Below are 56,566 nucleotides of genomic sequence, written 5' to 3'. Positions count from 1 at the left end.
CGGCCCCGGCGTGGCGACGGCGACCATAGCGGTCGGGCTGTCCACCGCCCCGGGCTACGCCCGCATTATTCGCGCGCAGCTCATCGCCGTGCGCGGGGCCGCCTTCGTCGAGGCCGCGACCGTGCTCGGCCGCACCCGCTGGCAGATATTGGTGCGTCATATTCTGCCGAATACGCTCGCGCCGTTGTTCGTGCTCGCCACCCTCGGAGTGGGCCAGGCGATCGTCTGGGCCGCAACACTGAGCTATCTCGGCCTCGGTGCCGAACCGCCGACCGCAGAGTGGGGCGCGATGCTCTCGGCCGGACGTACTTACATCACCTCGGCCTGGTGGATGAGTTTCTTTCCCGGTCTGTTCATCGTGCTCACCGCCGTGACCGCCACCGTGCTCGGCCGCAGCATCGACCGTCGAATGCGGCACGCATGAGCGCCACCGCGGCGCTGACCGTGCACAACCTGCGTGTGGGCTTCGGCGCGACCGAGTCGGTCGTGAACGGAGTGTCGTTCGAGATAGCGCCGGGCGAGTGCCTCGCCATCGTCGGCGAATCCGGCTCGGGCAAGAGCGTGACCGCGCGCAGCCTGCTCGGACTCGCCGGCGGCAACGCCCGGGTGCAGGCCGACCGGCTCGACCTCGGCGGGCGCAGCGTGCTGGGGCTGACCGACCGGGCCTGGCAGTCTCGGCGCGGCAAGGACGTCGGCCTGGTGCTGCAGGATGCCCTGGTTTCGCTCGACCCGCTCCGGCCGATCGGGCGGGAGATCGCCGACTCGCTGCGGCTGCACACGACCCTCGGCGCCGCGGCTCGTGCCCGCCGGGTGGTCGAACTGCTCGATGCCGTCGGACTGCCCGACCCGGCTCAACAGGTACACAAACTGTCCGGGCAGCTTTCCGGCGGTGAACGCCAACGCGCCCTGATCGCGGCGGCGATCGCGCTGGGCCCGCCGCTGCTCATCGCCGACGAACCGACGACGGCGCTCGACGTGACCGTGCAGGCGCAGATTCTGGCGCTGCTCGAGCAGATCAAACTGAGCGGCACTGCCCTGCTCCTGATCAGCCACGACCTCGCGGTGGTGAGCCGCATCGCCGATCGGGTTGCGGTGATGCACAACGGCCGGTTCATTGAATCCGGTCAGACCGAACAGGTTTTGGGTTCCCCACAGCACGAGCAGACCCGCCGCATGGTCGCCGCGGTTCCGGCGGACAAGCCGCGCGGAAGCCGGCTGAGCCCGCTAGATTCCCCCGCCACCCAAACTGTTCCCCGCTCCCCGGCTCCGGCCCCGAACGCCACGGAGCAGGGCGAAATCGTGCTCGAGGCCATCGGCCTGACCAGGAGTTTTCGGCGTCCCGACGGCAGCCGGCAGCTCGCCGTCGACGACGTCTCGTTCGCACTGCACCGGGGTAGCACCCTCGGCATCGTCGGTGAATCCGGCTCCGGAAAAACCACGACGGCTCGCCTGATGCTCGCACTGCTGAAACCGGAACAGGGCGAAGTAGCGCTGTTTGGCCGGCCGTGGAGTTCGATCGCCGAGAAGGACCGGCGGGGACAACGACCCGGCATTGGGGCGATCTATCAGGATGCCCTCGGCTCGTTCGATCCGCGCCGCAGCGTCGCCGAGATTCTCGCGGATGCCCTCGGTCCCGCGCTCACCAACTCACGGGGTTCGCGGCGGTCCCCGCAGAGCCTTGCCCGGCTCACGACTCTGCTGGACGAGGTCGAACTGGCCGGAACAGTACTGCCGCGGCGCCCGCTCGAACTTTCCGGCGGACAGCGCCAGCGTGTCGGTATCGCCAGAGCACTGGCCGGGCGTCCCGAAATCCTCATTTGCGACGAGCCCGTGTCCTCCCTCGACGTGAGCGTTCAGGCGCAGGTGCTCGATCTCCTCGACGACGTGCAGCGGGAACGCGGACTCAGCCTGATCTTCATATCGCACGACCTCGGGGTCGTGCAGCACATCAGCGACGAGGTCGCCGTGATGCGCAGCGGGCGCATCGTGGAGAGTGGTCCTGCGGCGCGCGTATTCGCCGCACCGCAGCATCCGTATTCGGTGCAATTGCTCTCAGCTGTACCCCGACTACTCGGGTAAACACCTGCCGACGCGCCCTACCGCTCTGCCCGTTCGGGGAAAAAGAGCCGATCGGGTAGATTAGACGGGCAGACTTAGGCACGTCACCACCGACACGGTGCCGCATACGAACCGGAGAGCTATGACCACCGCCGATCGCGCCGCAGACAATCGAGTGCCAGAGAAACCAGCCCTCGAAGGGCTCGAAGCTAAATGGGAGTCCCGCTGGGAGACCGACGGCACCTATCGCTTCGCCCGGGAGAACGCGACCCGCGAGACGATCTACTCGATCGACACTCCCCCGCCGACCGCCTCCGGCTCGCTGCACATCGGCCACGTGTTCTCGTACACCCACACAGATGTCGTCGCCCGCTTTCAGCGCATGCGCGGCAAGAACGTGTTCTACCCGATGGGCTGGGACGACAACGGCCTGCCCACCGAGCGTCGTGTGCAGAACTACTACGGTGTGCGCTGCGACCCATCGCTCGGCTACACCGACGACTTCGTTCCGCCGTTCGAGGGCGGCGATGGCAAAAGCGTCAAGGCCGCCGACCAGCTGCCGATCAGCCGCCGCAACTTCATCGAACTGTGCGAAACCCTCACCAAGGAAGATGAGAAGCAGTTCGAAGCGCTGTGGCGCACCCTCGGCCTCTCTGTCGACTGGACCCAGACTTACCGCACCATCGGCCAGGAAGCCTTGTTCACCTCGCAGCTGGCTTTTCTCGGCAACGTCGAACGCGGCGAGGCATACCAGGCGATGGCACCGACCCTGTGGGACGTCACGTTCCGCACCGCGGTCGCCCAGGCCGAACTCGAAGACAAGGACATGCCGGCCGCGTACCACCGGGTGTCGTTCGCAAAGCCCGACGGCACCACGATAGAGATCGAAACGACCCGCCCCGAGCTGATGCCGGCCTGCGTGGCGCTGGTGGCGCATCCGGATGACGAACGGTACAAGCACCTGTTCGGCACCACGGTGACTACCCCCGTGTTCGGCGTTGAGGTTCCGGTGCTCGCCCACCACCTCGCCCAAAAGGACAAGGGCTCGGGAATCGCCATGATCTGCACCTTCGGCGACGTGACCGACGTCGTCTGGTGGCGGGAGCTCGATCTGCCCAACCGTGCAATCATGGGCTTCGACGGTCGCATCATGGCCGAAGTGCCAGAGGCGATCACCTCCGAAGCCGGCCGTGAAGCGTATGCGCAGCTCGCCGGCAAGACGGTGTTCGGTGCGAAAGCGGCCGTGGTCGAGCTGCTGAAAGCCAGCGGCGACCTGATCGGCGAACCCAAGCCCATCGTGCACGCGGTGAAGTTCTTCGAAAAAGGCGACAAGCCGCTCGAAATCGTCTCGACCCGCCAGTGGTATATCCGCAACGGTGCTCGCGACGAAAAGCTGCGCGCCCGCCTGCTCGAGCACGGCACCGAGCTGGCCTGGCACCCCGAATTCATGAAGGTGCGTTACGAGAACTGGGTCAACGGCCTCACCGGCGACTGGCTCGTCTCGCGTCAGCGCTTCTTCGGCGTGCCACTGCCGGTCTGGTATCCGCTCGACGCCGACGCCAACCCGGTCTTCGACCAGCCGATCGTCGCCACCCGCGACCTGCTGCCGGTTGACCCCTCGTCGGATGCCGCCCCCGGCTACACCGAGAGCCAGCGCGGCCAGGCCAACGGTTTCGTCGGCGAGGTCGACGTGATGGACACCTGGGCCACCTCCTCGCTCACCCCGCAGCTCGCCGGCGGCTGGGAGCGGGACCCGGAGCTGTTCAACCTCGTCTTCCCGTACTCGCTGCGACCGCAGGGCCAGGACATCATTCGCACCTGGCTGTTCTCCACCCTGCTGCGCGCAGAGCAGCAGCACGGCAAGTCACCCTGGCAGCACGCCGCGCTCAGCGGCTTCATCGTCGACCCCGACCGTAAGAAAATGTCGAAGTCGAAGGGCAACGTGGTCACCCCGGCCGACATGCTCGAAAAGCATGGTTCCGATGCGGTGCGCTACTGGGCGGCATCCTCTCGCCTGGGCACCGATGCGGCCTTCGATCCGCAGAACCCGACGCAGATCAAGATCGGCCGTCGCCTCGCCATCAAGATTCTCAACGCGAGCAAATTCGTCTCCATGTCGCAGGGCAGCATCGACGCCCCGGTGACCGAGCCGGTCGACCAGAGCATGCTCGCCGGCCTGACCGCCGTCGTCGCCCAGGCCACGACCGCGTTCGAGAACTATGACCACGCTCGGGCGATGGAAACCACCGAGAGCTTCTTCTGGACTTTCTGCGACGACTACCTCGAACTGGTCAAGGAGCGCGCCTACGGCGAGCCCGGAACCGGTCAGGCTTCCGCTGTTGCTGCGCTGCGCACCGCGCTGGCCACCCTGCTGCGCTTGTTCGCACCGTTCGTGCCGTTCGCGACCGAAGAAGCTTGGTCTTGGTCGAATGAGGGTTCGGTGCACACCGCGCCGTGGCCCGTCGCGGCGGACCTGCTCGGCAGCGATGAGGTTGCCACCGGCAACATCGCCCTGCTGGATTTGGCCAGTCGCGCGCTCACCGGCATCCGTCGGGCTAAAACGGATGCCAAGGCCTCCCAGAAGTCCGAGCTGGATTCCGCAGTGATCTGCGGTGCACCGGCCGAAATCGCGCTGCTTACCCTGGCCGCCGCCGATCTCAAAGCGGTCGGCCGAATTCAAGAATTAACCTTTGTCGACGGCAGCGAACTCGCCGTGACCGACATCGTTTTCGCCACCGTGTTGGAAAGTTAGGAAACCAGATGTCAGTTACCGTACGCCCGCTGGGTGACAAAGATTTCTTCCCCTGGCTGGGCCTGTTTGAGGGTTACAGCGCGTTCTACGCGAGCGAGTTGACCGACCAGATCGCGCTGCAGGTCTGGAGCTGGATCATCGACGCGAACAACTCTCTCGACGGTGCCGTCGCGGTCAATGACGCCGGCGACTTCGTCGGTTTCGCGCACTACCGCACCGTGCCGCGCACGCTCAGCGGCGATCATGCACTCTTTCTCGATGACCTGTTCGTGGCCGAGGATTCCCGCGGCCAGGGCGTCGCAACGCAGCTGATGGATTTCACCAAGTCCTACGCGCGAGCGCGAAAGCTGGCCCAGGTGCAGCTGCTGACCGCCACCGACAATGCCACCGCCCAGGTGCTCTATGACCAGGTCGGCACCCGCACGGACTGGGTCACCTACGAGATCGACGTCTAAGTCATGCAACTCGGCACTCGCTGGTCGCTCGGCGGCACCCTGCCCGCCGGCCTCCCCCACGTCGTGGAAATCGCCCTGCACACCGTGGAGGAGGACCTCGCTGCCCTCGCCGTGGACACCAGCACCTGGCGCTGGACACTGACGTGGCTGGAGTCCAAGCCGGTGATCGAGCTGGACGATGGCACCATCATTCGGTTCAACCCGGTCGATGACAGCGCCACCATCACGCAGCCGTCCACCAACACGGATGACGATGACGAGGAGTGGATCTAACCCGTAACTCCTGGGTCAATCCCGCGCAAGAATTTCGCCGTGCGGCATGCCGAACCACCCGGTCGGATCGCGCAGCCACACGCGCCAGGCGGCCGCCATCCGTTTGAGATCGGCCAGCTCGGCCACGCCGGCTTCGATTGCGTGCGCCGCGAAGCTCGACTCGGTCACGCGCACAGCCCAGGATTCTCCCCACCATTCCCGTTCGGCATCGGACGCGAAACACCACATGGAGGCACTACTCGTCACGCTGGTGAAGCCCGCCGCCAAAGCCCACGCTTTCAGCGAGCGTCCGGCGTCCGGGTCACCGCCGTTCCAGTAGTGCACCTCGCGGTAGACCCGCATCCACTCGGTGAGACCATCGATCACGGGAGCAATCATCACTCCCCCGTAGTCGACGTCACGGGCGGCGAAGACGCCGCCGGGCCGCAGCACTCGCCGAATCTCGGCCATGGCGGCGACGGGACGGGCCAGATGCTGCATCACCTGGTGGGCGTGCACAATGTCAAACGACGCATCCGGAAAGTCCAACGCGTAGATATTTCCGACCTGGAACTGCGCGTTGTGCACTCCCGCATCGGCGGCCAGCCCGGCTGCACGCTCGACGATCTCGGACGACGCGTCCAGGCCGACAACTCGGCCGGGGGCGATCCGACGGGCCAGATCAACCGTGATCGTGCCGGGTCCGCAGCCGACATCCAGCAGCACGCCGCCGGCTGCGAGCTCGGGAATCAGATAGGCGGCCGAGTTGGCCACCGTGCGCCAGGTGTGTGAGCGCAGCACGCTTTCGTGATGACCGTGGGTGTACTGGTCACGTGGAGCGGACTCGGAGCTCGCGGTCTGGTCTGTCATGGTCAGATCCTACGACCCCGCGGCAGCCTGCGGCTGATTTGCGCGCCGCGCGCTGGCGAGCGTGCTCGGGCCGGTCGCTAGTCTGGGAGTATGGCTTCCACCGCGAACAATCCCTTCTTCGCCCGCAGTACGCTGCCCTACCAGCTGCCGCCCTTCGCGCAGATTGCCGACGCCCATTACCGGCCGGCTTTTGTGCAGGGCATGACTGACCAGCTCGCCGAGGTCGCTCTCATCACCGGCACAGCGGATGCGCCCACCTTTGAAAACACGTTCGTCGCCCTCGAGCGCAGCGGGCAGACCCTGGGTCGGGTTGCCGAAGTCTTCTTCAACCAGAGTTCGTCAGACTCCAGCGACTTCACCAACGACCTCGAAGAAGAACTCGCGCCGTTGCTGGCCGCCCACGCCGATTCGATCCGACTCGATCCCGCACTGTACACGCGCATCTCCGCCGTGCACTCGCAGCGAACGAGCCTGAGTCTCGATGCCGAGTCGCTCTATCTGATCGACCGCTACTACACCGAGTTCACGCTCGCCGGAGCCGGGCTCGACGATGAAGACAAGCGGGCACTGCGTGATTTCAACTCACGCCTGTCGACCCTGACCACCCGCTTCGAGAAGAATCTGCTGGCCGATACCAACGAACTCGCGTTGGTGATCGACGACGTGGCCGAGCTCGCCGGGCTCACCGACGGCGAGATCTCGGCTGCGGCTGAAGCGGCCGCCGAACGCCGCCTCGACGGTAAATACCTGATCAGCCTCGTTCTGCCCACGTCGCACCCGTACCTCGCGAGCTTAACCAACCGGAGCGTGCGGGAACGGTTGCTGACGGCGAGCCGGGCCCGCGGCATCCGTTCTGATGAGGCCGGAGCCGGCAACGACAACCAGCCGCTCGTGATCGAGATCACGCACCTGCGTGCCCAGCGCGCCAGCCTGCTCGGGTTCGACAGCCATGCCGCCTACGTTACCGCCGACGAGACCGCCAAGACTCCCGGCGCCGTCTGGGATCTGCTCGGCGGCCTCGCCCCGGCCGCCGCCCGCAACGCCCTCGTGGAACAGGCCGACCTGCAGGCCGTGATCGATGCCGAGGGCGGTGGCTTCGAGCTGGCGGCCTGGGACTGGGCGTTCTACACGGAGAAGGTGCGCCGGGCGAAGTACGACGTCGATACCGCGGCGATGCGCCCCTATTTCGAACTCGAAAGCGTGCTCGCCAACGGAGTATTCTTCGCGGCCCAGCAGCTCTACGGCCTCAGCTTCACGGCGCGGCCCGACCTGGTCGGCTGGCATCCCGAAGCACGCGTGTTCGAGGTCAGCACCGACGACGGCACCGGTATCGGATTGTACATCGGCGATTTCTACACCCGCGATTCTAAGCGTGGCGGGGCGTGGATGAATTCCCTCGTCTTGCAGTCCGCGCTGCTCAGCACGGACACAACCGTGGTCTGTAACAACCTCAACGTGTCCAGGCCGGCAGCTGGCCAACCCACGCTGCTCACCTATGACCAGGTCACCACGCTGTTTCACGAGTTTGGCCATGCCCTGCACGGGCTGCTCGCCCGCGCGACCTATCCCAAATTCTCCGGCACCAACGTGTATCGCGACTTCGTGGAGTTTCCCAGCCAGGTCAACGAAATGTGGATGCTCTGGCCCGAAGTGCTGGCGAACTACGCCCACCACTACGAGACCGGCGAAGCGATGCCGCAACACCTGGTAAGTCGCATCCAGGCGTCCTCGGCCTTCAACGAGGGATTTCTGACCAGCGAATACCTCGCCGCCGCGCTTCTCGACCAGGCCTGGCACCGCATCGACGCCGACACGGTCGTTACCGACGTTGCCCAGTTCGAAGCGGATGCCCTCGCCTCCGTTGGACTCGACAATCCTGCCGTGCCCACCCGTTACGCGAGCACCTACTTCGCGCACACGTTCTCCGGCGGTTATGACGCCGGGTATTACTCCTATATCTGGAGTGAGGTGCTCGACGCGGACACGGTCGAATGGTTCAAGGAGAATGGCGGGCTAACCCGCACCAATGGTGACCGTTTTCGTGATCGGCTGCTCGGCGTCGGAGGTACGAAGGACCCGCTTGAGGCCTACCGCCACTGGCGCGGGCGCGACGCAGCGTTGCAGCCGCTCCTCGACCGCCGCGGCCTGAACTAGGCTGAGGCATCCGCTCAATAGACAACTTTGGTGGGTGCGGACCCGCCGGCACCCACCAAAGTTGTCCACTGAGCCGGGTCCATGGTCGTCTACGCACCGAGGGGCCGCCGCCAGCCAAGCCAGAGCATAAAGATGCCACCGACCACGAGGCCCCAGAACGCCGACCCGATGCCCACAATTGTAATGCCCGATGCGGTCACGAGAAAGGTCGCCATCGCGCTGATGCGGTGTTCCGGTTCTTCGAGCGCGCTGGTCACACTCGTCACAAGCGCACCGAGCAGGGCCAGACCGGCGACGGCAATGATCAAAATGGGCGGCGACGCCGCAACGAGGGCTGTGGCTAGCCCTGACCCGAGTCCAAGCACGAGATAGCCGAAACCCGATGCGACCGTGGCAATCCAGCGTTTCGACGGATCGCGGTGAGCATCCGGACTAGCCATGAGGGCCGCCGTAATGGCCGCCAGGTTCATATTGTGCGCGCCGAAGACCGATCCGAGCATGGTGCCGATCCCCGACCAGACCAGCACCGAACGCGGCGGCGGCCGGTAGCCGAAGGTTGAGAGCACGGCGAATCCGGGAACGTTTTGGCCCGCCATGGTCACGACGAACAACGGCAAGCCGAGGCTCACAATGACGAGCGGATCAAAAACCGGCGCGACGAAGACCAGACCGGGAGCGGATGTCGGTGCTGACAGCCAGCCCGTTCCCGCGGTTATGCCGATACCGATCGCCGCCACGACCATGGCCATCGGGACCGCCCAGCGCGGGGCCAGCCGGTAAAGCACCAGCCACACCAGCACGACGGGAATCGCCAGCAGCGGCTGTTCAATTGACGCCTGAATCGGCGCGAGACAGATGGGAAAGAGGATACCGGCCAGCATCGCGCCGGCGAGGGGCCTCGGGATGCTCGTGATGACCCGTCCGAGCGGCGGCCAGACGCCACAGAGCACGATGACCGCACCGCAGACGAGAAAGGCGCCGACGGCCGCGCCGAAGTTGTCGGTCGTGGCGCCCGCCGCGACGAGGAGTGCCGCGCCGGGTGTTGACCAGGCAAATGAGATCGGCATGCGAAAGTACAAGGGCAACGCGATGCAGGCCAAACCGACGAGTAGGCACAGCGCCAGCAGCCCTGAAGACGCCTGAGCTTCGGAGGCGCCGACGGCGCGCAGCCCCGCAATCACCAACACGAACGAACTGGCAAACCCGGTGATCGCGGCGACAATGCCGGTCGAGATCGGCTGAAACACACCGGGGCTTGCGCCGGATGACTGCTCGCTCATCGTCGCTCCCCCATGCGACTATTCAGCGGCCTACGCCGACTTCACCTGACGGGTCTTGTGCAGAACCATTTCAGCGGGGGCATTGTTCAACACGGTGTCGCGGGTGATGATGACCCGCTCGACGTCGGTGCTGGAGGGCACCTCGAACATGACCGGGCCAAGCACTTCTTCGAGGATGGCGCGCAAACCGCGGGCACCGGTCTTGCGAAGCACAGCCAGGTCGGCAATGGCTTCCAGGGCGGGCTGCTCAAATTCCAGCTCAACGCCGTCGAGCTCGAACATGCGCTGATATTGCCGCACGAGCGCGTTCTTGGGCACGGTGAGAATCTGCATGAGCGCCACCTGGTCGAGCTGGGTGACCGTCGTGACGACGGGAAGCCGGCCGATGAACTCGGGAATCAGCCCGAACTTGTGCAGGTCTTCGGGCAGAACCTCGCTGAACAGGTTGATGTCGTCGCCCTTGATGTGCAGCGGAGCGCCGAAACCGATCCCCTTCTTGCCGGCCCGAGACGAGATGATGTCTTCGAGCCCGGCGAAGGCGCCGGCCACAATGAATAGTACGTTCGTGGTGTCGATCTGAATGAACTCTTGATGCGGATGCTTGCGCCCACCCTGTGGGGGCACGGAGGCAATGGTGCCCTCGAGGATCTTCAGGAGCGCCTGCTGCACGCCCTCGCCGGAGACGTCGCGGGTGATCGACGGATTCTCGGCCTTGCGAGCGATCTTGTCGATCTCGTCAATGTAAATAATGCCGGTCTCGGCGCGCTTGACGTCGTAGTCGGCGGCCTGAATCAGCTTGAGCAGAATGTTCTCGACGTCTTCACCGACGTAGCCGGCCTCGGTGAGGGCCGTCGCATCCGCTACGGCGAAGGGTACATTGAGACGCTTGGCCAGGGTCTGGGCCAGGTAGGTCTTGCCACAGCCGGTCGGGCCGATCAGCAGAATATTGGACTTGGCAATCTCGACATCGTCGTGGATCGCCTCGGCTGCGGTGAGCGTGGCACGAGACCGCACACGCTTGTAGTGGTTGTACACGGCGACGGCGAGGGCACGCTTGGCGGGTTCCTGGCCGATGACGTATTCCTCGAGGAAACCGAAGATTTCTTTGGGCTTGGGGAGGTCGAATTCACCGGCGGTCGCTTCAGAGCCGGCCTCGGCCAGTCGCTCTTCAATGATCTCGTTGCACAGCTCGACGCACTCGTCACAGATGTACACGCCGGGGCCGGCGATAAGCTGTTGTACCTGCTTCTGGCTCTTTCCGCAGAAGGAACACTTGAGCAGGTCGGCACTTTCGCCTATTCGGGCCATGTCCGCCTCCTCCATTGGTCTCGCTGCAATTGAGCCTAGCCTGTGCGTACGACACTTGCGTGCAGCGCGCCACAAACCGAAACGGCGCGGCGCCCGAAGGCGACGCGCCGCAGCGGTATATAGGTGAGAGGCTACTTTACCAACATCGGAAGGTTCTTGCGGCTGCTCAGAACCTGGTCGATCAGGCCGTACTCGAGGGCCTCGGCCGCGCTCATGATCTTGTCGCGGTCGATGTCCTTATTGACCTGCTCAACGCTCCGGTTGGAGTGGTGCGCGAGGGTCTCTTCGAGCCAGACCCGCATGCGCAGAATCTCGGCGGCCTGAATCTCGATATCCGAAGCCTGGCCGCCACCCTGCCCACCAACCGAGGGCTGGTGAATCAGGATACGCGCGTTCGGCAGCGCGAGGCGCTTGCCGGCGGTTCCACCGGCGAGCAGCACGGCTGCAGCGGATGCCGCCTGGCCGAGGCACACCGTCATCACATGCGGGCGAATGTACTGCATGGTGTCGTAGATCGCCGTCATGGCGGTGAACGATCCACCGGGCGAGTTGATGTACATCGTGATGTCGCGGTCCGGGTCCTGGCTTTCGAGCACGAGGAGCTGGGCCATCACGTCATCGGCGGAGGCGTCGTCAACCTGCACGCCGAGGAAGATAATGCGGTCCTCGAACAGCTTGGCGTACGGGTCTTGGCGCTTGTAGCCGTAGGCGGTGCGTTCTTCGAAGGTGGGGAGGATGTAGCGCGATTCAGGTGCGCCGTTATTAGTCAAGTGCTTGGTCGAGCCGCCCATCGAGCTGTAGGCCGTTCCACCGAATGTGGGGATAGTCATGATTTCTTCCTGTTCAGTTTCGGCGGACTACTTGGTGGCGTCGGCGTCGGGGTCGGTGCCGCCGCCGCCGATGACATCTGAAGCGGATGCGCGGAGATGGTCGACGAAGCCGTACTCGAGGGCTTCCTGCGCACTGAACCAGTTGTCGCGGTCACCGTCGGCGTTGATCTGCTCGGGGGTCTTGCCGGTCTGCGCGGCCGTGATCTCGGACAGGCGCTGCTTCATGTCGAGGATGAGGCGAGCCTGGGTCTGGATGTCAGCGGCCGTGCCGCCGAACCCGCCGGACGGCTGGTGCAGAAGCACGCGAGCGTTCGGGGTGATGTACCGCTTACCCTTGGTCCCCGAGGTAAGCAGGAACTGACCCATCGAGGCTGCCATGCCGATACCGACCGTGACGATGTCGTTGGGTACGAACTGCATCGTGTCGTAGATCGCCATGCCGGCGGTGATCGAGCCGCCGGGAGAGTTGATGTAGAGGTAGATGTCGCGTTTGGAATCTTCCGCTGCCAGCAAGAGGATCTTGGCACAGATCTCGTTCGCGTTTTCGTCACGGACCTCTGAGCCGAGCCAGATGATGCGGTCCTTCAGCAGTCGGTCAAATACACCATTGGTGGGTGTCGGGTCGGCCATGTCGTGCTCCGTTTCAGTTGTCGCTTCTCAATGAATCTATCGGAGCGCGAGCGTCAAAATGGCTCTGTTCGCCCTCGGCAGATTACCGGCCATCGCACAGGTGCCCGGCAGCATGCAAGAGGCCGGCTGGCCAGCACTTCTGAAAAGTACTGGCCAGCCGGCCTTGCACGCACACAGGCACTACTTCTTGGCAGCAGCCTTCTTCTTCTTGGGCTTCTCGTCGGCCTCAGCTGCGACCTCAGCGTCAGCCTCGGCGGCCGGAGCTGCCTCGACTGCGCTGTCAGCAGCATCCGTTTCAACAGCCGTGTCGTCGCCGACCGGGCCGGTGAATTCACTCAGGTCGACCGGCTTACCGTTGGAGTCAACGACCTCGGCCTTGCCCAGAGCAATGGCGAGGGCCTTGTTGCGAGCGACCTCGGCCACCATCGACGGAATCTGTCCGTTGGTGTTGAGCGTCTGCACGAACTCGCTCGGGTCCATGCCGTACTGGCTGGCACCCTGGATGAGGTACTGGGTGAGTTCGTCCTGGCTGACCTTGACCTGCTCGGCTTCGGCGATCGTGTCGAGCAGAATCTGCTGACGGAACGTCTTCTCGCTGGCTTCGGTGACCTCGGCGCGGTGGGTGTCGTCTTCGAGGCGACTTTCGCCCTCGAGGTGACGGTTGACTTCGTCGAGGATGATCGCGGCCGGGATCGGAACCTCGACCGAGCCGAGAAGCGTCTCGATGAGACGCTCACGGGCCTGGCTGCCCTGGCCGAAGGCCTTGGACTTCTCAACCTGAACCTTGAGGCTCTCGGTCAGCTCGGCGATCGTGTCGAACTCGCTGGAAATCTGAGCGAAGTCGTCGTTCGCCTCAGGAAGCTCGCGCTCTTTGACAGCGATAACTGTGATGGTGATCTCGGCCGTCTCACCCTCGTGGTCTCCGCCCATGAGGTCGGAGTTGAAGGTCGTGGTCTCGCCGGCGCTGAGCGAGTCAAGCGCCTCGTCGATGCCGTCGATGAGGTCGCCGGACCCAACCTCGTAGGAGATTCCGCTCGCGGTGTCGACCTCTTCGCCGTCGATCGCGGCGTTCAGGTCGATTTGGGCGAAGTCGCCGGTCTTTGCGGGGCGGTCCACCGTGATGAGCGTGCCGAAGCGGCTGCGCAGCTTGTCGAGCTCTTCGGCGACTTCCTCGTCGGACACCGCGACGGCGTCAACGGTGAGTTTGAGGCCGTCGTAGCTGGGCAGGTCGATCTCCGGGCGCACGTCAACCTCGATGGCGAGGAGCAGGTCACCGGAGAAGTCGGTATTGCTCGGCCATTCGACGATGTCGGCCTCTGGACGGCCGAGCGGGCGCAGCTTGTTCTCTTCGACAGCCGCGCGATAGAAACCGTCGAGACCCTCGTTGACGGCGTGCTCCAGAACGGCGGCCTTGCCGACGCGCTGGTCGATGATTGCCGGCGGGACCTTGCCCTTACGGAAACCGGGGATGTTGATGTCTTCGGCAATGTGGCCGTAAGCATGGGTGATGGCTGGCTTCAGCTCGTCGGGGCTCACCGTGATGGTGAGCTTGGCGCGCGTGGGGCTCAGTTTTTCGACCGTGGACTTCACTCGAGACTCTCCTGTGTATTGAAACGGTGTGCTGCGGATAATGTCGGGGCGACAGGAATTGAACCTGCGACTTCTCGCCCCCAAAACGAGCGCTCTACCAAGCTGAGCTACGCCCCGGATCTACTTCGACCCATCGGTACTACTTTGTTGGGGAACCAATCCGGTGGCGCACGCAATAGCTCGCGACACGCGGATTGACCTCAGCCAGTCTAATGCACGCCTTTCGAGCGGATGCGCCCGCACTGGCAAACGACCCCCGGTTTCCTGTACTACGATATTCGAGTGCCCAGATTTTGGGCCTGGGGTCGTAGCTCAATGGTAGAGCCTGAGTTTTCCAAACTTATGACGCGGGTTCGATTCCCGTCGACCCCTCTGTTTAATGCACAAACACTGAGTTTAATGCAGAAACACTGAAAGCCGCCAGCTCAAGCTGGCGGCTTTCTCTCGTTGAGCGGATGCGGACAGCTAGTGACCGTGGGCCGGCGCGAGTGCCCGCGGCCCGCTCCCGACGGCCAGGTTCGACTGTGGAACAATGGCGTCGTGAGCGGTCGGCGGGGTGCCTGCTTCCTCGCCGGGCTCGACCACGACGAACTGGCCCATCATTCCGGCGTCCTCGTGCGAGAGCATATGGCAGTGGAACATATACGGAAAGTCGGGGTCGGTATATTCCGCAAACTGCATAATGAGTTCGTAGCGCACTCCGGGCTCGAGGTAGATCGTGTCCTTCCAGCCGGCCAGCTCGACGGGCGGCGGCTCGGTGCCCACCCGCAGCACCTGAAACTGCACGCCGTGCACGTGAAAGTTGTGGGGCAGCGGCATGGCGTTGTCGACGGTCCAGACCTCGGTCGCGCCGGCCTCGATCGTCTCGTCGATGCGGGTCATGTCCATCAGCCGATTGTTGATCGTGTAACCGTTGAGGGTGAACGACCGGTCGACTGTGGCATCCGCTTGGTCGAGCGGTTCGATGCTCGCGAGGGTGCTGGCGGTCTCCCCGATGCTGCTGAGCGTGTCGGCGGCGCGCAGCTCCAGCACATCGAGGGTGTCGTCACCGGCGTTGCGCGTCGCGGCACTGGCTGAAATGCCGAGGTCTGGCGGGTTCGACTGCAGATTCACCGTCTCCCCCGGCACCAGCTCAACGAGCACTTCGGCGCGTTCCCCCGGCGACAAACGGATGCCGTCCATCGGCGCCGCCTCCTCCAGCAGCCCGCCATCGGTTCCGATCAGGTTGAAGGACCGGCCGTCACTCAATCCGAAGTCGTAAACCCGGGAGGTTGACCCGTTGAGCAGTCGGAGGCGCACCACCTCGGAGGTGACGTCGAGGTAGGGCGCGAGGGTGCCGTTGACGAGCAGCTGGTCACCGATCGGACCGATGTAGCCGCGCACGTCGGTGACGAACTGCCCGTTCTCGTCGAAACGGCGGTCCTGCACCACCACCGGAATATCGTCGACGCCGTAGCTGCGCGGCAGGTTTAGGGCTGCCTCCTCGTCGTCCTGCACGATGAAGACCCCAGCCAGACCCATCTCCACCTGGTGCTCGGTATCGCCTTCCGGGTGCGGGTGATACCAAAGGGTTGAGGCTGGCTGGTCAATCTCGAAGTTGGGGCTCCATTCGGCGCCGGGCTCGACCATCTGGTGCGGTCCACCGTCCATTTCGGCGGGCAGATTGGCGCCGTGCCAGTGCACGGTGGTGGCTACATCGAGGTCATTGTTGACGTTTATGCGCACGTTTTCGCCGCGCCGGGCGACGATCGTCGGGCCGAGGTAGCTGCCGTTGTAGCCCCAGGTCTCGGTCACGACGCCCGGAGTGAACTCGGTCGTGCCAGCCTCCGCCGTGAGGTCGAACACCCGCTCACCGGCGGCATTGACGGTTGATTCGGCGAGCGGCGGCATCGCGAGCGGGTTGACGAAGTCAACGCTGCCGACCGTGTCGATCACGCCGGCCCCGTCTTCGCCGGAACACGCGGTGAGGCCGAGGGCCAACACGACCGCGCCGACGACGCTCACAAAGGTTGCGACGCGAAGACGGGGCCTGGCAATTCGGATCATGCTTCTATTTTCGCAGTCCACCCAGTGCGCTGACACCACAGGGACTCAGGCCTGGCAGCACGGGCACCAGTACAGCTTGCGGGCGGCCATCTCTTCAAGCACGATGTGGGTGCCGCAGACCCGGCAGGGCAGCCCCTCCCGCTTGTACACCCAGTGCCGGTCGGCCCGATTCTTCATGGCGAGTCGGTACGGCTCGCCATCGAGGCCGTCCATGGTCATCATCTGGCCGGTCGCCACACCGATGTGAAGGAGGTGTGCCCAGTCGCTCCACAGGTCGCGTACGGTTTCGGCGCTGAGCGATTTTCCGGGCGCGTGCGGGTTGAGTCCCGCGCGAAAGAGCATTTCGGCGCGATACACGTTGCCGATTCCGCTGACCACGGTCTGGTCCATCAGCAGGCGGCCGATCGGCGTGGGCTTCTTGCGCACGACGCTGACGAAGCGCTGCTCCGCTTGCGGGCTGTTGTCCAGTTCCGGGTCGGGGCCGAGTTTGGCGATGACGGCCTCGACCTGGGACGGGTCTAGCACCTCGCAGGCGGTCGGTCCGCGCAGGTCGGCACACACCGTGTCGCTGAGCAGCCGCACCCGCACCTGACCGACCGGCTCCGGTGGGAAAGCGTCGGCGAGGTCGATCTCTTTCTCCTGCTCCGACATGCGCACCCGGGTGCGGCGGGGCGCACCGATGCTGAAGATCGAATTCTCCCCCGCGGCGTCAAACGTTGGTAGATCCGTGCCGTGCTGGTTGGTTTGCCCCATCCGGCCGTTGGCCGAAGCCATCGTGGCATCCATCTGAATCTCGCCGCTGAAATCCCACGCCCCATACATGCCCAAGTGGATGCGCAACCACAACCAGTGGTCGAACTCCAGAAACATCTGTTTGCCGACGGCGCGGGCATCCGTCACCGTGTGCCCGCTGAGCTGGGCGGCACCGATCACGAACCGTCCCTGCGGTGAGGAGACGGTGACCCGGTGACCGACGAAGTTGCGCTGAAACTGGCGGGTGATGCGGTGAACGGAGTGGCCCTCTGGCACCTCAGTTCACGACGCCGTCGACGTCTTTTCCGGCGATGGTTCCGGTCGTTTCATACTCTCCGAGCTGGTGGATACGACGCACGTGACGCTCCTCGTCGGTGAACGGCTCGGCGATGAACGCGTCGATGAAGCTGGTGGCTTCCTCGATGGTGTGCTCGCGGGCACCGATGGAAATAACGTTGGCGTCATTGTGCTCACGGGCCAGACGGGCCGTGCTGAGGTTCCAGACCAGGGCGGCGCGGGCACCGGACACCTTGTTGGCGGCCATCTGCTCGCCGTTGCCGGAACCGCCGAACACGACGCCGAGCGCTTCGATGCCGCTTTCTCGGTCGTCGACGGTGGCCTGCGCTGCATTAATACAAAAAGCAGGGTAGTCATCGAGGGCGTCGTAGGTCTGGGGCCCGTGATCGACGACCTCGTGCCCGGCCGCACGCAGGTGCGTGATCAGGTGGTGGCTGAGGTCGAGACCGGCATGGTCCGTGGCGATGTGGATGCGCATATGAGCAGTCTATTTTGTGCTGGCCGACGTGCTGACGGCCTGGGCGAAAATAGGCTCGCGGGTTCGACTGCGCTTGAGTTCGAAGAATCCGTCGTAGCTCGCCAGCGCGACGACGCCGTCCCAGAGGGCCAGGGCCTGCTCACCCATCGGGGCCGGGGAAATGACCGGGCCAAAGAAAGCGACACCGTTCACCGCGATCACGGGCGTTCCGACGTCCTGGCCGACCCGGTTGATGCCGTCAAAGTGGCTCGCCCGCATCTGACGGTCGTACTCGTCGCTGTCGGCGTAGGCGGCGAAGCTGGCAGGCAGGCCGACCTCGGCGAGCGCGGCCGGAATGACCTCGTCCGGGTTCGTATTGCTGCCTGGGTGAATCTGCTGGCCCAGTGCGTCGTAGAGGGCCTTGACCATCGCCTGGCCGTGCAGTTCATTGGCGGCGGCGACGAGGCGGGTGTACTTGAGCGCCCGCGGAAAGAACGCCGCGTACTCCTCGCTCACCTGCTGATCTTCGTTGAGCACGGCGAGGCTCATGACATGCCAGGTCACCTCGAAATGACGCAGCCGGGCGACCTCGTCCACCCAGCGCGAAGTCATCCAGGCCCAGGGGCACGAGGGGTCAAACCAGAAATCCACAGAATCAGTCATGCAACCAGCCTAAGCGGGGGCGTGCGGTCCCGTTCATCCCCAAACCCGAGAATTCCCATTAGAGCAATGCCCCCCATTCAGGTATTGTCGACGGGTCGAAAAAAAATCTGCAGTATGCAGTACAGCTCTACGTCGCAAGCACAATATCTCCCCGGGAGAAATTAACATGCCCATTGACCGAAGCACGCCCAACGCGAATTCCGGCGCCACGAGCGCCGCCGCGGTGAAGCCCAAAAAGGCTCTCCTGCGCCGCCGCATCTCAGTATCCGACGTCAACGTCGTCGACAAGCCCATTATGAAGCGCGCCCTCGGCGGCACCATCGTGGGAAACACCATGGAATGGTACGACGTCGGTATCTTCGGATACCTCATCACCACCATGGGACCGGTCTTCCTGCCAGAGGCCGACGCATCCGTTCAAACCCTGTTTCTGCTCGGAACCTTCGCCGCGACGTTCTTCGCCCGACCGCTCGGCGGCGTGTTCTTCGGCTGGCTCGGCGACCGGATCGGTCGCCAGAAGGTGCTCGCCACCACACTGATTCTGATGGCCGCCTCGACCTTCGCGGTCGGCCTGCTGCCCGGCTACGCGCAGATCGGCGTCTGGGCGGCGGTGCTGCTGGTGTTCGTCAAGCTCGTGCAGGGGTTCTCCACCGGCGGCGAGTACGCCGGTGCGACGACCTTCGTCAGCGAGCACGCACCCGACAAGCAGCGAGGCTATTTTGCCAGCTTTCTCGACATGGGCAGCTACCTCGGTTTCGCCGTCGGAGCCTCGCTCGTCTCGGTGCTGCAGCTCACACTCGGTCAGTCGGTCATGGAAGATTGGGGCTGGCGAATCCCGTTCCTCATTGCCGGGCCGCTCGGCCTGATCGCCATCTACTTCCGTATGAAGATCGACGAATCGCCCGCGTTTCAGGCCACCCTCGACGCCCAGGAAGCCGCCCAGAAGAACCCAGTGGGGGCCACTGCCGAAACCCCTAAGGGCCCGATCCAGATCTTCAAGGCCTACTGGCGCAACATCATCATCGCAATGATCCTGGTCGCCGCCGCGAACACCGTCGGTTACGCGCTCACCTCCTATATGCCCACCTATCTCACCGAGAACAAGGGCTATGACGAGCTGCACGGAACGGCGCTGACCATTCCGATTCTCGTGATCATGGCACTGTGCATCCCGCTGGCCGGCCGCCTGTCTGACCGAATCGGGCGCAGGCCGGTGTTGTGGATCGGAGCCATCAGCACGGTGGTGCTGGCCTACCCGGCGTTCCTGCTGATCGGCATCGGTGACATCTGGTCGACGCTGTTCGGCCTGGCGCTTATTGCGTTCCCGGTCACGTTCTACGTCTCGAACCTCGCCTCGGCCCTGCCGGCCCTGTTCCCGACTGCGAGCCGTTACGGAGCGATGGGTATCTCGTACAACTTCGCCGTAGCCATTTTCGGCGGAACCACGCCGTTCATCATTGCGGCGCTCATCGTGGGCACCGGCAATGACATGATGCCGGCCTTCTACCTGATGGCCACCTCGTTCATCGGGGCGATCGCCATCTTCTTCCTGCGGGAATCGGCCAACCGCCCGCTGCCGGGTTCGATGCCGAGCGTGAACACCGACGAGGAAGCGCACGAACTGGTGAAGACGCAGGACGACAACCCGCTGCTCGACACTGACCAGATGCCGTTCGACCACACCTACGAGCCGCCGACCATCGCCATTCCCATCCAGGAACCGGTCAAGGTCTAGTTCAGTAGTTGCCGGCGGGCGTGGGCGGTTTCGGTCGCGCACGCCCGTTTGTCGTCGGTTGAACGGATGCTCACAGTCGGCCCGCGTAGAATTCGCGGATGACCACCGCGCCCCCCACCACTGCGCCCACCAATGCGAGTGCGGCCGAATCGAGTGCGGCGGCCCCCGAATTCGCCGGAATCGACCCGCACGACCTCGAAGTGACCCTGCGGGTGCTCGCCTCGCTGCGCGACGTGGACCCGGACAGCGCCGACTTCGTCACCGTGCGCCAGGCGACCGCCAAGATGTTCAAGTCGGTCAAGATGTCCAGGCGTCTGGAGAAACGCGCGGTTATCGCCGACGCCGATCGCAGCGTCATCGCCGCCACAGCGACCGGCGCCCCGACCCGCATCGACGACGAGACCCGCGGCGCCCAGCTCTCCCTCGGCACCAGCGCGGCGACGGCCGGCGAGCTGCTCGTTCCGCGCGCCTGCTATATCTGCAAGCAGAAGTACACCGTGGTCGACGCGTTCTACCACCAGCTCTGCCCGAGCTGCGCCCTCTCGGGTCACGCCAAGCGCGACGCTCGCACCGATCTCAGTGGCAAGCGGGCGCTGCTCACCGGCGGCCGCGCCAAAATCGGCATGTACATCGCGCTGCGCCTGCTGCGTGACGGCGCTCACACCACCGTCACCACCCGGTTTCCGCGCGATGCCGTTCGTCGCTTCGCGGCGATGGACGATTCGAAGGATTGGCTGCACCGCCTGCGCATTGTCGGTATCGATTTGCGTGACCCGGCCCAGGTGATCGCGCTGGCCGATTCGGTTGCGGCCCAGGGTCCGCTCGACATTCTCATCAACAACGCAGCGCAGACCGTGCGCCGCTCGCGCGGCTCGTACTCCCCGCTCGTCGAGGCCGAGGAATCTCCCCTGCCCGACGGGCCGCTGCCCGAGATCGTGTCATTCGGGCACACCAACGATGCGCATCCGCTCGCCCTGGCCGCGTCGGTCTCCGGTCACCCGCTGCTCGCGGTCGCGTCCGGTGCCGGCGCCCTCACCGCGGATGACCTCACCCGGCTGGCCCTCGCGGCGGGGTCCTCGTCGCTTGAGCGACTCGCCGCTGGCACCGCGATCGACGCCGGCGGTCTCGTACCCGACCTGCACTCGCGGAACAGCTGGACCGCGAACGTCGAAGACGTGGACCCGCTCGAGATGCTCGAGGTGCAGCTGTGCAACACGACCGCACCATTCTTGTTGGTGAGCCGTCTGCGGGCCTCGCTCACGGCATCCGCTGCCCGCCGAACTTACATCGTGAACGTGTCGGCGATGGAGGGCGTGTTCGGTCGCGGGTATAAAGGACCGGGCCACCCGCACACCAACATGGCCAAGGCCGCGCTAAACATGCTCACCCGCACCAGCGCCAAGGAGATGCTCGAAGACGGCATTCTCATGACGAGCGTCGACACCGGCTGGATCACCGATGAGCGTCCGCACCCGACCAAGGTGCGCCTGGCCGAGGAGGGCTTTCATGCCCCGCTTGACCTGGTCGATGGCGCGGCCAGGGTGTACGACCCGATCGTGCGCGGCGAAGCCGGCGAAGACCTCTACGGCGTCTTTCTCAAGGACTACCAACCGGGCGCCTGGTAGTCAGTCGAGGTCGAATGCCGCGGCGATGGCGGCACTCAGCCGCACCTCTTGTTGGGGCAGCAGAAAGCCAATCTGGCGGCCGAGGCTGGCGACCGGAATGGTCACGACATTGTCACAGCTCACCGCGCAGTCCTGGTCGAGGCCGTTCGCGGGGCCCACCGGGACTTCGGTCGACAGGCCCCGCACGGTACTGGTGATCGGTGCGACGGTAATTCGGGTGAGGTGGGGGCGCACGAGTTCGCGGGTTAGAACGAGGACCGGCCGGGCCTTGTCGAGGTGCGCTATGTGAATTGCCCGCATCGTTAGGCGAGGTCAGACGGAATACTCGCGCCAAAGCTGGCGAGTTCGTCCAGATCGTCGGCTTGAGCGAAACGGTCGGTCAGAATGCGCACGTCGTGCAGGGCGAGTTCGCGTCGCCGTTCTCGTTCGAGAGCTCGAGTAATCACGGAAGCACGGCTACTTTCCCGCCCTTCACCCACCGCCTGGTCAAGGTATTCCACTAATTCGTCGGGCAGGCGCACCGCTATTTGTCGGCTCATTTCCTGAGCATACCATTATGGGATCCATTCAGGTATGCTCTCTTTTTGGCCACGGAATATCCAGGAAAGCACAGTTCATGCGGCAAAATGCCCGCTGCTAGGCTGACCGAATGTTACGCCGCAGTCGCATCGCGCCGACCGTTCTTCTCGCCATCGTGGCGCTCAGCGGATGCACCGCTCAGCCCCCGGCAGAACTGTCAGAATCGCCAGCGACGATCGCACCGACGACAGCGGCGGCAGCGGCGGTGAGCGGCGGCAGCGGCGGTGAGCGGCGGCAGCGGCGGTGAGCGGCGGCAGCGGCGGTGAGCGCCTACACCTGTGACGACATTGCCACCCTCGGTAACGTCGCCGAGGCAGTCATCGCCCAGTCCCGCTAGCTACCCGATCGAAAGGACTTATTCATGACCGAGGACACTTTCGACCGAGACGTCGTACGTTCCTTCAAACAGTTCATGGACCGCGTCGTCGCCAACGCGGATGACCGCGGCCGGTCCGCGCTGTCACCGCTCGGCGAGAAGGTCACCGAGCACCTCGGCGCTGACGCGTCGACCTTGCCGGTCGTGTCTGAGACCCTCGCCGATCATCGACTGGTGGATGCCGATATCGCCCTGACCGGCCTCAGCGGCCCCGACCCTGATGCATTGCTCGGCGTATCCGGCGGCCAGCAGCGGTTTCACTCCACCCTTTCCGAGCTCGTGGCCAGCCCGTTCCAGGGGTTCGGCCCCGGTCCGGTGGACTACTCGGCCAGGGCGACCGGTCCGACGTCGACCCGTCAGGTGGTCTCCTTCGGACTCCGTCTCCTCCACTTTGACGGACAACCGCTTGCGGTGCTGCAGCGCGCCGCGAACCCGCAATTCGGGCGAAACACCGCCGAACTCGAAATCATGGCGGTCGCGCCGGAGATCGTGAACGCCTTTCTGACTCACCTGCGCGAGCTCATGATCGAGCACAGCGTGCTGCGCGGGCAGGTGCTCTCATTCGTGCAAACCGAATACGGGTCCGGCGCCGGAATCACCTTTCTGGAACGCCCCCTCGTGCCCGCTGCGGCGATCGTGCTGCCGGAGGGCATCCTCGGCACCATTTCCGACCATGTCATCGGAATCGGTGAGCAACGCCAGGCGCTGCTCGCCGCCGGCCAGCACCTGAAGCGCGGCGTGTTGCTCTACGGTCCTCCCGGCACCGGCAAAACCCTCACCGTGCGCCACCTGCTGAGCGAAACACCGGGCATCACGGCCGTACTGCTCACCGGGTCCAGCATCGTGCACATCGCTGCAGCCGCAGAGATCGCGCGCACCTTTGCGCCCTCCATCGTCGTGCTCGAAGACATCGACCTGGTCGCGATGCAGCGCCACGCCACGCCGCAGCCGCTGCTGTTCGAGGTGCTCGACGCTCTCGACGGACTCGACGGTGACGCCGATGTGGCCTTCGTCATGACCACCAACCGGGTCGAAGTCCTCGAGCGAGCCCTCGCCGAACGGCCCGGCCGGGTCGACCTCGCCGTCGAGGTGCCATTGCCCGCGCTGGCAGAACGCGAGCGGCTGTTCCGCCGCTATGCCGAGGCCCTGCCGTTCGGCCCGGCCGCGCTTGATGCGGCTGCCCTGCGTGCGGAGGGCGTGACCGGGTCCTTCGCGAAGGAACTCATCCGCCGTGCCGTGTTGCGCGCCGCGCTCCGGTCCGAACCCGTTGACGACGACGATTTGCAGGTCGCCCTCGACGATTTGTTGTCAGCGGGTGCGGCCCTGACCCGGCGACTCCTGGGCACAAGCAGCGGCGAAAATGAGCGCTGGCAGCCCGATGATGAGCCAGGCGACGGGCCGAACGGCGGCAGCTACGTTCCACTGCACGGTGCGGCGGCCGTAATGACGCGCCAATTCGCCTCCTTCAGGGCGAGCGGTAGCACCCCGCCAGTCACGGTCAAGCCACCCGCCGACGTCCCGGGCGCACCTGACCATACCGACGAAACTCACTGACCGGCACTGACCGGCACCGACAGACCCTGACGAGTTGTCGCCGAACCTGCAGATCTTTTGCTCACTCTCACCAGGATGACCAAAGCCACGCCCTAGCCAGCGCGGCAACCAGTCATGGTTAGGCTTAAGGGGTGCGATGGCGCCACGAGCGCCAAAGCCTCACAATCGTGAACCGAATTGGAGAACCAAGTTGCCTGGAGAAAATCTCACCCGCATCGAAGCCCAGGAGCGCGCCGCGCTCGTGACCGTCGCGAGCTACGACGTCGTGCTCGATCTCACTACCGGTCCAACCACCTTTGGCAGCACCACCACGGTGCGCTTTATTGCGACCCCCGGCGCCTCGACCTTCATCGATGCCATTACTTCCACGGTGCACTCGGTGACCCTCAACGGCGGGGCGCTCGACCCGGCCGTCGTGAGTGACGGCATCCGTATTCAACTGGACGGCCTGCAGGCCGAAAACGAGCTCATCGTCGTCGCCGACGCGCTGTACACCAACACCGGAGAGGGCCTGCACCGCTTCGTCGACCCGGTCGACAACGAGGTCTATCTCTACAGCCAGTTCGAGGTGCCCGACTCTCGCCGCGTCTTCGCCGTGTTCGAGCAGCCCGACCTCAAGGCGAAATTCGCTTTCACCGTCACCGCGCCGAGCAAGTGGCAGGTCGTGTCCAACTCAACCACCCCCGAGCCGACCGACGCCGGCAACGGTGCCAGCACGTGGGCGTTCGCACCGACCCACGTGATCTCGAGCTACATCACCGCCCTCATCGCCGGCCCATACGCCGTCGTGCGCGGCGAACTCGTTTCGAGCGACGGACGCACCATCCCGCTCGGTGTGTTCAGCCGCAAGAGCCTCAGCGAATATCTCGACGCCGACTACATCCTCGAGAAAACCCGCCAGGGCTTCGCCTACTACGAGGAGAAGTTCGGCTACGCCTACCCCTTCGACAAGTATGATCAAATGTTCGTGCCGGAGTTCAACGCCGGCGCCATGGAGAACGCCGGCGCGGTTACCTTCACCGAAACGTACATCTTTCGTTCCAAGGTAACCGACGCCATCAAGGAACGCCGCGTCGTCACCATTTTGCACGAGCTCGCCCACATGTGGTTCGGCGACCTCGTCACCATGACCTGGTGGAACGACCTCTGGCTCAACGAGAGCTTCGCCGAGTGGGCGTCGACCATCGCCACTGCCGAGGCCACCGAGTGGCATGAAGCCTGGACCACGTTCGCCGTCATGGAGAAGAGCTGGGCCTACAAGCAGGACCAGCTTCCCTCGACCCACCCGGTCGTCGCCACAATTCGCGACCTCGACGATGTGCTCGTCAACTTTGACGGCATCACCTACGCCAAGGGTGGCTCTGTACTCAAGCAGCTCGCCGCCTGGGTCGGCATCGACGCGTTCTTCACCGGCGTCGGCTCCTACTTTCAGAAGCACCAGTGGGGCAACACCGAGCTTTCCGACCTGCTGGTCGAGCTCGAGGCTGCCAGCGGCCGCGACCTCAGCGGCTGGGCCCAGCTCTGGCTCGAGACCGCCGGCGTCAACACCCTGCGCCCAGAGATCGCCGCGGACGAGACGGGCACGATCACCGGCTTCACTGTGCTGCAGACTGCGGCCGCCGACTACCCCACGATTCGCCCGCACCGCCTCGCGATCGGTTTCTACACCTTCAACGACGCGCAGAAGCTCGTGCGCACGCATCGCGTCGAGCTTGACGTTGACGGTTCGACAACGGATGTCCCCGCTCTCGTCGGCCAGAAACGCCCAGACCTGATTCTGCTCAACGACGACGACCTCAGCTACGCCAAGGTGCGCCTCGACCCGGTTTCGGAGGCCGTCGCGCTCGAGCACCTCTCGGCTATTGAGAGCCCGCTCGCCCGCGCCCTGGTCTGGGGTTCGGTCTGGGACGCCACCCGCGACGCCGAAACCACGGCCCGCGACTTCGTGCGCCTGGTGCTGAACAATGTCGCCACCGAAACCGAGTCGACCACGCTGCGCACCGTGCTTGGCCAGGTCGTGCTCACCGCGAGCTACTACGTGGCGCAGCCGTACCGCGAAGCCGTCACAACCGAGGTCGCCGATGCACTCTGGGCGCTCGCACAGGGCGCGGCGGCGGGAAGCGATGCCCAGTTCCAGTTCGTGAAGTTCTTCGCCTCCGTCGCAGCCACCCCCGCGCAGCTTGAGAACGTGGCTGCGCTGCGTTCGGGCAGCACCGTGCTCGATGGCCTGACCGTCGACACCGACCTGGCTTGGGAGCTGCTCACCGCTCTCGTGGCCGGTGGCCGCGCTGACGCCGCTGAGATCGACGCGGCCCTCGCGGCCGACAACACGGCGACCGGCGCACAGTCGGCTGCCCTGGCCCGGGCCGCACTGCCCACTGCGGAGGGTAAGCTCGTCGCCTGGTCGTCGCTGATCGATGTTGATACGGCTGCGACGACCATCGTGCGCACGACGGCCGCGGGGTTCCTGCGGGTGAACGACTCAGGCCTGCTCGAGCCGTTCGTCTCGACCTACTTCGAGATGCTGCAGCGAGTGTGGGAGGCGCGCAGCTTCTCGATCGGCGAAAAGCTCGTGATCGGCCTCTACCCGGCACCGCTGAACAACCAGGCCCTCGCCGACGCGACGAAGACCTGGCTCGACGCGAACCCCGAGCCGGCCGCTCTGCGTCGCCTCGTGGTCGAGAACCTGGCCGGAGTCGAGCGCTCGCTTCGCGTGCAGGCTCGCGACGCCGAATAGTTAGCACCAACGAGCACTGCGAACCCCGCGACCAGCCAGGTCGCGGGGTTTTCGCGTGCGCCGACGCGTTCACAGCCAATCGAGAGGATGCCGCTGCCTGCGTTCTCTGCACCGGGTTGCGCTGGCCGCGTGGGTGATCGGTCACCAGCGACCGGGGCTACCTCCCGGGTACCGCCGAGGCCCCTCGGTAGACTGGCTTGGATATGAACTGGGAAACTTTCTGGGCCAACCTCGCCACCTCCATCGCTGATATTCCGTGGACCGATTACGTCGGAAAGATTTTCGCCATTGCGGCAATTATCGTCGTCGCCTTCGCACTGCGCTGGGCTCTGCAATTCGTGATTCGCCGGGTCGTGCAACAGATCGTCTCTGGCGTCAAGAAGAACCAGAAGGTCGACGACACCCAGGCGCTGAACGTCTCCCCCCTGGCTGCCGTGCGCGTCGTGCAGCGCTCGCGCACACTCGGCGCGGTGCTGGCGAACATCGTCAACGTGTTCATTCTGATCACCGCACTGTTGCTCATCGTCACGACCCTGAACAAAGACATCCTCGGCTCCTTCGCGCTGCTGACCGCGGCGATCGGCGCCGGCCTCGGTTTCGGTGCTCAAAACATCGTCAAGGACATCCTCAACGGCTTGTTCATGGTGGTGGAGGATCAGATCGGCGTTGGCGACATCGTCGACGTGGGATTCGCATCCGGTGTCGTCGAAACGGTCGGAATTCGCATCACGCAGGTGCGCGATGTCGACGGAACGCTCTGGTTCGTGCGCAACGGTGAGATTCTGCGGGTCGGCAACATGTCGCAGGGCTGGGCCCGCGTCATCATCGACCTCGCCATCCCCTACAGTTCCGACGTGGAGGCCGTGCAGGACGAGCTGCTGCGCGTCGCCAGTGCCCTGGCCTCGAGCCGCAAGTGGCGCGCCTATATCCTCGAAAAGCCGGAGATCTGGGGCCTCGAGTCGATCACCGCCGAAGCCCTCGTCACCCGGCTAGTGGTCAAGACCCGGGTCTCGGCCAAGTGGGACTTCGCCCGCGATCTTCGCCTGCACATGAAGAAGGCCCTGGACGGCATGGGCGTTCCGCTGACCCCGCTCAACAGCGTCGTCATGACCACCGGCGACGGCACCATCGACGGCTCGACCGTTGAACCGGTCGAGGGTGCCCTCGACGCGGCCGAAGAGGCCGCGGCAGCCGTGCCCGACGTCGTAGCCGGCGTGCGCACCGGTCCGGTCGCGGTGCGGAAGCCCCGCGGGCCGCGCAAGGCCAAGCCCAAAGACGTGCCGGCTCCGATGAAGGCACCAGACCCCGAAGTTCGCGGCGACGGCATTGACTGACCCGTACCGAAGAGAAAGCTGCACCGAATGACCTCTGAACGACACCCGACCGATCAGCCCGCCACCCCCGCCGGCGTGCACCTGCGCGATGGCGAGAACGGCCCTGCCGCGGTGTCGACGTTCTTCGACGAGGTCGGTGGAACGCCATTCTTCGAAAGGCTCGTGCACGATTTCTATGTGGGCGTTGCGACCGACCCGGTGCTGAAGCCGATGTATCCCGAAGAGGATCTCGGCCCGGCCGAACACCGGCTGGTCATGTTCCTCGAGCAGTTCTGGGGCGGTCCAGGCACTTACAGCGAGCAGCGCGGTCATCCGCGTCTGCGCCAGCGGCACCAACCGTTCAAGGTCAATCCGGATGCCCGCGACCGGTGGCTGGGCCACATGAAAGTCGCCGTGGGCGCGGCTGACCTGCCACCGCTGCAGCAGGGCATCCTCTGGGATTATCTGGAACGTGCAGCTTTCGCGATGGTGAACAGCTTCGAGGACTAGGTGTACCGAGCCGACGGCGATAGCTCCACGGTGCTCGGTGCGTTCGGGCAACGACTTGGTTTTGGGGTTTTACGAGTACCTCGGCTACGAGGACGCCAGCGTGCAGGTGCGCTCCAAATGGTTGATCCAGCCGACAAACTAACCGGGCTGGGCCTGTTACTGTGCGAGCGACTCGGCGGCCGCGCAGGGGCTCGCCGTTGGATCGGCGCGGTGCACGCTCGTGGCCAACGCGCCGAGCAGCCCGGCCAGCCGGTGGGCGTCATCGTCGTCCATTCCGGAGAGGATGCTGGCTTCCACAGCGGCAACGCGCGTCTCGTACCGAGTGAGCACGCTCAAGCCCTCTGTTGTGGCCCGAATCTTTCGGGCCCGACGATCGGTGGGGTCGGGAATGCGTTCCACCAGCTTGGCGTCCACCATGCCGTCGAGCAGGTAGGTCAAGACCGTGCGATCGATGGCGAGGTGCGCCCCGATGGCTTGCTGGGACGGCAGGTCTCGGTGAATGACGGTCGACAGCACCTGATAGCAGCGCACTCCCCCGGGCAGCCCCACGACAGCGGTCTCCAGCTGACGCTGATAGCCGCGCAAAACCATCGCGAGGTTCCACCCCAGATCTCCCGGCACGGTGGCCGGCAGAATCGATTCGGAAGTCATGCCAGCCATCCTATCCCAAACCATGCGGTTGCATAGATATTCTTAGCGTCATATGATCTGTAAAGCATCATATTTCGACGGGAGCAGCGCGATGAGCAGTCAAAGTGCCAGGAGCAGTCAGCACACCACCACCATCGGCATTCTGGGCGCCGGGCGGGTCGGAACAGCTCTGGCTCGGCAGGCGCTGAAAGCCGGTTACCAGGTGTGCATCGCGACCACGCAGCCCGCGGCGGACAACGCGCTGCTGGTGGACATTGTGACCCCCGGGGCGGTGGCGGTGAAATCAAGCCAGGCCGCGGCATCCGATCTGGTGGTACTCGCGATTCCACTGCACAAGTACCGCACGCTCAACCCCGGCGAGCTCGCCGGCCGAATCGTTATCGACGCGATGAACTATTGGGCACCGGTCGACGGCGTGTTCGATGATTTCGAGCGCGACTCGCGCACAACGAGCGAGGTCGTCGAAGAGTTTCTGCGCGATGCCCGGGTGGTGAAGTCGCTCAACCACATCGGTTACCACGAGCTCGAAGAAGACGATAGGGCCGCGGGCGCGCCGATGCGACGAGCGCTCGCCCTGGCCGGTGACGACCTCGAAGCCAAGGCAGTCGTCGAAAGTTTCATCGACCGACTCGGCTACGACGCGATCGATGCCGGCCCCCTCGCCGCCGGCCGCTCGTTTGAGCCGGCCACCGAGATCTTCACCGGCAGTCACACCGCGAACCAGCTTCGCGCCCTCATTCAGAAGGCCCGTCCGCTCGCGGTCGCTGCCTAAGCCACTCACACAATGGAGAACACCTTGGAAATCGGCGCCTACAGCTTCGGTGACACTCAACGGGGCCCCGACGGCAGCTCGCGTTCCACCGCGGAGGCGATCAAGAACCTGTTCGACGCCATCGTGCACGCCGACCAGGCGGGGTTGGACTATTTTGGCATCGGTGAACACCACACCGTCTCCATGCCCGCCTCATCACCCGGCGCGATCATCGCCGCGGCCGCTGCGGCGACGACTCGGATCAAACTCGGCAGCGCCGCCAGCATTATTGGAACGGATGACCCGGTGCGGGTGTTCCAGCAGTTCGCCACGGCAGACGCCATCTCCGGCGGCGGCCGCATCGAGATCACGGCCGGCCGCGGCTCCTCGGTCGAGACCTTTCCGCTGTTCGGCTACGAATTGAACGACTATGACGAGCTCTACGCCCAGAAGCTCGACCTGCTGCTCACGCTCAACAACAGCTTCACGGAGAACGTGACCTGGTCGGGAACCGCGCGTCCCTCGATCCCCCAGCTCGACGTCGTGCCGCGTCCGGTGCAGGGCTCCCTGCCCATCTGGATCGCCACCGGCGGCAGTGCACCGTCGTCGGCCCGGGCCGGGCGCCTCGGCCTCCCGCTCGCCTACGCCATCATCGGCGGGCAGCCACACCGGTTCGCGCCCCTCGCCAATCTCTACCGGCAGTCAGCGGCGCAAGCCGGCCACAGCGGCGACAACATCAAAGTCTCGGTCGCCACCTTCGGCCTGGTAGCTCCGACCAAGAAGGAAGCGGTCGAGCGGATGTATCCGGGCTGGGTCAACCTCAACGTGGAGATGGGTCGGCTGCGCGGCTGGCCAGCGCCGCAACGAGGTTCCTACCTGGCCCAGGTCGACGCCCCCAATGCCTACTTCATCGGCGACCCGGACGACGTTGCTGAACGCATCGTCGACCTGCACCGGCACCTCGGCCACATGCGGCACTTTTTGCAGGGCGACCACGGCGGGCTCCCCCAGGAACACCTGCTTGAGTCCATCACCCTGCTCGCCACCGAGGTCAAGCCACGCGTGGAACGGCTGCTCGCCGCTAAATAGCAGCAGACCGATCCGGTCCGAAAACAGTTCTCCCACACTCCCTAGAAGTAATGTATAGTCGCCATACATATACTCGCCAGTGATTTAGGGAGCGCGATGTCGGTAGCGATGAGCCTCCTGGCCATGGTGGCGCAGGGACCCCGCTACGGCTACGAATTGCGGGCCGAGTTCGATCGCAGAACCAGCGCGCAGTGGCCGCTCAACATCGGCCAGGTCTACAAGACGCTGGATCGCCTGGAACGCGAAGGCCTGGTCGAGAAAAGTGCGAGCACGGATGCCGATGGGCACGTCTACTATGCGGCGACGCCGGCCGGCCAGGACGCGTCGCGAACCTGGTTGCAGCAGGCCGATCCACTACCCTCGGCCGCGCGCGATGATCTCGCGATCAAGCTCGCCATTGCCGTGACCCTGCCCGGTGTCGATGTGGCCGCGCTTCTGCGTGCGCAGCGCCACGCAGCCATCAGTCGGCTGCAGGAACTCACCCGCCAGACGGGTGGCGGTCCCGTTCTGACCGCGCAGGATCTGGCCACCCGCATCGTCAGCGACGCCGCACTCATCGCGGCGGAGACGCAACTGCGCTGGCTCGACCAGGTATCCGCACGCGTTCGCGACGCACTGGCTCGGGGCATTCCCCTCACCGTTCCCTTCAACACCGAACGGCCCCGACGTGGACGTCCCCGCTCGACCTCCTCCATACCCTCGAAGGAACCACGATGACGCAGGCTCTGCAACTGATCGACGTCTCCCGCGACTTTGGCTCCGGCGCCCTGCGCGTGCGGGCCCTCGAAAACGTCAACCTCACCGTGCGGGCCGGTGAATTCGTCGCCGTGATGGGGCCGTCAGGTTCGGGTAAGTCAACCCTGCTCGATATTGCCGGCGGCATCGAACGACCCAGCCAGGGCGATGTGCTCATCGACGGAGTATCGCTCGGTTCGCTCGATTCCAACGCCCTGGCCATGGTGCGGCGGCGATCAGTCGGGTTCGTCTTTCAAAAGTACAACCTCATCCCGATTCTCACGGTGCTGGAAAACGTTGCCGTTCCGATGGAGCTCGATGACTGGCCGCGCGGGCGAGCGCTCGAGGCGGCGCGTCAGGCACTTGACGAACTCGGCTTGCAGGGCGTTGCCGATTTTTACCCGGAAAATCTGTCGGGGGGACAACAACAACGAGTCGCGATCGCTCGGGCAACGGCGGGAAGCCCCCGACTGATTCTGGCCGACGAGCCGACCGGCGCCCTCGATACGGTCACGGGCGAGGCCATCGTGCGCCTCATTCGCGACCGAGTCGACGCCGGGGCGGCCGCCATTGTGGCTACCCATGACCATCGGTTGGCAGCCTGGGCAGATCGCGTCTTCACCCTCGAAGACGGCCGCCTGTATGCCACGGAACAGGCTCAGCGATGAAATGGCTGGGACGCTGGCGGTTCGCCGGTCGGATCGCCGTGCGGGACATCCGTCACAATCGCCTGTCGGCTGCGCTGAGTGTGATTGCCATGGCGATACCGGTCAGTGCGGTGGTGGCCGTGGCGGTCGTTGCACCGAACGTCAGCCCAGTATTCGACGACGGCACGAGCTCCGATTCTGGGTCGGCCGCCGGCATGATCGCGGTGGCGGCGTACTTCGCCGTGCTGGCCCTGCTGCTCGTGGGCGCAATGGTCGCGGCCGCGATGATCGTCTCCGTGCGTCGCAGCGAACGGATGCTTGCCCTCCTCGCTGCTACCGGTGCGCCGCGAAGCATGCTCGCGCGCGTGATGACGGCACGGGGGCTTATTTTCGGAGCCGTGACGGCCGGCACCTCGGTCGTGATCGGGATCGCCGCGGGCAGCACGATACTCCTGGCCGGAGGCACCGTCATCACCCGAATCGACGTTGTTGCCATCGTTCTGGTCGCCATCGCGACCATCGGGGTGGGCTGGTCGGCGTCGCTGACAGCGGCGGTGCGGGCATCCGGAATCAACGTTTCCACGGTCTTGCGAGATGCCCCGCGGCCGGCGCGATCAACGCCGCACGTAGCCCGAGCCGGCCGCATTGTGATGCTGACCGGTCTGGGCGCTCTGCTGCTCGGTTCTGCGCTCGGGATTGCCGGGCGCGCTCTGCCCGCAGGGCTGTTCGCTAATCTGCTGCCGTACCTGAGCGGAATGCTGGCTGCGCCAGCCGCGATCACGATTCTGGTCGGCGCACTTCTCGCGTTTCCCGCCGTGATTCGGTGGGTCGGTCGGGTGCCAGCACTCCTTCCCGGCGCGGCCGGACTCGCAGCGCGCACTGCGGCTCGGGACGCGGAGCGAAGCGGGGCGCGTTCGGGCGCTGCCGCGGCATCCATCATGCTCGTGACCTTCCTGGTCAGTTCCTATCTCACATTCTTTTCCGCGAACGATGCGTGGTCGGTCACCGACCACGACTGGCAACTGCAACGAGATCAGGTCGCTGTCGACCTGATCGTGCACGAGCGCGGGAATCCGAGCGAGCGTGGAGTCGTCGACAACCCAGAAGCCGTCGCCTCGGCCGTTTCCGACGGTGTCGATGCGACCGACGTACGAGTCATCGATGGCGTTCTCGGCCCCTTCTGGGGAACGCCCGTTGACGACGATGAAGGCTATAGCGGTCGTCAAGCAATGATCTTTCCGCCGGATGGACTCCCCCAGCCCCAGATTGCCACCGACGGCATCTGCGCCCAATCGTTCGAGCAAACCGGTGTCAACGAATCGCTCTGTGCGCCGGGGCCCTACGAACAATTCGAACTTTCACCGACCCGACCCACGATCTGGGTCGGCGATGCTGCCGACCTTGAGCTTATTTTGGGCCAGACGACGGATGCTGCCACCCGCGCTGCCCTCGCCGCTGGCACGGCCATCGTGCTCGATCCCCGCTACCTGGCCACCGACGGCAGCGTCACAATTCACTGGTGGGGCGCGAAGCAGTTCGTCGCGGAAGATGAACCGGGCGAGTTTTTGCCTTCCGGTACGCCGCTGAGTTCCGTGCGCCTGGACGGCATCACCGTGCCGATGGACCATCAAGTCGGGTACGGACTTTTCCTGAGCCCGTCCGCGGCCGATGTGGCGGGGCTCGTTCCATTGCCCGCTCGCGTTCTGGCACAAGCGCCGCCTGGCCTGAGCTACACCACGGTCTATGCCACCGATCTGCGCGTCTTCTCGGAGTATCTATTTCTCGAACTCGAAACGGGGCCGAGCACCGGTGACCGAGCCTGGTTCTGGGGCGCTGTCATGCTCGCAACCGGTCTGGTGCTCGCGATCGCGATCGCAGCGATCGGGCTCTCCCGCAGCGAAGGCCGCCAAATTGACCGGACCCTTGCCGTACTCGGCGCGGCCGACGGACTGCGCCGACGGATCAACGGCTGGTACGCCCTGTTCGTCGTCGGCACAAGTTGCCTGATCGGCACCTTCTGCGGAGTGCTTCTGGTCCTCGCCTTCTCTGTGGCGATGTTCTCGCCGCCCGTCATCCCCGTTCTTGCACTCGCGATCATCGGGCTCGGCGTGCCGCTGGTCGTCGCGCTCGCTGCCCGCATCCTTCCCGTACGCTCACAGACGGATGCGCGCCGCGGCTGAGCCCTAATCCCCCAACGCAATCGGATGGGGCGTGCGCCTGCCTGCACTTGGATTGCCGTCGCGGGGCGGCGTGCGATTTACTGGGGTGATGACCACAACGGATGCCGCAGCACGCGCCAGAGACACCGGCGCGCATCGCCCGCCACGACCGAGCCGCCAAAGCCAGGTCCGATGAGCGCGGTCGAAGTCGCCCTGACTATTGCGGCAGCACTCGGGGCCGGCCTGACCGGAGGCGTCTACCTGGCTTTCTCCTTTTTGGTTCTGCCCGCCTTCCGCACGCTTCCCGCTGCGCCCGCCGTGTCCGCCATGCAACGCATTAACGTGAGCGCGGTTCGAGCACCGTTCATGACGGTCTTTTTTGGCGGCGCCGCAGCATCCGTTGCTGTGATCGTGGTGCAACTCACGTCAGACGTGCCTGCCGGACCCACGCGAATCCTTGGAGCGGTTCTGGCCCTGGCCGCCGTCGTGATCACCGTGGTGCGCAACGTTCCGTTGAACAACGCCCTCGTGAGCGTCGACGCCAATTCACCCGGCCTGACGGCTGCCTGGCAGTCCTTCGACCGGAGCTGGTCCCGGGCCAACTATGCGCGTGCCGCCGTGTCCGTCGCTGCCGCTGTCGCTCTGATTTTTTCGCTCACCTGACCGGCAACACCGGGTCAGCGAGCACCTGCGGTTAAATGGGACCATGGCCGGAACCTGCGTGTACACGATCGGGCATTCGACGCATCCGCTGGATGAGTTCGTTGGAATGTTGAAGGCCAATGGTATCGAGCGGCTCATTGACGTGCGCAGCGTGCCGGGGTCTCGTCACAATCCGCAATTCGGGGAGAGCGAACTCGTCACCAGCATGCCGGCGGCCGGTATCGACTACCAGCGACTCACCGCGCTCGGCGGGTTACGGCATACCCCGGTCGCAGCGGCAACGATCAACGGCGCGTGGCGCAACAAGAGCTTTCGTGCCTACGCCGACTACATGCAAACCCCCGAATTCGTCGGCGGCGTCGACGAATTGATTGCGCTGGCGAGCACGCAGACGGTGGCCATCATGTGTGCAGAGGCCGTGCCCTGGCGTTGTCACCGATCGCTGATCGGAGACGCGTTGCTCGCGCGCGGACTGCAGGTGGCCAACGTGATGAGTCGCACCTCCACCACGCCGCACACGCTGACCAGTTTCGCAAAGGTCGAAGGTGACCGCGTCTGGTATCCGCCCGAAGATTAACTCTCAGGCCAGATTACTGGCGGCCCGGTTTGTAGGCCGAGACCGACGAGGCATCCGCTACCCAAAATCGCCAGGGGAAGTTCGTCGCGCTGCCGCCGGGCCCGCTGACGCCCACGCGTGGTCCGGTCAGATGCGGCAGCATCACCGGGTCGTCAGGCACAAAGAATGTCCATTCTCCGCCGAACAGATCGTCACCATCGTTGGCCAGGGTCGCCCCGAAGGCTTGGGCAACACAGCCAGGCCCTCGCGCCAAGCTCCGATCGAGAAGCGGAACTTTTCGTGGCTTGCTTTCTCGGCGGCTGCGGGCGATGTCGGCTCCCTGCAGCACGTCCCCGGCCCTGATGAGGCAACCGTAGGGCTGGCCTGGTTCTCCGGCGACGAGGTTCAGCGCGTGGTGCATTCCGTAGGTGAAGTAGCAGTAGAGGTGCCCGGCTGGACCGAACATGGTCTTGTTCCGATTCGTCATACCCCGATAGGAGTGCGCGCCGGGGTCGCGTTCACCGGCGTACGCCTCGACCTCGGTTATTTGAATGGCTACAGTGCCGTCGTCATCCGTGCGTTGCAGGATGCAGCCGAGGACTTCCGGTGCGAGTTCGAGCACCTCGCGGGCAAAAAATGCCCGGTCGGCGGGGTGGAATCCCTCTGGCACGTTCACTCCAACAGTGTACGCAGGTCCCTGGCACGATAGCGTGGGTCGTGGGTGAAGCGGGGTTGTTCACCTCGACAGTTCTGGGGGCTCTTATCCGTAAATCATTTGCTTTAATCGCCATGCTCGCTCTGGCCGGTGCCTTGTCGGCCTGCACCGCCGCATCACCCCCAGCACCACCGACCGTCGAACCGGTAGCGTCCGAAACAGCGGCAGCAGAGCCCTCCCGCATTCTCATCGGTGCTGAGACCACCGACGTCGTTGATGAGGGCGGAACCGTGCTGCTCTCACTCCGCTATTCCGAGAACGGTGACGAAGCCGTGGCGGCCGTCATCGACCTTCTCGGCGAGCCAGAAGCCACTCATCATCAGGATGGCTCCAATCACTACCCCGAGATGGATGGGACGTCGTGGGGCGGTTTCGACGTCGTGGTGAACCGTTACCGGAGCGAGCGACCGTCCACCGACGCGGCCATCCCCTACCTGCCCGCATTTAGCGTGCAGGCCACGGCGGCCACAACAGCCGGTGGCATGGCCATCGCCTCGGTCGACGGCACAAGCGTCGGAGATGACTTTGACGCTGTCTCTGCCGGGCAGGATGCGAACCGGGTGCACGTTGACGACCTCTTCGGCGTGCGCTCGGTGGCGCTCGACCTGCCCACCTCATTCCCCGGCAACGTCGTCGATCCCGGGATCGACATGGCCTACGGCGTCATTGGCCAAGCCGGTCAGGGATCAAGCACCATCACCAAAATCGTCGCACCGAGTTTTCTGTTCTCGCAGGCCTAGTTCAGTCACTGGGGGGTCGTCAGGATCACCAGTTGCTGCGTGGCCCGAGTCATCGCGACGTAGCGGTCGACCGCTCCCTCGATGCCGGTGCCGGTGCCGGTGCCGGTGCCGAACGATTCCGGGTCGATGAGCACGACCAGGTCGAATTCGAGCCCCTTCGCCAGCTCCGGCGACAGCACCTTCACGCGTGAGTTCGGCGGGACGGTCGTCAGTTCGCCGATGATACAGGCGGTGCCATCGACGTGCTCGGCCAGCCAGCGCCCCAGAATCGATTCCAACGCTGAAACGGATGCATGCTCGACCGCAATCCCGCTGCTGCGGATCGACGTGGGCACGTTGGCATCGGGCAGCACCGAACGGATGACCGGCTCGGCCTCCGCCATCACCTCCTGCGGCGTGCGGTAGTTGATGCTGAGCGACGCCAGTGTGACGGTATCGAGCCCGATGCGAGCCAGCCGTTCCTGCCACGACTCGGGGAACCCGTGCCGAGCCTGCGCCCGGTCGCCGACAATGGTGAAGCTTCGCGACGGGCAGCGCGCCAGCAGCATTTGCCACTCGGCGTCGGTGAGTTCCTGCGCCTCGTCAATAATGATGTGCGCAAACGGGCCGGCCAGCAGGTCAGCATCAGCGCTCGGCAGTGCGGCATCATCGACCAGGCTGTTCTGCGCATCCTGTCCACGCAGCATCGACATTAGCTTCAGCTCGCTGTCGTCACTCTCGATGAGATCGTCGACGACCCGCGCCATCCGTTCCTGTTCGACGGCCAGGGTGGCTTCACGGCGACGCTGGCGCCGGGACTCCTCCGGGTCGCCGATGCGCTGTCGGGCCGCGTCGAGAAACGGGAGGTCGGCGCGGGACCAGGCGCGAGCATCCGTTCGCTGCAGTGTCTGCACTTCAGCCGAGGTGAGCCAGGGAGCGCAGAGTTTCAGGTAGGCCGGCACCGACCACAGGTCGGCGACCACGCCGGCCGGGTCGAGCAGTGGCCACGCCCGAGTGAAAATGCCGGTCAGCTCGTCATTCTGCGCGAGGGATTTGCGCAGCAGGTGCGGCGGCACGTCGTCGTGCTTGTCGATCAGGATGCTGAGCAACTCTTCCCAGACCTCATCGCGCGCTTCATTGTGCGGCGTGCCGGCGTCAGCCGCGTCGAACGCGTCGGCCCACTCGGCGGGGCTCAGCCACACATCGGACCACGGCGTCTCCACCAAAAGCGCCGCGGTGGGTGGCCGTTCATACCAGCGCACCGCCGCTTCAATCGACTTCACCAGCAAAGCGGATGCCTTCAGCCCGGCTGCTCCCAAATCGGCCTCGACCACGGCCGCAGTGCCCTCGGCGACGAGGTCGCGCAGGGTGCAGGTCTGCACGCTGTCTTCGCCGAGCGCGGGGAGCACATCGGCGACATAGGCCAGGTACGGCTGGTGCGGACCGACCACGAGTACCCCGCCCCGACCGTCGCCGAGGCGCGGATCGGAGTAGAGCAGGTACGCGGCACGGTGCAGGGCGACGACGGTCTTGCCGGTGCCGGGCCCGCCGTCCACGACAAGGGCGCCACGGGATCCGGCTCGGATGATGGCATCCTGATCGGACTGGATGGTGCTGAGCACATCGCGCATGCGGGGCGACCGACTGCTGCCGAGGCTCGCGATGAAGGCGGATTGATCGTCGAGCGCGGCGTTGGATTCGAGCCCGTCGGGGGTGAAGACTTCGTCCCAGTAATCGGTGATCTGACCGCGGGTCCACCGGTAGCGGCGGCGGCTGGCCAGTCCCATCGGGGTCGCATGGGTCGCACCGAAGAATGGTTCAGCGGCCGGGGAACGCCAGTCGAGCAGCAGGTGCCGACCGGCAGTGTCGGTGAGGCCGAAGCGGCCCACATAAACGGGCTCCTGGTCGTCGGTACTGACCATGCGGCCGAGGCAAATGTCGACGCCGAAGCGTCGCAGCACCCGCAGGCGGGCCGTCAGCCGGTGGATCTCCAGGTCGCGGTCGAGGGCGGCCTGCCCCGTGCCCCCGCGGGTCAGACGCTGGGCGTCAAGCCGATTGGACACCTCGATGATCTGCTGCTCGAGGGTCTGCCGAATGGCGACAAAGTGCTGCTCGTCGACGCTGATCAGCGTGGACTCGCGCTTGTGGGCGAGGCTGCCGGGCAGGTTGAACGCGGTCGCTGTGAGGTTCACGACACCAATCCTTTCGTGGCTGCGCGTGCGCCACCTGAATGTCAGCAAGAACAGTCGCGGTTCTATTCCGTGACGCGTGCGATGGCAGCGTCTATTCTGTGCGGCATGACTCGCTTTGTGATCGACGTGCCGACCCTGCTGCACATCGTGGCGACCGGCCTGCGTGTCGACGCGAGCCATCATCTCGTCGCGCCCAGCGTCATCCGTGCGCAGGCGCTGGCCCTGCTGTTTGCGGCCGTACGTGCCGGGGACCTGACCGAGGAGCAGGCGCTCGAGCAGCACTTGCGCCTCACCGAACTGAAGAGGCGGCTGCTCGGCGACCGGGTATCGCGCCGCGCCGAATGGCGGATCTCGCGCGACCACGGGTGGGAGAACATGCACGATGCGGAATATATTGCGGTCGCCCGGTTGCAGGCCGACGCTCTGGTCACCGTTGACCCGGCGTTCGCGGCGAAGGCCGAAGGTCTCGTACCGTTCGCCGGTCTCGACGCGCTGACCGCGGTCTAGGCATTGTGGAAATCATGACACTCGAGCAGCTTCTGCACACGATTCGCGCCTTCGACAACGTTTTTGACCTCGCACCGGTTGAAGGCAGCGATGCTCCCGAGATCGCTTGGGGCGATCACTTCTTCTACTACGCGCCCGATGCCAACATCCCCAAAAGCGTGCAGCCGTACGCCACGATTGTGACCAAGGACTATCCCGGCGACGAGCACTCCCGCCTGAATCCAATCGGTCGGTGGCGGGTGAGTATCCAGGTCGGCCCGGCCAAATTTACCGCCCTCACCGGTGAGACCACCGGTGACTTCTCCGCCCGGGATTTCAGCGTTGCGGACGTGATCATGCCGCATCCCGTCTACGGTGCCTTGGGCTGGATCGCGGTCGTCAACCCTGGTCCCCGTACAGAGAACACGGTCATCGACCTGCTCCACGCGGCACACGACGACGCGCGACGACGACTCATACGTCGATCAAGCCTGACTGCTGAGGGCGAGTCTGCCACGGATCGCTGAGTTGGGTCGTGCCCGCGCAGGCGAGCAGCCGCGGCGCTGGACAATCCGGCGGGCACTCGGCCATGATCAAAGGCATGGGGATTACGTCAGGAACTCCGAAGGGAACCGCTTCGCAGGGGGCGACCAGGTCGCGACGAGCGCGGTCGTGGCCGATGGGTTTCGGAACGGCCCGACGGCGCGGGCGTGAGGCAGCGAGCCTGGCTGCCGTGCTCGTACTTGCGTTGACGGCCTGTGCGCAGGCTCCACGAGGACAGGTTGAGCCGACTTCGGACTCACCGCCCCCGACCAGCCCTCCTACCGGCGCGGAATCTGCCGCGATTGGATTGGTCAACATCTGGCGCGTTTCGGGCGCAGCGGGCGAGGCAGCCGCTACCTGGTTACGGATGGACGTCCCGGAGTTCCAGCTCTGGCGAGACTGCGGCATGATCCAAGGCTCGTGGCGGGCGAGCGAAAACCTGCTGCTTGCCTCCACGTACAGCGCCAGCGGTGAGTGCGTCACCGGGACCACCTTGCCACGAGTCGCCTGGCTCGAATCTGTCACCGGGTATCGGGCTGCCGGCGCGGGCTGGGAGCTCACCGCTGCGAGCGGCGCAGTGGTCGCCACCCTCACCATCGATGGCAAGCCCGATGCGATTCCGACAGCGGCCGAGTTCTACACCGAGCCGCCCGTCATCACGGAGGCGATGCGCGAGACGTTGCGATTACCGGCCTCCCTGCCGCCCGAATTCACCCCGGCAACGCCTGACGGCCTCGTCGGACGGTGGGTCCCGATTTCTCCCAGCGGCGCAACCGATCCGCACGTACTGTTTGCGGCGGACGGTACGTGGACGGGCTCCGACGGCTGTAATGGTGGGCAGGGCCGCTGGGCCGCGGACGGGCACGGCGCGCTCCTCGCCACAGCCGGCGCATCGACCCTGATCGCGTGCGAAGGCGCGCCGGTGCCGTCTTGGGTGTCCGAGGCCAGAGTGGCCGCCGTCGATGGTGGAGTACTGCGGCTCCTCGACGCGGTCAGGGCAGAACTGGGGCAGCTCAAGCGATACTAATCGTCCCGCACGATTCGATCACGATCATGAAGCCGCGAGCGTGCGCGCCGTGCAGGGCATAGTGTTTTGCTATGTCAACACCGACGCGCACAGCTGAGCCGAAGCTTCGATGGGTACTGGCAAGCCTGCTGATCATTGCCGTCAATGTCGTGCTTCTAGGCACCCGCACGGGCGAGTGCACGGACTACTCGCCCGAGTCGGGGGCGGTGAGCACCTGTAGCAGCGGCCCACTGGTGGGAGTCCCCGGAACGTGGGCAATTGCAATACTCAGTCTCGTCGCTCTGGCCTATTTCGTCTATCGACTGGTACGCCGCCCCGTTGCGAGTTGAAGCTGGGACGGCCGATCACCAGCGCAGCACTAGACACTCGCTGGCTGCCGGACGAGCTCGTCGAGACCGCCACCGGCACGACGCGACCCAGTCTCGCCAACGCGCCCGACTTCGTCGGTCGAGCCCGTCGCGACCACCATAAGCACGACGTCCGCCGTCGGCACGACGTCCGCCGTCGGCACGACGTCCTCCAGCCTCTCGAATGCCACCAGCCGTTGGTCGAGCCTGCCGAGACCGCCATAGGCACGACGCGACCCAGTCTCGGCGTCTGGTCCAGCGGTGGCGCTACTTCTCCCAATGGGGTTTTTCTGCCGGGGTGGCGGCACGGTTCTGACCGGCGGGGCGCCAGGTTTGGGTGGGGTCGAAGAGGAGGGGGCCGCGCACCCAGGGACGTCCGTCTCGCATGTCGATCTCCCAGCCGGACGTCTCAATGCTGGCATGCCCGGCGTTGCAGAGCAGGACCGCGTTGTCGATATTGGTCCGGCCGCCCTTGCTCCAGGCTAGGACGTGGTGCGCCTGCGTCAGGTGCGGCGGCACCGTGCAGCCGGGGATGACACAGCCACCATCACGGGCCGCCAACGCCCGGCGCTGACTCGCGGTGAAGAACCGGTTGGAGTCGCCGAGGTGCAAAACCTGACCCTGGTGGCCGAACAGCACGGGTTGGTACCCGCCGGCGCAGAGGAGCTCGTCGACTTGTTTGACACTGAGGGGGCCGTCGATGCCGTCGATCCAGCCAGCACCGCGCCCGGCGAGGAGGTCGTCGATGTTGATATGCACGAGCACCGTCGGTGCGGCCCCACCCATCGTCGGGGTTCCCGGCTGCCGAGCAGCCGCCTCAAAGACCGCACGGAGGATGCCGGCCTGCTTCTCACCGATCGAACGGACGTCGCCGGGTTCCTGCGGGCAGGGACTGAGCGGGGCGGGCTGGCCGGCGCCGAGCGTCTCACCCGCCTCACCCGTCGCGGCGGTGTTGCCCTGAGTCTGCTCGTCGCAGCCTTCGTCGTGGCCGTTCTGGCCGTTCTCTTCCTGCTCGATCGCCGTGGTCTGCGCGTCTGGGGCATCGAGTTCGACCTTTTCGGAGTCGGCGCCGGTTTCGGTGAGTTCGCTGACATCGCTGTCGGTGTCCTGGTCACTGCTGGTGCTGGTGCTGGTGCTAGTGCTGTCCTCGGTGGACGGGTCCGTCGCACGGAACGCGACCTTGGCGCGTGGAGCGGCGCCGGGAACGGGGTTGGCCGCGGCGGAAGAAAGGTAAGCGTCGAAGACGGTACTGATGATGGCACGGTCGAGGGTGGTCAGCCAGCCGTTCAGACTGTAGCCGCCGTTTGCCAGCCCACCGAAAGAGAGCCAGCTGCGCCGTTCGGCGGTGGCCTCGCCGGGCGCGGACCCGTCGGGCGCCAGGCGCGCCTGCCACGCAATGCCCTGCTGGCGGAGCAAATCCGGCGCGAACGCGATCCCCGCGCCCGGGAGCCCCTCGGTTTCGGGCGTGATCGCACCGGAACCGCTCGCTACCAGCGACCGCTCCACCCGGTCGAGATCATCGACCAGCACCGACGGGCGCAGGCCGTCGAGGACGGACACGATCACTCGGGCCTGCTCGACGCCGAGCTCCCCGCCCTGCAACGCCTCCCCCACCACGGGATAGGTCGGTGTCAGGGGCCTGCCGAGCAGCATCCGCTCACCCGCATTCTTGCCCAGGCTGGCACGCTGCCGAACCTCGCTGCGGGAGATCCGGGCGAGGGTGGAGACCAACACGAGGCCGCTGCGGCAGCCCAGCCGACGCGCCAGGGACACCGCGCCGGAAGCTTCAACCTCGGTCTGCTGCGCCGTTTTCGCCGCAGCCTTCGTCGCCACGGCCGTCTTAGCCACAGCCGCATCAAAGTACTCGGAGCGACGGAGCACATCCGTCGTGGAGAGCACCCGGGCCCCATCAACGACCCGGCCCACACTCTCCAGCGCGAGCAGCATACTCAGGGATTCTTCATCACCAAGAGACCCGAACGACAGCCCACCCAACGCCGCCAACAACGCATCCCGCGCCTGCTCCACCGCCACAACAACGGGGTTCGAACTGGACTCACCGGGGTTTTCCATGAACATGGGCGCCATTGCCTCCTTCCCAATGATTCTACCCCGAATCGAACACAAAAGCGAGAAAAACTCAGGGAATTTCTAGAAACCAAAATTGACAGACTGATCGAATTGCTTCAACATCACGGTCTCTTCTCGCGGCAAGACTGCCGATGTCACTCATGAATCGCTGCCGCAGCGGTCAAGCGACCTCGAAGTAATAAACGATTTGTCCTCTCATATACGCCTGAGCCCCTGCACCCGCTCGTGCCCCGCGCACCAGCGCTCCGCCAATGCCCTATCGGCGACGCCCGACCGCGACGTTCGACGTAGTGGTCGACCGCTGGCATCCCGACGACACAGAGGGACTGGCGGCACGTCCGCGCGTGTTGGTACATTGCCAGCATGGGGAAAAACAGTGTGGTTCCAATTACCGTTGCCCTGATCCTTGCGCTGACGGGGTGTGCGGGCCCGGCGACGCCAGCTGCCTCGGGACCGTCGACATCTCCGTCGACAACACCGGCGGCCGAGCTCTCGTCGGCGCCCGCTTCGCGGTTCGACGTGACCTGCGCCGACCTGGTGTCGATCGCCGAACTGGAGGCGCTTTTCGGTGCGAACGACTACGAGCCACGATTGGACTGGGCACCATCCGTATCCCCGGTGAAGTATGCCGTGCAGAACACCGGTGGGTTGAGCTGCACCTGGGGCAATGACGATGTGCCCGTGGGTGGTATTCCCAATCCGGCATATGACGAACTGACCGTCCAGGTACTGCCCGATGCCACGGCCGCGCAGATCGAATTGCATGTGGCCGACCATCCGCAGGGTGACGCCCAGCCATTCGGAGACTCGTCCGGGACGACCTGTTTCGCGCACTCCGGCCTGTGCACGTCCAACATTGTCGTCGGCGAGGCCTGGATCGAAGTATTTCTGGAGGGGGCCAACGTTTCCGATCCGGCCTCCGACGCCGATGTGCTGGCCCTCGCAGCGCCGGTCCTCCGCACCATCACCAAACGGGTCGCCACCGCCGCGGCCTCGAACACCACGCCGGCCGTTGCCGCAGTCGCTGCACGCACCGACTGCGAGGTAATCCTGCCGGCTGCAACCGTGCAGTCCGTCTTCCAGGCGGCCGAGCTGCCCGTGCACACCACTTACCACGGCGGCGGTTGGAGCGTCATGACCGGAGCGGCGACGCTCGCTGGGGTGACGCGCTGCATCGTGGGGCCCGCCGGTTCCGACGCAGCCCTCGCCAACCTGGAGATGCTGCCGCACGGTGCGTGGGCTTTCGATTCCGCTCAGGTGCAGAGCGGCGTCTGGGCGGCGCACGAGCCCGTCGATGTCGCGGGAGTAACCGAACAGGCCTATCTCCTGTGCCCGGTCGGCACGATCTCGGCTTGCTCGGTCGACTTCATCGTCGGCGATGACTGGGTGCGACTGGGCACGTTCATCAACGGACAACGGCCGGTAGAAGCCACCGACCGCGACCAGGTATTGGAGCTGGCCGGGCACGTCGCAGCCGCTCTGGAATGAACTAGCCGGCCGATCGAGGGCGGGTCAGCCCAGGCGGCGGGCGGCCTGCGCAGCGGACGCGTGGGCGGCCGCCAGTTCCTGGTGCTGCTTGGCGACCTCGTCGGCGGGGGCGCCGAATCGTTCGTTCAGCGTGCGGGTGGCCACGATCGTTTCGAGCGTCATTCCCAGTGCGTCCGCCAGAATCAGGCTGAGCGCGGGCAGTGCGTGATCGTCGTATTCCGTGGATGTTCCCGCGTCGTAAACCCCGCCGCGAGTCGAAACGAGCACGGCCGGGCGACCGGCCAGTGGCTGCTGGCTGGCTGGGTCGTCGAACGGAGCGGTCACCGCCGGCAGGTGGATGTAATCGATCCACGCTTTCAAGGTCGACGGCATCGAGTAGTTGTACAGCGGAACGCCGATCAGCAGCACGTCAGCGGCGACCAGTTCCGAGATCAAAACCTGCTGCAGGGCCTCCTGCTCCGCGCTCGGGTTCGCATCCACGGGGCGTAGCCGGGGCGGAAAGTGTAGCGCGGCATCCGTCAGGTGGGGCAGCGGTTCGCGATGCAGGTCACGGTGAACGACTGTGTGGTCGGCGCCGAGACTGCGCCAGGTATCGGCGAAGGTCGCCGTGATAGCCCGCGACCGCGAAGTCACGAGGTCTGCGGACGAGTCAAGCTGCAACAGTATGGGCATTCCCACAGCCTAGAGGACGGCAGCCCACCGCCCAGTGGTCACATCAGGCTCACGGCACCCATTGCCGTTCGTGGCACCCCCTACCCACGGAGTGCCGCGAGCGGCACTCACCTAGGGCGTGTCTCTTAACCCAGTGGGTTGGTTGTGAGAGCATTTAGATGTGACTCGCACCGTTTTCCTTACTGATTCGCAGTGGTCGTTGATTGAGCAGTTGATGCCGCCTGCTGCGGCGAAGGGTGGCCGCCCCTTTCAGGATCATCGCCGCGTGGTGGAGGGGATCATCTACCGGTATCGAACCGGGACTCCTTGGCGGGATTTGCCGGAGAGTTTTGGTCCGTGGCAGACGGTATGGAAGCGGCACCACCGGTTCAGCGGCGACGGCACCTGGGACAAGATCCTCACAGAGTTGCTGTCTCAGGCAGATGCCGCCAGGCTGATCGAGTGGGAAGCGTCGGTGGACTCGACCGTGAACCGGGCGCATCAACACGGCACGAACCTCGGCCGGGCCACGGGGGCAACTGTCAAATTACACGAATCTGCTCGTCGAGCCACCTGATCATGCAATTGGCCGGTCACGGGGCGGTTTGACCACGAAGATCCACGCGCTGTGCGACGCGAATATGCGTCCTCTCGTCCTTCTTCTGGGCACGGGGCAGGGCGGTGACTCGCCCATGTTTCCGCACGTAATGTCGAGCTTGAGAGTGCCACGCCGCGGCACAGGGCGTCCTCGGACCAAGCCTGATCGCACCCTGGCTGACAAAGCTTATGCGTCACAGGCGAACAGAAAGCTTCTCTGCGACCGCGGCATCCAAGCCGTGATTCCAGAGAAATCCGACCACATCGCCAACCGCAAACGGCGGGGAGGAAAAGGCGGCCAGCCACCAGGATTCGACAAGGAGGCCTACAAACGCCGCAACGTGATCGAGCGATGCTTTCAGGCGTTCAAACAATGGCGCGGCATCGCGACCCGATACGACAAGCTCGCCGTCAACTACCGCGGCGGAGTCATCCTCCGGACGATCACAATCTGACTCAATCCGTTAGGAGACACTAGGTGCAAGACAGAATTCTCATGTCCATTCCTCCCTAATGCCCGGTGCGTCTCCGCGCTGACACTCGTTGGGTGACAATGACGGATGATCTCCTAACGGTTCACGGGTCCCCACGCGATCAGTGCTGCGTTCATCGTTTGGTGGCGACTTTCGGACCGTGTACATACACACGATGCCAAAGGTAGACAACTCCCAAGGTGAAGGTGCGGCTTTCAACGAGTTAAAGAGCCACTCGGCGGCGAGGGTTTCTCCACCACTGGCGTTGTCACCCTCCCCCGGCTCGGCGGCGTCGGGAGAGCGATACTGTTTCTTCGAAACCAGTGGCATTTGACATCGTCCTCGTTTTTGCATAGTGTTCAGACCACCTGATCACCTGCTTTTCAGCGTAAAATCGCGGCATCACCTGGACTGCCTCGGACTGACTCATGAGCAACACCTTGAAACGAAGGCACACTTCGATGAAGAAGTTTATGAACGATCCCGCAGACGCAGTAACCGATTATCTTGTCGGCCTGGCTGCAGCTCACCCGACGACAGTGACCTTCGATGCCGAGCGACGCATTGTTGTGAGAACCACGCGCGCCAGAGCAGGCAAGGTCGGTCTGGTGGCCGGCGGCGGCTCCGGCTGTGAACCGCTGCACACGGGGTTCGTAGGCCACGGCATGCTCGACGCCGCCTGCCCCGGTGAAATATTCACGTCCCCAGTTCCCAAGCAAATTGTCGCCGCCACGCTGGCCGCTGACAGTGGTGCCGGGGTGTTGCATGTCATCAAGAATTTCAGTGGAGAGGTGATGAACTTCGGCATGGCCACAGAGCTGCTCGCCTTTGAAGGCATCGCAATCGACTCAGTGCTCGTCACCGATGACGTCTCCATCCCGCAGATGCCCGGAACTGCCGGACGACGGGGACTCGGCGCGACCGTGCTGGTCGAAAAGATCGCGGGTGCAGCGGCCGAACGTGGTGACGACCTTGCCTCCGTCACGGCAATAGCCCGCCGCGTCACTGACCGCGCTCGTACGTTCGGTGTGGGCCTGAGCTCCTGCACACCCCCACTTCGCGGAAAACCTATTTACGATTTGCCCGACGGCGAGATTGAATTCGGAATCGGTATCAGCGGCGAACCTGGTCGGGAACGAGTGGCCATGAGAGACGCGCACCAGATAGCCGACGCCATGGTTTCCGAGGTCGTGACCGATCTGCAGCCCTCCCCTGGCGCACAGCTGCTCGTCCTGGTGAACGGAATGGGTGCGACCCCGCTCAGCGAGCTGTACCTGCTGTACGGCGAGTGTGACCGGCTGCTTCGCGCTCGAGGACTGGAGCCGGTACGCAGTCTGGTCGGAAATTTCGTCACCTCACTCGATCAGGCCGGAGCTGCCCTGACCATTCTGGAGCTCGACGATGACCTGACAGTTTTATGGGATGCGCCGGTGCGCACCCCCTCAATCACCTGGGGAGCAGAAGCATGAACGACCAGATCACCACGGCACAGCTGACCGCGTGGGTCACCGAATGTGCCCGTCTGATCAACGTTCACGCCGACGCTCTGAACGACCTCGATGCGACCGCTGGCGACGCCGACCACGGCTCCAACCTCGAACGCGGGTTCACTGCCGTGATGGCGATCGGATTCCTTGACCAGCTGGACTCACCGCGGGAACTCCTCAAACACGTGGGCTCCACAATCGTTGACGTGGTCGGCGGTTCCAGCGGCGCCCTCTATGGCACCTTTTTTCTGCGAATGGCTGTGACGAGCGGGCCGAACGGCGTGTTGGATGCTGCCGGTTTTGCTGAGCTGCTCCGCGCCGGTGGGCAGGGAATTGTGGATCGCGGCTCCGCCCAGGTCGGCGATAAAACGCTCTACGACTCTCTCGCTCCGGCCATCACTGCCCTGGACCAAGCGCTGGCGGCCGGTGACACGCTGGCCCGTGCATTGGTCAGCGCGTCTGCCGCCGCAGACGCCGGTCGGGACGGCACGGTGGCGCTGGCTGCCCGCAAAGGACGTGCAAGCTATCTCGGCGATCGAACCATCGGCTATGCCGATGCGGGGGCGACGTCGATGGCTCTGATCATTCGGGCCGCCATGACAACTCTGGGCTGACCCGTGCACGCTGCAAACACTCGAGCTTCTCGGGCATCTGCCGGGGTGGAAGTTGCCCTCGAAGCCGCAGCCGAACTGGCCGAAAGCCCCTGGTGGGACACCGAACGAGCCGAGTTGCTCTGGGTAGACATCTCGAAGGGTGAAATTCACCACTTTGACCCGGCATCCGGAACAGACCACAGCATCGCTGTCGGGCAACCGGTGGGAACCGTGGTCGGCCGCCGGTCCGGCGGCGTCGTGTGTGCGGTGCGCGACGGGATCGGCTACGCAGACTTGGAAACGGGTGCGTTCGAACTCGTTGCCCCCGTCGAAGCAGACCGAGCATCGAACCGGATGAACGACGGCGCCTGTGATGCAGACGGCCGGCTCTGGGTCGGCACCATGAATGCTGATTTAGTTCCGGGGGCAGGCAGTCTGTACCGCGTCTCTGCAGATCTGGCCGCAGATCGCATGGTTTCACCGGTTTCGATCTCCAACGGTCTGGACTGGAGCCCGGACGGTCGGACCTTCTATTACATCGATTCCCTGACCCGACAGATTGATGCTTATGACTTTGAACCCGGCGCCGGAACGCTCCGCGGCCGTCGCACCCTGGTGAAGACTCCCGGCCTCGTGGCCACCCCCGATGGCATGGCCGTCGACGCGGAAGGCTGCCTGTGGGTTGCCATGTGGGACGGCGGCAGCGTGCTCCGCTACAGCCCAGCGGGTGAGCTGTTGACGGTCGTTGACCTGCCGGTCACTCGCGTCACGAGTGTGGCCTTCGGCGGCGCTCGCTTAGATCAGCTTTTCATCACATCGGCCCGTGCAGGGTTGACACCTGAACAACTCATGCACGACGAACCACTCGCCGGCGCGATCTTCGCCGTCGACCCACACGTGACAGGACTAGCCCCGCACCGGTTCGCCGGTTAGAGCCACGGCCGGCGCTCAGCAGCCGGCCCTCAACGAATGACGGGTTCGGTTGCCGCGAGGAGACCAAGTTCACTGCGAAGGGGCATACCCTCCCAGTCCCCGGCGACCGTGCAGGCAAAGGCACCCACAGACACCGCGGTCTGCAGGCGCAGCGCTACAGGAGAGCCGCGATGAACTTCAGACAGGTAACCGGCGACGAATCCGTCGCCGGCACCGACGGTGTCTTCCACGGTGACAGTGAAGGCCACCTGGTCATAACTGATCCCGTCAACAAGGGCGAAGCAGCCACGATCCCCCAACTTAATGATCACTTGCCGCGGTCCCAGTTCGCCCAACAGACGGGCGGTCTCAGCCACACTGTCGGCACGCCCCACGGCGATCTCGGCTTCGTCTTCACCGGCGAAGACGATGTCGGCGAGGGCAATCAGGTCGCGATAGCTCTGCCTTGCCGCCTGGGCGTTCCACAACCGTGATCGATAGTTCAGGTCGAAGGAGACGAGCACTCCGGCGTCCCGCGCCAGAGACATGGCATGACGGGTGGCCTGTGCCGCTGATTCCGAGAGCGCCGGAGTGATACCGGTGACATGCAGCAAGCTCGCCTGACGAATGACGTCAGCCGGGATGTCTGAGGGCTCAAGCCGAGAACCGGCGCTTCCGGCCCGGTAGTACCAGACCCGGGTAGCGGTGGCCATCCGTCGTTCCTTAATCATGAGTCCAGTGGGGGCGTCCTCGTCAACGGTGATGATCGCGTTCACCCCTTCGGCGGCCAGCTCCCGCTGAATGAGGTCTCCCAGGCTGTCGCGGCCCACCCGACCGACCCAGGTCACCGGGGTACCCAGACGCTTCAGGGCAATCGCCACATTGCTCTCCGCACCCCCCATCCCTAGCTGCACGCTGCGGCTGAGGGCCAGCATGCCGGGTTGCGGGTCTCGAAAAAGCCCCATCGTCTCGCCGAAGGTCAGCACTCCTCCCGGTGTCGCGCCGGCAGTCATGACTCACTCCTGAAACCGCTCACCAGGTTCACGGCGTGTTCAGCCCGTTCTGCCAATTCGGTCAGACTGCCGCCGGAGAACGCATTACCGATCAGCGGTCCACCCAGCGAAACTGCCAGCGCTCCGGCCTGAAGCCAGGGCTCCACATCGGCCATCTCGACCCCGCCCGACGGAATGACCTGAATATCAGGAAAGGGCCCACGAAGCTGGGACAGATAAATCACGCCCACCGTCGAGGCAGGAAAAATCTTCACGGCCGTGGCGCCCGCAGTCCAGCCAGCGTGCAGCTCTGTCGGGGTGAGCCCGCCCGGGTAAATCGGCACACCACGACGGCAGGCCAGCGCGACGATCTTGAGGTTCGTGGTGGGTGTCACCAGAAACTCGGCGCCGGCATCCAGTGCGAATTCGGCCTGTTCGAGATCGGTGACGGTTCCCACGCCGAGGTCGACCGTGGTCGGAACGATCTGGCGGAGCGCGGAAAAGTGTTCGAGAGTTCCCGGAGTGCTCAGCGTAAATTCAAGAGATCGGATGCCCGCATCAACAAGAATTTTTACAACGGGATCGTAGTCGTAAGCCTGCCGTGCTCTCAAAACAGCGATGAGAGGCGACTCGAGAAGATTAGAAGAGGGAGGAGTTGCTGAAGAGCTGGCCCGAAGTACCATAGTGTCGTTTTTTCCTTTGATGTCAGTGACAGAATGATTCTTCGGACCAGCTCAAACAGCCAGACCGATCGAATCCGGAGGATCAGTAGGTCTTGGCGGGCTTCAGCGCATTGTTGATGTAGGCCTGGGCTGCCGCGACGTTCGTCTTAGTCACAACCCGGGTGGGCACCTCAATAAACTTGCCCACCGATTCGCCCAGCACGACGTTGTGGAAGATCGTGTCGATGAAGGTGCGGCCCTGGTCTACCGATCCCACGTCAATGGTGGCAGTGAGTTTGCCCGCAACGATTGAGTCCATGCCCGAGATCAGACCGTCGGCGCCGATGATGACGATGCCGTCTGTGCCGTCCCACAACTTGAGGCCGGCAGCCTCCACCGCCTGCAGCGCGCCTAGAGCCATGTCCTCGTTTTCACCGTAAATGGCGTTCACGTCACGGAAACGAGTGAGCAGGTCCTGAGCAGCGTTCAGACCCTTTTCACGAACGTAGCCGCCGTCAGCACTGCCGACAACCTCCATGCCCGGGTTTTCTGCCATAGCCTTGGCGAAACCAATCAGGCGTGCCTTCGTCCAGTCCGAACCAGACGGTCCCATAATCTGAATGACCTTGCCCTTGCCGCCGAGTGTGTCGGCGATGAACTTGCCAGCCAGGTAACCTGACTGCGAGCGGTTGTCATAACCGATGTTGGAGACGGTGCTGATCTGATCGGGCTCGTAGATTTCTACCGGCTGGTTGAACTGGAAGACCGACGTCCCGCTGTCGGCCGCTTCCGTGTAGACGTCCTGCATCGTGGCGAAGTTTGCCCCGGTGCATACCAGAACTGCATCGAATTTACGGGTGGTCCAGCCCCGTACGGTGCTGATCTGCTGCTCGACGGCATCAAAGTTTCCCGTGGGGGAGGAGCGTTCCCACTTCCACTTCACCCCGTAGGCTGCCTCAAGTTCTGCCATCCGGCCGAAGGCGGCATTTTCCATCTGGTTGAAAAACTCCGAAAGAATCGGAGGCGTCCAGCCAACCTGAAGCTCTCGACCAGCAACGAGCTTCTTAATTTCAGCGTCGTAAACGGAGCCGCCGATGCTGCCGGCAGCGGCAGCGCCGCCCGTTGCCGCGGCTGATCCGGTGGGGGCAACGGTCGAGCAAGCCGACAGAAGACCGGTCGTGGCGATGACTCCCGCGCCCAGTCCCATCGAAGTGAGCAGGCTGCGGCGAGAAACTCCATTTTTCTTGACCTCTGAAATGATTTTTGTGTCAGACACTTTTTTACCTTTCGCTGTGTTGATTGAATTTCCGCTCGTCATCTTTGACGGGTCGGGTGTACCGGTGAAGATCAGGCGTGTGCCAGCCTGGTCGCGAGTCGGGCCGAGCGAGCTCTGATGAGCGAGCTCACTCGGTCGAAGACGACGGCCAGGAGAAGAACTCCTCCGGTCACAACTTGTTGCCAACTCGAACTCACCCCGGCGATATTGATGGCATTCGCAGTAATACTGAGCACCAGCGCCCCGATGACCGCCCCGAAGGCAGATCCACGGCCCCCGCCAAGTGCGGCGCCCCCGATGATCGCAGCGGCGATGGCGGCGACCTCGTAGCCGAGTCCCATGGTCGGGGCGACGGTGGTGTTTCGACCGGCCATAATCATTCCGGCCACGCCAGCCATCAACCCGCTGATCATGTATGCGATCACCTTGATGCGGGCAACGGGTACCCCGGAGAGCACGGCTGCATGGGGGCTGCTGCCCAGACCGTAAGCGTGCCGTCCGTAACTGGTGAACTTCAGCACGACGGCCACCACGACAACCGCAACAATGGCAATAAGAATGGGAACGGTGATGAAGCCAAATGGCTGGCTGAGGCCGCTGATGACGTAGTACTCCGGCAGCATGTAGCCGATAATCGGCACCCCGCCGGTCCACAAAAATAGAGCGCCGCGGGCAACTCCGAGCATTGCCAGGGTGGCGATGAAATCAGGCAAACCCAACTTGGTGATCATGATCCCGTTGATAAGGCCGAGAAATGCACCGACCGCCATCGTCGTCAGCAGACCCACCACCAGGGGGGCGCCGCTGGTGATCGTGTACGCACCGATGCCGGCGCTCAAGCCCATCACGGACCCGACCGACAAATCGATCCCGCCGGTAATCAGCACCACGGTCATCCCCAACGCCAGCAGCAGCACGAACACCATCTGGTTGGAGACGTTGCCGGCATTGATCCCGGTAAAGAAGTTGGGGAAAGCCACCGACATGGCCACGATCAGAATGACCAGCAGGAGAATGGCTCCCGCACTCGGGTTGGCCAGAAGACGGCTGAACCGCTGGCTCGGGGCAGTAATGGCGATCATTTCGTGTTCCTCACAGACGAACGAGTAGCGGATGTTGTGGGCGCGTCGGCAGACACAGACGCTGAGGCATCCGAGTCATCGAAAATCTGACGCTTGGTGGTGGCTGCCGCCAGCTGTTTGATCACCCATTGCTGCACCGCACGGTCGAACGCAACGGCGATGACGATGCTGGCGCCGGTCACGATGCTGAACCAGAGCGGATCCACCCCGATGAGCTGCAGCCCCTGGGCCATGGTCGCCAGGAAGAGTGCACCGATCACCGCGCGCCAGACACTGCCACGGCCACCGGCGAGCGATACGCCACCCAAAACCGCGGCCGCGATCGCGCTGAGTTCATATCCCTGGCCGAGGCCTGGCTGCACGGAGTTCAGATGAGAAGCCAGGAGAACGCCGGCCAGGCCGGCAATCGTTCCGGACAACAGGTACACGCTGAAAGTCAGGCGCCGCACCGGCGTTCCCGCCAAAAAGGCAGCCCGAGGATTTGTCCCCACGGCGAAGATCGTTCGGCCAAACGTCGTGAATAGAAGCACCCACTCCAGCGCAGCCACGATCACCAGAGTGATCACCACCCCGGTGGGGATTCCGAGGATGCTCCCCTTGGTGAGCCAGGCAAACGCGGGCAGTGACACGCCGGTGAGCTGGGTTCCTGTCGTGAGGACCTGAAGGGCGCCGGCTCCGATGCTGAGCGTCGCCAACGTCACGATGAATGCGTTGATCTCCATCACCGCGATGAAAAAGCCGTTGATAATTCCAAAAGCCATACCCGTGGCGATGCCCGCCAGAATACCCAGCGGCAGTGCCCCGCCGTTCATCAGAACCAGCATCGTCGTCGCAGCGCTCAGTCCCGTGGCTGCGCCGACGGAGAGGTCAAAACCGCCGACGATAAGCACGAAGGTCATGCCCGCCGCGAGAATGATGACGAACAGTGACTGCGTCAGCAGATTCGAGATGTTCTCCTGGGTGAGAAAGAACGGTGAGGCCAGAGAAAAAAAGACCACAGCCAGCGCCAGAGCGGCCGCGACCGGCAGCCCGTCAATCGCTAACGTCTGGGTCAATCGCGTACGCACGCTCATGGTGTTTCCTCCGCTACTCGGCTCTGCTCTGTTACTCCAGCCACCATGGCCATAATTTTTTCCGCCAGTTCGTTGTCGGTGCCGCCAGTCGTATTCCTGCGCTGTCCAGTGAGTTCTCCCACCAGGCGTCCCTCACGCATCACGACAATGCGATCGCTGAGGTTCACCAGTTCAGGTAATTCAGAGGAGATCACAATCGCCGCCCCGCCTTTATCGACGAAATCATAGATCAGGCGGTAAATTTCGGTCTTGGCGGCGACGTCGATCCCCTGGGTGGGCTCATCAAATATGAGCAGAGAAGGCTTATTGAAGAGGGCGCGGGCGATAATCACTTTTTGCTGGTTTCCGCCACTGAGAGTGCCGATTTTCTGCGTCACACCACTGCATCGAATGCGCAGTTCAGTGACAAAGCGATTGGCCGCGTTTTTTTCCTTGCGGTTGTTCAACACGATGGTGCCGGTGGAGACCTCGTCCAGGCTGGAAATGGAGATGTTTTGGGCGATCGACATGGAGCCCAGAATGGCCTGTGTCTTTCGCTCTTCAGGAACGAGCGAGATTCCGAGTTTGGTAGCCTGACGGGGATTTCTGATCAGTACTCTGCGGCCTCGAACAAAGACCTCTCCGCTGTCAGTGCGGTCGGCGCCCAGAATGACCCGAGCCAGTTCGGTGCGGCCGGCTCCGGCGATCCCGGCAATGCCGAGAATTTCTCCCTGTCGCACGGTGAGCGAGATGTCCCGCAGCAAAGGCAGTCGGGTAACCTCAGTCAGTTTAAGAACCTCTGCCTGTTCTGTATCGGACAACCCTTCGCGGCCATCGTGCACAGTGGACGACTCGGCCAGATTACGGCTGCGCCCCACCATCAGTCGCACCAGCGAGTCGGGCGTCTGGTCCGTCGGCGCCACATGAGCGACCCAGCGGCTGTCGCGGAGAACGGTAATCACGTCGGCCAGGCCGAAAAGTTCGTCGAGCCGGTGAGTCACCCAGAGCAGGGCCACTCCTCGTTCCCGCATACGCCTCATGTGGTCAAAAAGCATCTGCCGTTCGCTGTCTTCCAGACCGGATGTCGGCTCATCGAGAATGACGAC

At 64.4% G+C, this 56,566-nt stretch carries 52 protein-coding genes and 2 tRNA genes (2 of these 54 only partly in view); 30 read left to right on the top strand and 24 right to left on the bottom strand.

All coding sequences use genetic code 11. From position 1 onward, the window contains the following. The 5 genes from CXY80_RS16445 to CXY80_RS16425 all read left to right on the top strand — a co-directional run. Positions 1 to 424, top strand: partial view of an ABC transporter permease gene (locus tag CXY80_RS16445; RefSeq protein ID WP_092450809.1) — the final stretch only. It extends 437 nt beyond the left edge of the window; 424 of the gene's 861 nt are visible here — the last part of the coding sequence; the start codon falls outside the window, past its left edge; its stop codon occupies positions 422 to 424. After that, entirely contained in the window at positions 421 to 2,079 is a 1,659-nt protein-coding gene (locus tag CXY80_RS16440) for an ABC transporter ATP-binding protein (protein ID WP_092450812.1), read from the top strand. The genes CXY80_RS16445 and CXY80_RS16440 overlap by 4 nt, the downstream gene beginning before the upstream one ends. Before the next feature lie 121 nt (positions 2,080 to 2,200). Further along, positions 2,201 to 4,810 carry a valine--tRNA ligase gene (valS, locus tag CXY80_RS16435; protein ID WP_104133112.1) on the top strand — a complete coding sequence of 870 codons (2,610 nt, stop codon included), beginning with the start codon at positions 2,201 to 2,203 and terminating at the stop codon, positions 4,808 to 4,810. An 8-nt stretch (positions 4,811 to 4,818) separates the two neighbouring features. Continuing rightward, positions 4,819 to 5,265: an N-acetyltransferase gene (locus CXY80_RS16430; RefSeq protein ID WP_104133111.1), complete on the top strand. Its 447-nt coding sequence runs from the start codon at positions 4,819 to 4,821 to the stop codon at positions 5,263 to 5,265. A gap of 3 nt (positions 5,266 to 5,268) precedes the next feature. Then, complete coding sequence (locus tag CXY80_RS16425) at positions 5,269 to 5,538, top strand: hypothetical protein (RefSeq protein ID WP_092450818.1); 270 nt, start codon at positions 5,269 to 5,271, stop codon at positions 5,536 to 5,538. 15 nt (positions 5,539 to 5,553) lie between these two features. On the opposite strand, the gene CXY80_RS16420 is transcribed toward CXY80_RS16425, so the two are convergent. Continuing rightward, on the bottom strand, positions 5,554 to 6,387 hold the full coding sequence (locus CXY80_RS16420) for a class I SAM-dependent methyltransferase (RefSeq protein ID WP_092450820.1): 834 nt from the start codon (positions 6,385 to 6,387) through the stop codon (positions 5,554 to 5,556). Between the two features lie 90 nt (positions 6,388 to 6,477). On the opposite strand from CXY80_RS16420, the gene CXY80_RS16415 reads away from it, so the two are divergent. After that, complete coding sequence (locus CXY80_RS16415) at positions 6,478 to 8,541, top strand: M3 family metallopeptidase (RefSeq protein ID WP_104133110.1); 2,064 nt, start codon at positions 6,478 to 6,480, stop codon at positions 8,539 to 8,541. A gap of 89 nt (positions 8,542 to 8,630) precedes the next feature. Here the strand turns inward: CXY80_RS16415 and CXY80_RS16410 are convergent, their stop codons facing one another. The 6 genes from CXY80_RS16410 to CXY80_RS16385 all read right to left on the bottom strand — a co-directional run bounded on the left by CXY80_RS16410 (position 8,631) and on the right by CXY80_RS16385 (position 14,296). Beyond that, positions 8,631 to 9,821, bottom strand: coding sequence for a benzoate/H(+) symporter BenE family transporter (locus tag CXY80_RS16410; RefSeq protein WP_104133109.1), 1,191 nt, complete (start codon positions 9,819 to 9,821; stop codon positions 8,631 to 8,633). Between the two features lie 30 nt (positions 9,822 to 9,851). Beyond that, positions 9,852 to 11,129 carry an ATP-dependent Clp protease ATP-binding subunit ClpX gene (gene clpX, locus CXY80_RS16405; RefSeq protein WP_092450827.1) on the bottom strand — a complete coding sequence of 426 codons (1,278 nt, stop codon included), beginning with the start codon at positions 11,127 to 11,129 and terminating at the stop codon, positions 9,852 to 9,854. A gap of 131 nt (positions 11,130 to 11,260) precedes the next feature. Then, on the bottom strand, positions 11,261 to 11,959 hold the full coding sequence (locus CXY80_RS16400; protein ID WP_104133108.1) for an ATP-dependent Clp protease proteolytic subunit: 699 nt from the start codon (positions 11,957 to 11,959) through the stop codon (positions 11,261 to 11,263). Positions 11,960 to 11,986: 27 nt separating this feature from the next. Beyond that, a complete protein-coding gene (locus CXY80_RS16395) occupies positions 11,987 to 12,589 on the bottom strand; it encodes an ATP-dependent Clp protease proteolytic subunit (protein WP_104133107.1) in 603 nt (200 codons plus the stop codon). Between the two features lie 180 nt (positions 12,590 to 12,769). Next, positions 12,770 to 14,179 (bottom strand): trigger factor, encoded by a 1,410-nt coding sequence (gene tig, locus CXY80_RS16390; protein WP_158251687.1) that lies wholly within the window; start codon positions 14,177 to 14,179, stop codon positions 12,770 to 12,772. A gap of 43 nt (positions 14,180 to 14,222) precedes the next feature. Continuing rightward, positions 14,223 to 14,296 (bottom strand) — tRNA-Pro (locus tag CXY80_RS16385). A gap of 184 nt (positions 14,297 to 14,480) precedes the next feature. Between CXY80_RS16385 and CXY80_RS16380 the strand changes: the two genes are divergently transcribed. Then, positions 14,481 to 14,551, top strand: a tRNA-Gly gene (locus tag CXY80_RS16380). A 93-nt stretch (positions 14,552 to 14,644) separates the two neighbouring features. Here CXY80_RS16380 and CXY80_RS16375 read toward each other — a convergent pair. The 4 genes from CXY80_RS16375 to CXY80_RS16360 are packed head-to-tail and all read right to left on the bottom strand — an operon-like array spanning position 14,645 to position 18,395. After that, a complete protein-coding gene (locus CXY80_RS16375; protein WP_104133105.1) occupies positions 14,645 to 16,225 on the bottom strand; it encodes a multicopper oxidase family protein in 1,581 nt (526 codons plus the stop codon). A gap of 45 nt (positions 16,226 to 16,270) precedes the next feature. Beyond that, positions 16,271 to 17,254, bottom strand: coding sequence for an Fpg/Nei family DNA glycosylase (locus tag CXY80_RS16370; RefSeq protein WP_104133104.1), 984 nt, complete (start codon positions 17,252 to 17,254; stop codon positions 16,271 to 16,273). Between the two features lies 1 nt (position 17,255). Next, on the bottom strand, positions 17,256 to 17,753 hold the full coding sequence (locus CXY80_RS16365; protein ID WP_104133103.1) for a ribose-5-phosphate isomerase: 498 nt from the start codon (positions 17,751 to 17,753) through the stop codon (positions 17,256 to 17,258). Positions 17,754 to 17,762: 9 nt separating this feature from the next. Next, positions 17,763 to 18,395: a DsbA family protein gene (locus CXY80_RS16360; RefSeq protein ID WP_092450842.1), complete on the bottom strand. Its 633-nt coding sequence runs from the start codon at positions 18,393 to 18,395 to the stop codon at positions 17,763 to 17,765. Between the two features lie 166 nt (positions 18,396 to 18,561). On the opposite strand from CXY80_RS16360, the gene CXY80_RS16355 reads away from it, so the two are divergent. Together CXY80_RS16355 and CXY80_RS16350 are read left to right on the top strand one after the other, a co-directional pair. Further along, entirely contained in the window at positions 18,562 to 20,130 is a 1,569-nt protein-coding gene (locus CXY80_RS16355) for an MFS transporter (protein ID WP_104133102.1), read from the top strand. A gap of 98 nt (positions 20,131 to 20,228) precedes the next feature. Continuing rightward, positions 20,229 to 21,755, top strand: coding sequence for an SDR family oxidoreductase (locus tag CXY80_RS16350; RefSeq protein ID WP_092450846.1), 1,527 nt, complete (start codon positions 20,229 to 20,231; stop codon positions 21,753 to 21,755). Here the strand turns inward: CXY80_RS16350 and CXY80_RS16345 are convergent, their stop codons facing one another. Both CXY80_RS16345 and CXY80_RS20535 read right to left on the bottom strand, forming a co-directional pair. Next, positions 21,756 to 22,055 (bottom strand): type II toxin-antitoxin system PemK/MazF family toxin, encoded by a 300-nt coding sequence (locus CXY80_RS16345; protein WP_104133101.1) that lies wholly within the window; start codon positions 22,053 to 22,055, stop codon positions 21,756 to 21,758. Between the two features lie 2 nt (positions 22,056 to 22,057). Then, a complete protein-coding gene (locus CXY80_RS20535) occupies positions 22,058 to 22,294 on the bottom strand; it encodes a YlcI/YnfO family protein (RefSeq protein ID WP_092450850.1) in 237 nt (78 codons plus the stop codon). Positions 22,295 to 22,404: 110 nt separating this feature from the next. Between CXY80_RS20535 and CXY80_RS19580 the strand changes: the two genes are divergently transcribed. The 5 genes from CXY80_RS19580 (at position 22,405) to CXY80_RS16320 (ending at position 28,824) form a co-directional block, all read left to right on the top strand. Further along, positions 22,405 to 22,581, top strand: coding sequence for a hypothetical protein (locus CXY80_RS19580; protein ID WP_158251686.1), 177 nt, complete (start codon positions 22,405 to 22,407; stop codon positions 22,579 to 22,581). A 114-nt stretch (positions 22,582 to 22,695) separates the two neighbouring features. After that, complete coding sequence (locus CXY80_RS16335) at positions 22,696 to 24,264, top strand: ATP-binding protein (protein WP_104133100.1); 1,569 nt, start codon at positions 22,696 to 22,698, stop codon at positions 24,262 to 24,264. 190 nt (positions 24,265 to 24,454) lie between these two features. Then, the gene (gene pepN / locus CXY80_RS16330; RefSeq protein WP_104133099.1) at positions 24,455 to 27,001 is read left to right on the top strand and encodes an aminopeptidase N; all 2,547 of its coding nucleotides are present in this window, start codon (positions 24,455 to 24,457) and stop codon (positions 26,999 to 27,001) included. Positions 27,002 to 27,204: 203 nt separating this feature from the next. Further along, positions 27,205 to 28,335, top strand: coding sequence for a mechanosensitive ion channel family protein (locus CXY80_RS16325; RefSeq protein ID WP_104133098.1), 1,131 nt, complete (start codon positions 27,205 to 27,207; stop codon positions 28,333 to 28,335). Between the two features lie 27 nt (positions 28,336 to 28,362). Further along, on the top strand, positions 28,363 to 28,824 hold the full coding sequence (locus tag CXY80_RS16320) for a globin (RefSeq protein ID WP_104133097.1): 462 nt from the start codon (positions 28,363 to 28,365) through the stop codon (positions 28,822 to 28,824). A gap of 156 nt (positions 28,825 to 28,980) precedes the next feature. Here the strand turns inward: CXY80_RS16320 and CXY80_RS16315 are convergent, their stop codons facing one another. Then, positions 28,981 to 29,475: a MarR family winged helix-turn-helix transcriptional regulator gene (locus CXY80_RS16315; protein WP_158251685.1), complete on the bottom strand. Its 495-nt coding sequence runs from the start codon at positions 29,473 to 29,475 to the stop codon at positions 28,981 to 28,983. Between the two features lie 91 nt (positions 29,476 to 29,566). Here CXY80_RS16315 and CXY80_RS16310 point away from each other — a divergent pair, with 91 nt between their 5' ends. From CXY80_RS16310 to CXY80_RS16280, 7 genes are all read left to right on the top strand, one after another. Further along, a complete protein-coding gene (locus CXY80_RS16310) occupies positions 29,567 to 30,247 on the top strand; it encodes an NADPH-dependent F420 reductase (protein ID WP_104133199.1) in 681 nt (226 codons plus the stop codon). Between the two features lie 12 nt (positions 30,248 to 30,259). After that, positions 30,260 to 31,315, top strand: a complete 1,056-nt coding sequence (locus CXY80_RS16305; RefSeq protein WP_104133095.1) for an LLM class flavin-dependent oxidoreductase — start codon at positions 30,260 to 30,262, stop codon at positions 31,313 to 31,315. 96 nt (positions 31,316 to 31,411) lie between these two features. Beyond that, entirely contained in the window at positions 31,412 to 32,032 is a 621-nt protein-coding gene (locus tag CXY80_RS16300; protein ID WP_104133094.1) for a PadR family transcriptional regulator, read from the top strand. Beyond that, on the top strand, positions 32,029 to 32,718 hold the full coding sequence (locus CXY80_RS16295; RefSeq protein ID WP_104133093.1) for an ABC transporter ATP-binding protein: 690 nt from the start codon (positions 32,029 to 32,031) through the stop codon (positions 32,716 to 32,718). The genes CXY80_RS16300 and CXY80_RS16295 overlap by 4 nt, the downstream gene beginning before the upstream one ends. Next, positions 32,715 to 34,877, top strand: a complete 2,163-nt coding sequence (locus CXY80_RS16290; RefSeq protein ID WP_104133092.1) for an ABC transporter permease — start codon at positions 32,715 to 32,717, stop codon at positions 34,875 to 34,877. Before CXY80_RS16295 ends, CXY80_RS16290 begins: the two co-directional genes overlap by 4 nt. 171 nt (positions 34,878 to 35,048) lie before the next feature. After that, entirely contained in the window at positions 35,049 to 35,519 is a 471-nt protein-coding gene (locus tag CXY80_RS16285; protein WP_104133091.1) for a DUF1772 domain-containing protein, read from the top strand. Between the two features lie 43 nt (positions 35,520 to 35,562). Beyond that, the gene (locus tag CXY80_RS16280; RefSeq protein ID WP_104133090.1) at positions 35,563 to 36,096 is read left to right on the top strand and encodes a DUF488 family protein; all 534 of its coding nucleotides are present in this window, start codon (positions 35,563 to 35,565) and stop codon (positions 36,094 to 36,096) included. A gap of 13 nt (positions 36,097 to 36,109) precedes the next feature. Here the strand turns inward: CXY80_RS16280 and CXY80_RS16275 are convergent, their stop codons facing one another. Continuing rightward, a complete protein-coding gene (locus CXY80_RS16275; protein ID WP_092450880.1) occupies positions 36,110 to 36,751 on the bottom strand; it encodes a DNA-3-methyladenine glycosylase in 642 nt (213 codons plus the stop codon). A 113-nt stretch (positions 36,752 to 36,864) separates the two neighbouring features. Here CXY80_RS16275 and CXY80_RS16270 point away from each other — a divergent pair, with 113 nt between their 5' ends. Continuing rightward, positions 36,865 to 37,530, top strand: a complete 666-nt coding sequence (locus tag CXY80_RS16270; protein ID WP_104133089.1) for a hypothetical protein — start codon at positions 36,865 to 36,867, stop codon at positions 37,528 to 37,530. A gap of 5 nt (positions 37,531 to 37,535) precedes the next feature. On the opposite strand, the gene helR is transcribed toward CXY80_RS16270, so the two are convergent. Further along, positions 37,536 to 39,701, bottom strand: coding sequence for an RNA polymerase recycling motor ATPase HelR (gene helR, locus CXY80_RS16265; RefSeq protein WP_233195429.1), 2,166 nt, complete (start codon positions 39,699 to 39,701; stop codon positions 37,536 to 37,538). Positions 39,702 to 39,806: 105 nt separating this feature from the next. Here helR and CXY80_RS16260 point away from each other — a divergent pair, with 105 nt between their 5' ends. The 3 genes from CXY80_RS16260 to CXY80_RS19575 all read left to right on the top strand — a co-directional run bounded on the left by CXY80_RS16260 (position 39,807) and on the right by CXY80_RS19575 (position 41,757). Then, complete coding sequence (locus tag CXY80_RS16260) at positions 39,807 to 40,208, top strand: hypothetical protein (RefSeq protein WP_092450884.1); 402 nt, start codon at positions 39,807 to 39,809, stop codon at positions 40,206 to 40,208. A gap of 14 nt (positions 40,209 to 40,222) precedes the next feature. Next, positions 40,223 to 40,714, top strand: coding sequence for a DUF6194 family protein (locus CXY80_RS16255; RefSeq protein WP_104133088.1), 492 nt, complete (start codon positions 40,223 to 40,225; stop codon positions 40,712 to 40,714). A gap of 422 nt (positions 40,715 to 41,136) precedes the next feature. After that, positions 41,137 to 41,757 (top strand): META domain-containing protein, encoded by a 621-nt coding sequence (locus CXY80_RS19575; RefSeq protein WP_158251684.1) that lies wholly within the window; start codon positions 41,137 to 41,139, stop codon positions 41,755 to 41,757. Between the two features lie 614 nt (positions 41,758 to 42,371). Here CXY80_RS19575 and CXY80_RS16240 read toward each other — a convergent pair. Then, positions 42,372 to 44,192: an HNH endonuclease signature motif containing protein gene (locus CXY80_RS16240; protein WP_104133085.1), complete on the bottom strand. Its 1,821-nt coding sequence runs from the start codon at positions 44,190 to 44,192 to the stop codon at positions 42,372 to 42,374. Positions 44,193 to 44,558: 366 nt separating this feature from the next. Here CXY80_RS16240 and CXY80_RS16235 point away from each other — a divergent pair, with 366 nt between their 5' ends. Next, the gene (locus CXY80_RS16235) at positions 44,559 to 45,683 is read left to right on the top strand and encodes a hypothetical protein (protein ID WP_146070757.1); all 1,125 of its coding nucleotides are present in this window, start codon (positions 44,559 to 44,561) and stop codon (positions 45,681 to 45,683) included. A gap of 24 nt (positions 45,684 to 45,707) precedes the next feature. On the opposite strand, the gene CXY80_RS16230 is transcribed toward CXY80_RS16235, so the two are convergent. Beyond that, a complete protein-coding gene (locus CXY80_RS16230; RefSeq protein WP_104133083.1) occupies positions 45,708 to 46,355 on the bottom strand; it encodes an FMN-dependent NADH-azoreductase in 648 nt (215 codons plus the stop codon). Between the two features lie 160 nt (positions 46,356 to 46,515). Here CXY80_RS16230 and CXY80_RS16225 point away from each other — a divergent pair. The 4 genes from CXY80_RS16225 to CXY80_RS16210 all read left to right on the top strand — a co-directional run bounded on the left by CXY80_RS16225 (position 46,516) and on the right by CXY80_RS16210 (position 50,417). Beyond that, positions 46,516 to 47,386 (top strand): IS5 family transposase gene (locus tag CXY80_RS16225; protein WP_158251683.1). Its coding sequence is split into 2 segments (ribosomal slippage): positions 46,516 to 46,875 and positions 46,877 to 47,386, totalling 870 coding nucleotides; the frame shifts between segments, so codons are not numbered across the junction. A 479-nt stretch (positions 47,387 to 47,865) separates the two neighbouring features. Further along, positions 47,866 to 48,873, top strand: coding sequence for a dihydroxyacetone kinase subunit DhaK (gene dhaK, locus CXY80_RS16220; RefSeq protein WP_092450900.1), 1,008 nt, complete (start codon positions 47,866 to 47,868; stop codon positions 48,871 to 48,873). Next, positions 48,870 to 49,505 carry a dihydroxyacetone kinase subunit DhaL gene (dhaL, locus tag CXY80_RS16215; RefSeq protein WP_198415564.1) on the top strand — a complete coding sequence of 212 codons (636 nt, stop codon included), beginning with the start codon at positions 48,870 to 48,872 and terminating at the stop codon, positions 49,503 to 49,505. The genes dhaK and dhaL overlap by 4 nt, the downstream gene beginning before the upstream one ends. A gap of 3 nt (positions 49,506 to 49,508) precedes the next feature. Continuing rightward, positions 49,509 to 50,417 (top strand): SMP-30/gluconolactonase/LRE family protein, encoded by a 909-nt coding sequence (locus tag CXY80_RS16210; protein ID WP_092450901.1) that lies wholly within the window; start codon positions 49,509 to 49,511, stop codon positions 50,415 to 50,417. A 29-nt stretch (positions 50,418 to 50,446) separates the two neighbouring features. On the opposite strand, the gene CXY80_RS16205 is transcribed toward CXY80_RS16210, so the two are convergent. The 6 genes from CXY80_RS16205 to CXY80_RS16180 form a co-directional block, all read right to left on the bottom strand. Beyond that, on the bottom strand, positions 50,447 to 51,409 hold the full coding sequence (locus CXY80_RS16205) for a sugar kinase (protein WP_104133082.1): 963 nt from the start codon (positions 51,407 to 51,409) through the stop codon (positions 50,447 to 50,449). Continuing rightward, positions 51,406 to 52,071, bottom strand: a complete 666-nt coding sequence (locus tag CXY80_RS16200) for a bifunctional 4-hydroxy-2-oxoglutarate aldolase/2-dehydro-3-deoxy-phosphogluconate aldolase (protein ID WP_092450905.1) — start codon at positions 52,069 to 52,071, stop codon at positions 51,406 to 51,408. Before CXY80_RS16200 ends, CXY80_RS16205 begins: the two co-directional genes overlap by 4 nt. Positions 52,072 to 52,153: 82 nt before the next feature. Next, on the bottom strand, positions 52,154 to 53,368 hold the full coding sequence (locus CXY80_RS16195; protein ID WP_092450907.1) for a sugar ABC transporter substrate-binding protein: 1,215 nt from the start codon (positions 53,366 to 53,368) through the stop codon (positions 52,154 to 52,156). Positions 53,369 to 53,397: 29 nt separating this feature from the next. Next, positions 53,398 to 54,408, bottom strand: a complete 1,011-nt coding sequence (locus tag CXY80_RS16190; RefSeq protein WP_092450909.1) for an ABC transporter permease — start codon at positions 54,406 to 54,408, stop codon at positions 53,398 to 53,400. Continuing rightward, complete coding sequence (locus CXY80_RS16185) at positions 54,405 to 55,481, bottom strand: ABC transporter permease (RefSeq protein ID WP_092450911.1); 1,077 nt, start codon at positions 55,479 to 55,481, stop codon at positions 54,405 to 54,407. The genes CXY80_RS16190 and CXY80_RS16185 overlap by 4 nt, the downstream gene beginning before the upstream one ends. After that, positions 55,478 to 56,566, bottom strand: partial view of a sugar ABC transporter ATP-binding protein gene (locus CXY80_RS16180; RefSeq protein ID WP_104133081.1) — the 3' portion only. The gene runs 531 nt beyond the window's last position; only the last 1,089 of its 1,620 coding nucleotides appear in the window; the start codon falls outside the window, past its right edge; its stop codon occupies positions 55,478 to 55,480. The genes CXY80_RS16185 and CXY80_RS16180 overlap by 4 nt, the downstream gene beginning before the upstream one ends.

This window comes from Cryobacterium sp. M91, from assembly GCF_002929615.1.
Lineage (GTDB): Bacteria > Actinomycetota > Actinomycetes > Actinomycetales > Microbacteriaceae > Cryobacterium > Cryobacterium levicorallinum.
The sequence above is the reverse complement of the archived record's forward strand: the minus strand, read 5'-3'. Positions and strand labels throughout refer to the sequence as shown.

What these genes read in the sequence shown, in the direction of transcription:
- CXY80_RS16285 (WP_104133091.1), top strand. Translation starts at nt 35,049, where the DNA reads ATGAGCGCGGTCGAAGTCGCCCTGACTATTGCGGCAGCACTCGGGGCC.
- CXY80_RS16350 (WP_092450846.1), top strand. Translation starts at nt 20,229, where the DNA reads ATGACCACCGCGCCCCCCACCACTGCGCCCACCAATGCGAGTGCGGCC.
- CXY80_RS19575 (WP_158251684.1), top strand. Translation starts at nt 41,137, where the DNA reads ATGATCCAAGGCTCGTGGCGGGCGAGCGAAAACCTGCTGCTTGCCTCC.
- CXY80_RS16300 (WP_104133094.1), top strand. Translation starts at nt 31,412, where the DNA reads ATGTCGGTAGCGATGAGCCTCCTGGCCATGGTGGCGCAGGGACCCCGC.
- CXY80_RS16190 (WP_092450909.1), bottom strand. Translation starts at nt 54,408, where the DNA reads ATGATCGCCATTACTGCCCCGAGCCAGCGGTTCAGCCGTCTTCTGGCC.
- CXY80_RS16410 (WP_104133109.1), bottom strand. Translation starts at nt 9,821, where the DNA reads ATGAGCGAGCAGTCATCCGGCGCAAGCCCCGGTGTGTTTCAGCCGATC.
- CXY80_RS16360 (WP_092450842.1), bottom strand. Translation starts at nt 18,395, where the DNA reads ATGACTGATTCTGTGGATTTCTGGTTTGACCCCTCGTGCCCCTGGGCC.
- CXY80_RS16195 (WP_092450907.1), bottom strand. Translation starts at nt 53,368, where the DNA reads ATGACGAGCGGAAATTCAATCAACACAGCGAAAGGTAAAAAAGTGTCT.
- CXY80_RS16205 (WP_104133082.1), bottom strand. Translation starts at nt 51,409, where the DNA reads ATGACTGCCGGCGCGACACCGGGAGGAGTGCTGACCTTCGGCGAGACG.
- CXY80_RS16355 (WP_104133102.1), top strand. Translation starts at nt 18,562, where the DNA reads ATGCCCATTGACCGAAGCACGCCCAACGCGAATTCCGGCGCCACGAGC.
- CXY80_RS16320 (WP_104133097.1), top strand. Translation starts at nt 28,363, where the DNA reads ATGACCTCTGAACGACACCCGACCGATCAGCCCGCCACCCCCGCCGGC.
- CXY80_RS16375 (WP_104133105.1), bottom strand. Translation starts at nt 16,225, where the DNA reads ATGATCCGAATTGCCAGGCCCCGTCTTCGCGTCGCAACCTTTGTGAGC.
- CXY80_RS16270 (WP_104133089.1), top strand. Translation starts at nt 36,865, where the DNA reads ATGCTCGCTCTGGCCGGTGCCTTGTCGGCCTGCACCGCCGCATCACCC.
- CXY80_RS16440 (WP_092450812.1), top strand. Translation starts at nt 421, where the DNA reads ATGAGCGCCACCGCGGCGCTGACCGTGCACAACCTGCGTGTGGGCTTC.
- dhaK (WP_092450900.1), top strand. Translation starts at nt 47,866, where the DNA reads ATGAAGAAGTTTATGAACGATCCCGCAGACGCAGTAACCGATTATCTT.
- CXY80_RS16325 (WP_104133098.1), top strand. Translation starts at nt 27,205, where the DNA reads ATGAACTGGGAAACTTTCTGGGCCAACCTCGCCACCTCCATCGCTGAT.
- CXY80_RS16415 (WP_104133110.1), top strand. Translation starts at nt 6,478, where the DNA reads ATGGCTTCCACCGCGAACAATCCCTTCTTCGCCCGCAGTACGCTGCCC.
- CXY80_RS19580 (WP_158251686.1), top strand. Translation starts at nt 22,405, where the DNA reads ATGTTACGCCGCAGTCGCATCGCGCCGACCGTTCTTCTCGCCATCGTG.
- CXY80_RS16305 (WP_104133095.1), top strand. Translation starts at nt 30,260, where the DNA reads ATGGAGAACACCTTGGAAATCGGCGCCTACAGCTTCGGTGACACTCAA.
- CXY80_RS16315 (WP_158251685.1), bottom strand. Translation starts at nt 29,475, where the DNA reads ATGACTTCCGAATCGATTCTGCCGGCCACCGTGCCGGGAGATCTGGGG.
- CXY80_RS16240 (WP_104133085.1), bottom strand. Translation starts at nt 44,192, where the DNA reads ATGGCGCCCATGTTCATGGAAAACCCCGGTGAGTCCAGTTCGAACCCC.
- CXY80_RS16230 (WP_104133083.1), bottom strand. Translation starts at nt 46,355, where the DNA reads ATGCCCATACTGTTGCAGCTTGACTCGTCCGCAGACCTCGTGACTTCG.
- CXY80_RS16430 (WP_104133111.1), top strand. Translation starts at nt 4,819, where the DNA reads ATGTCAGTTACCGTACGCCCGCTGGGTGACAAAGATTTCTTCCCCTGG.
- dhaL (WP_198415564.1), top strand. Translation starts at nt 48,870, where the DNA reads ATGAACGACCAGATCACCACGGCACAGCTGACCGCGTGGGTCACCGAA.
- CXY80_RS16295 (WP_104133093.1), top strand. Translation starts at nt 32,029, where the DNA reads ATGACGCAGGCTCTGCAACTGATCGACGTCTCCCGCGACTTTGGCTCC.
- CXY80_RS16345 (WP_104133101.1), bottom strand. Translation starts at nt 22,055, where the DNA reads ATGCGGGCAATTCACATAGCGCACCTCGACAAGGCCCGGCCGGTCCTC.
- CXY80_RS16290 (WP_104133092.1), top strand. Translation starts at nt 32,715, where the DNA reads ATGAAATGGCTGGGACGCTGGCGGTTCGCCGGTCGGATCGCCGTGCGG.
- CXY80_RS16255 (WP_104133088.1), top strand. Translation starts at nt 40,223, where the DNA reads ATGACACTCGAGCAGCTTCTGCACACGATTCGCGCCTTCGACAACGTT.
- CXY80_RS16235 (WP_146070757.1), top strand. Translation starts at nt 44,559, where the DNA reads ATGGGGAAAAACAGTGTGGTTCCAATTACCGTTGCCCTGATCCTTGCG.
- CXY80_RS20535 (WP_092450850.1), bottom strand. Translation starts at nt 22,294, where the DNA reads ATGAGCCGACAAATAGCGGTGCGCCTGCCCGACGAATTAGTGGAATAC.
- clpX (WP_092450827.1), bottom strand. Translation starts at nt 11,129, where the DNA reads ATGGCCCGAATAGGCGAAAGTGCCGACCTGCTCAAGTGTTCCTTCTGC.
- CXY80_RS16280 (WP_104133090.1), top strand. Translation starts at nt 35,563, where the DNA reads ATGGCCGGAACCTGCGTGTACACGATCGGGCATTCGACGCATCCGCTG.
- CXY80_RS16425 (WP_092450818.1), top strand. Translation starts at nt 5,269, where the DNA reads ATGCAACTCGGCACTCGCTGGTCGCTCGGCGGCACCCTGCCCGCCGGC.
- CXY80_RS16310 (WP_104133199.1), top strand. Translation starts at nt 29,567, where the DNA reads ATGAGCAGTCAAAGTGCCAGGAGCAGTCAGCACACCACCACCATCGGC.
- CXY80_RS16420 (WP_092450820.1), bottom strand. Translation starts at nt 6,387, where the DNA reads ATGACAGACCAGACCGCGAGCTCCGAGTCCGCTCCACGTGACCAGTAC.
- valS (WP_104133112.1), top strand. Translation starts at nt 2,201, where the DNA reads ATGACCACCGCCGATCGCGCCGCAGACAATCGAGTGCCAGAGAAACCA.
- CXY80_RS16335 (WP_104133100.1), top strand. Translation starts at nt 22,696, where the DNA reads ATGACCGAGGACACTTTCGACCGAGACGTCGTACGTTCCTTCAAACAG.
- CXY80_RS16400 (WP_104133108.1), bottom strand. Translation starts at nt 11,959, where the DNA reads ATGACTATCCCCACATTCGGTGGAACGGCCTACAGCTCGATGGGCGGC.
- CXY80_RS16185 (WP_092450911.1), bottom strand. Translation starts at nt 55,481, where the DNA reads ATGAGCGTGCGTACGCGATTGACCCAGACGTTAGCGATTGACGGGCTG.
- CXY80_RS16395 (WP_104133107.1), bottom strand. Translation starts at nt 12,589, where the DNA reads ATGGCCGACCCGACACCCACCAATGGTGTATTTGACCGACTGCTGAAG.
- CXY80_RS16200 (WP_092450905.1), bottom strand. Translation starts at nt 52,071, where the DNA reads ATGGTACTTCGGGCCAGCTCTTCAGCAACTCCTCCCTCTTCTAATCTT.
- CXY80_RS16260 (WP_092450884.1), top strand. Translation starts at nt 39,807, where the DNA reads ATGACTCGCTTTGTGATCGACGTGCCGACCCTGCTGCACATCGTGGCG.
- CXY80_RS16365 (WP_104133103.1), bottom strand. Translation starts at nt 17,753, where the DNA reads ATGCGCATCCACATCGCCACGGACCATGCCGGTCTCGACCTCAGCCAC.